Here is a 44947-nt window from a genome sequence, read left to right on the forward strand (position 1 = left end):
GGCGGCGGCGCTGTCGGGTGCGACGGTGGGCACGGCCTTCGCGGCGCGTCCGGTTCGGTTGTCGGCCCGCAAGTTCTGGGTCCGGCACGCCGCCGACGCACGGGGCGCGGTGCATCTGGACGCGGGTGCGGTGGCGGCCGTGGCCGAGCGTCGCCATTCCCTCCTGGCCGCAGGGATCACCGAGGTGACCGGGCATTTCTTCGGCGGTGACGTGATCGATCTGATCGCCCCGGACGGCGGGCTGGTGGCGCGCGGCGTGGCGGCCTACGACAGCGATGAGCTGCAGACGATGAAGGGTCGTTCCACGGCGGTGCTGCCCGACAGCATGCAGCGCCCGGTGGTGCACGCCGACGACCTGGTGAAGGTCTAGTTCACGGCGCAGCGGAGGTGTGATCTCGCAGCGCTGCCGAAAGGTCTGATCGCACCTCACCGTCCTGGTGCTCGTTTCCACTGCGAGTGAAGGCTTTTGGCGGTACAGCTCCGGTGCGCCGCCCCCGGTCGCGGCTCAGGTGAAGATCTGGTGGCGCTCCGGGCGCGGGCGGGTGAGGCGTCGGTTACGGGCGAATTGCGCTGGGGGAGAGGGCAAGTAACCGTACAGACTGGGCGGTCGTTCTCCTACTGCAGGGGCAGTGGGAGGGCGGGGGAAGGGCGGTGGGCGGGACCGGCGATCGGTTCATGCTGGAGGTGCACCCGGTGCCGCATCGAGATGTGCCCTTCGCCGATAGCGGTTGCCCGGATCCGGCGCGGTCCGCCCTTGCCGCGCCGGGCTCGCGGTCCGGTGGCCGCCCGCGGCTCCGGGTGCGCCCGCACCGCCCGTGGAGGTAGGTATGTACGTACCCCAACCTGATAACACCCCGTTGTGGCGGGCGAGCGGCCGTGACACCAGATCCGACGACCCGCTGCTGCCCGACTGGCACGAACTGCTGGCCGCCTTCTGCGGTCACATCGGAGATCAGCCCGAGGACCACCCGGTCACCCGCTGGTCCCGGGCGTTGGCCGAACTGCACCTGCGGCGGCGCGACGCTCCTTCCGGGGACGTGGGCGGGATCGACGAACTACGGGCTCAACTGGTCACGTTCATCGACGAGTGGGTGGCGAGCCGGGCGCTGCGGAGGGGTGCAGCGCGGGCCGAATCCCTCGGGGCCGTGGTGGATGCCATGGCGGCCGCCCACGTCCGCGCGGTGTATCTGCTCAGAACGTCCGAGAACGCGTCGGACGACGAAGTGCACGCCGCCTGGTTCCTGCTGGCGCAGATGGCGGACGGCTGGACCGATCGGGCCGCAGGGGTTGTCGGCCCGCGGATCCGCCGGTCCGCCTGAAGCGCCGGTGACACAACGGAATCCGGGCGGCAGGAGGTAGCCCGCGGTGGGCGTGTGGATTGCGCCGCACACGCCCCGCGGGCGCCTCGTTCACACCCGGGCGCCTCGTTCACACTGTCGCGGTCGAGCCGATCAGGTCGGGCGCGCCTCGATGACGCAGTCCGGGGCGGCGGTCGTGGTGACGCCGGTGAGCACGAAACCGCTGCGGGACAGCAGGTTTCCGAACTCGTTCTGGGTCCGTTCCCGGCCGCCGCGGGTCTGGATCAGCATCTCCAGGTCGATGACCTTGCCCGGGTGCGGACGGTGGTGCTCGGGCATCACCATCTCGATGATCAACAGCCGTGCTTCGGACTCCATGGCGCCGCGCACGGTGCGCAGGATGCGCTCGGCGTCCGCGTCGTTCCAGTCGTGGATGATGTGCTTGAGCAGGTAGGCGTCCGCGCCTTTGGGCACGACGTCGAAGAAGCTGCCCGCTTCGACGCTGAGGCGGCCGGTGAGCCCGGGGCCGAGTACCTGCTCTTCGAGGCCCTCGGCCACGCGCGGCAGGTCGAACACCGTGCCGCGCATGGACGGATGGCGTCGCAGGATGTCGACGAGCAGGCTGCCCCGGCCGCCGCCGACGTCCACGATCGAGCCGAAGCGCCCGAAGTCGAAGGCCGCCTGCAGTGGTTCGGTGGCGAGGCTGCTGACGCTGGTCATGGCCCGGTCGAAGACCTCCCCGGCCTCGGGGTGCTGCTCGGTGAACTCGAAGAACTCCATGCCCTCGAGTTCGGGCCAGAGCGACCCGCCGGTCCGGACCGAGGTGGCCAGATGCGTCCAATGCTTGCGATGCAGTTCGGAGCCGAAGAAGACGAACAGATCGCGCAGCGTGACCTCGGTATCGGTGCGCAGCGGCTGCGAGACGGCGGTCAGCTGGTAGCTCCCGTCCCGGCGCTGGTCGAAGACGCCCGCGCTGACCAGCAGGCGCAGCATGCGGCGCAGCGCGTCCTCGTCCACGTTCAGGGCGCGGGCCAGCTCGGCCGCGGTTTTGGGGCCGTCGGCCAGCGCGTCGGCGATACCGAGCTCGGCCGTCGCGCAGATGGCCTGGGAGACGTATCCGGCCGTTCCCAGTTCCAGGAGCGCGATGTGGCCGGGGACCAGCCGCCGGTGCAGGACGGCCAGGCTGTCCCGCAACCAGGTGACGGCGCGCAGGAGCGGCAGCGGTGGGATCTTCGATGGTGCGGACGCCATGGTGAACTCCCCGGGATCGTACGGCGACTGCGGGATTCGCCCGATCCTACGCGCCGCACCGCAGGTGGGCGGCGATTTCCGCGACCGGCGGCCGACGCTCCGGCGCGCCTCACGCGGAAACTCGGCGCGCCTTGTTCGGGAACCCCGCGGAACTCGGCCGGCCCTACCGCTCAGACGGCGGTGAAGGCGGACGCGTTCTCGCGGGCCCACTGTTCGAAGGTGCGGGCGGGGATGCCGAGCAGGGTCTCGGTGGTGTCGGCCGGGGTTTCGGGCGTGTCGGTGGTGAGGGCCCAGATGTTCAGCAGGGCGCTCACGATGTAGGGCGGCATGGTGCGCGACATCTGCGCCTCGGCCTCGGCGGGGGTGATGGTGGTGATCGGGATGTCCCGGCCGAGGGCCGCGGCGATATGGCCGACCTGGGAGCGGAAGCTGATCGCCTCCGGTCCGGTGAGCGTGACTGTGCGGCCCCGCAATTCGCTGCCAGTGAGGGCGGCGACCGCGATGTCGGCGATATCGCGGGGATGGATCATGGCCAGGGCCGCGTCCGGGTACGCGTGCTCGATGGGCGCGCCGGACGAGACCGCGGCGATCCAGCCGAAGGCATTGCTGTCGAAGCCGCCGGGGCGCAGCACGGTGGTAGTGAGATCGGCTGCGGCGAGCGCTTTTTCGACGGCGAAGTGACTCGCGCCGATGGGGTTGTCGGCGGCGTTCGGGTCGTCGACCGCGGAGGAGGACAGCAGCACGACGTGCTCGACCCCGGCGGCCGCAGCCGCCCGCGCGAAGGTGTTCGCGGCGGCGGGGTTGGCGTAGAGGAAGACCTGGCGCACGTCTTTCAGTGCGGCGGTGAGGCTTTCGAGATCGTCGGGCAGGGCGACGGCCTCGATGCCGGCGGGGAGATCGAGGGCGGACGGGTCCTTGCTGGCCGCGCGGACCGGGAGGCCGCGGGTGTGCAGGGTTTCGAGGACGGCGCGGCCGATCTGACCGCGAGCGCCGGTGACCAGGATTGTCATGAAATGCATGCTGTCATGCACACAGTTGCGCGTCAACATGAATATTCTGCTGTGCACGCAGATGCCGATAGGCATGCAGATACGATATGGGGATGACGACGGACGACCGCACCCCCGACGAGCTGCTGGATGCCATCGGCCCGGCCTTCGGCAAGCTCCGCCGCGGTGTCCTGCAGCAAGTCGAGAACCCGATCAGCGCCAAGGACTCCACCCGCGCCCTGGTGCTGGGCCTGGTCCTGGGCTGCGGGCAAGACCAGCCGGGGGAGATGACCGTCGGCGGTATCGCCGCCGCCATGTGTGTGGACCCCTCGGTGGCCAGCCGCATGGTCACCGACAACATCAAAGCGGGTTACTTGCGGCGCGTCCCCTCACAGCTCGACGGCCGCCGCGCGGTCCTCGAACTCAGCCCCGAGGGCCTCGAGTTCATGACCCGCTTCCGCGGGCAGCAGCGGGCCGCCTTCGAGTACATCACCGCCGAATGGCCGGAAGCGGACCGTCTCGACTTCGCGCGCCTGATGCTGCGCTACGTCGACGCCATCGAGAATCTCGAGAACCGGCGGCCCGCCCCGGACGCCTGAGCGTGTCAGGGCCCGGCGGTTCCCCCGTAGGCGGCGGCTTTGCCGTCGGGATCATGGTCCGGGCCGAAGTCGACGGCCGCATGCTCCCGGTCAACCTCCTCGATCCACCGGGCGGGTTCGGCCGGCAGCTTGCGCCAGCGCGCTCGCGGATCGGTCGCTTCGCCCCCGCTGTTCCCCTGACTCATGTTCGCTCCCTTCCCCGTTCGACGGTACGCCGAAGGTCAGGAAGGGGTGGCCAAGGCGAACGGGAGGACGGCGTCGGCTCCGGCGGCGCGCAGGGTGCGGGCGGCCATGGTGAAGGTCCAGCCGGTGTCGGTGAGGGCGTCGACCAGCAGGATCGGGCCGTCCACGGAGGTGAGATCCGGTGTCTCCCAGGCATTGTGGAGCGCTGCCACGCGGTGGGCGGAGTTGGCGGCCGAGACCGGTGGTAGGTCGGGGCGCAGCGCGAGGACGCCCAGATCCTGGAGGCGGCCGACCTCGGCGAGCCGCGCGGCCAGGGAACGGGTCAGCAGCGGGCGGGTACCGGAGTCCAGGGCCAGGACAGCGGTGGGGCGCCGGGCCCAATCCCATTCGCGCAGCACGGTGGTGCAGGCGCGGAAGACCTCGTCGGGGACGGGGGCGTCGGGGCCGTCGAGCAGGGGGCGTAGGCGCTGGCCCCAGCCGAGATTGCTGAGGCGGCCCAGTACGCGGCCGGTCTCGGGGCCGTCGGTGATCTTGCCGGACAGGGGGATTCCGAGTTTGGCCAGGCCGGTGGGCCACTGCTTGCGGGGCGCCAGGTCGATGCCGGGGCGGTCCAGGCGGGTGCGGATCTCGGCCAGGTCGGCGTCATCGACGGCGGTGTCCTGGGTGGCGCCGGTGCAGTTGTCGCAGCGCCCGCAATGGGTGCCGAGCACCAGGCCCGGATCGTCGAGTTGGCTGCGCAGGAACGTCATCCGGCACTGGGTGGTGGTCTGGTAGTCGATCATGGCTTGCTGCTCGGCCTCGCGGGCGACGCTGAGGCGCTCGTAGCGTTCGGTGTCGTAGACCCAGGGTTCGCCGGTGCCGAGCCAGCCGCCGCGCACCCGGCGCACCGCGCCGTCCACATCGAGCACCTTGAGCACCATCTCCAGGCGCGAGCGATTGAGCTCGACCAGCGGTTCCAGCGCGGCGGTGGACAGCGGGCGCTCGGTGTCGAGCGCGGCCAGCACCGACCGCACGATGTGCTCGCGCGGGAAGGCCACCGAGGCGAAGTAGCTCCAGATCTGACGGTCCTCGTGACCGGGCAGCAGCACCACCTCGGCCCGCTCGGTGCCACGGCCGGCGCGGCCGACCTGCTGGTAGTAGGAGATGGGGGAGGACGGTGCGCCCAGGTGCACCACGAATCCGAGATCGGGCTTGTCGAAACCCATTCCGAGCGCGGAGGTGGCGATGAGCGCCTTCACCTCGTTGTTCAGCAGGGCCGCCTCGAGCGCTTCGCGTTCGGTGGGGTCGGTCTGCCCGGTGTAGGCGGCGACCCGGTGGCCGTGCGAGTTCAGCACGTCGGCGAGATCGTGCGCCGCGGCCACGGTGAGGGCGTAGACGATGCCCGACCCGGGCAGCTCGTGCAGCCGTTTGCTGAGCCAGGCCGTGCGCTGGACCGCGTCGGGAATGCGCACCACCGACAGGTGCAGCGATTCCCGATCCAGGCTGCCGCGCAGCACCAGCGTGTCCGTGCCGATCTGGGTCGCCACATCGGTCACCACCCGATCGTTGGCGGTGGCCGTGGTGGCCAGCACCGGCACCTCCGAGCCGAGATCGGCGATGAGCGTGCGGATCCGGCGATAGTCGGGCCGGAAGTCATGCCCCCAGTCCGACACGCAGTGCGCCTCGTCGATCACCACCAGCCCGGCGTCGGCGGCCAGCTTGGGCAGCACCGAATCCCGGAAGTCCGGATTGTTCAACCGCTCCGGGCTCACCAGCAGCACGTCGACGTCACCGGCGGCCACCCGCGCGTGAATCTCGTCCCATTCGGTGACGTTGCCCGAATTGATGGTCGCCGCGACCACTCCCGCCCGCTCGGCCGAGGCCACCTGATTGCGCATCAACGCCAGCAGCGGCGACACGATCACCGTCGGCCCTCGCCCCTGCGCCCGCAGCAGCTTCGCGGAGATGAAGTACACCGCCGACTTGCCCCACCCGGTGCGCTGCACCACCAGCGCCCGCCGCCGCTGCACCACCAGCGCCTCGATCGCGACCCACTGGTCCTCCCGCAGCCGCGCCGCCGGCCCGGCCAGCTCCCGCAGCAGCCGCTCCGCGTCCTCGCGCAAGCCACCCGCGCCGGGCTGCGCGGCGGTATCGACGAACTCGAGGTCGGGGAGGTTCGGATCGGCTGAGGTCACGCCGACCATCGTGCCTCACCGCACCGACACCCCACGCCCGCCGTCCGGTTCTTCGACCGACTTCGCACCCCTGAGCCGCGTCCGGCCGCTGGGAACAGGCCGCGTCGGCCGACCGTGCCACCCGTCCGCGACGCAGCGCTGGCCGGTCGAGGGCATGCGAGCGGTTTCGTGCCCTTCCGCTCGCCGCGCGTATCCGCCGCTGGCCTGTGCGCGGGCATGGCACGGATCACTGCGCGGCAGCCGATCGGGCTCCCGAGACAAAGGTGCAAATACTCCCAATCGGACAAGCTTTGCGCGGGTGAGACACCGCCGGAACCCGCCTTGACTGCGGTGCCGTCAAGATCGCGCGGAATCCGCTGCGCGGACGGACAATAGGGTTCCGGGCACGAAGGGCGTCCGGGGGCGCGCAGGGAGACGCATATGCCGGAGAAGTTTCCGTCGCCCGCGGGGTGGACTCCGCCCGGGGCGCAGTTCCGTAGCAGCGGCACGGTGTCGCGCACGGTGGCCGGCATGCTGACGGGGTTGCTGATCACCCCCGTCGGGATCGCTCTGGCCGCCCGCGGCGCGGCCGGGACCAGACAGTGGACGATCCTGGGGGATTTTGCCGACCGCGTCGGCTCGACCGTTCAGATCCTGCTGGCCGCAGCGCTTTTCCTGCTGGTGGCGGCGCTGGCCGCCTATTCCCCGGCGGGCACCATCGTGGCCGGGCTGGTGTGGGGCGTGCTGCCCGGGATCATCCATTTCATCTTCCCGGACGACACCTTCCGGCTGATCGGCGATCTACCGCTGTCCGCTGAGATGCATGTCGCGCTGTATCAGTGGCTGCAGACCGGATTCCCGCTCATCGTGGGCATCCTGCTGGTGGGGGCGGGTGTAGCGGCGACGTTCCGCCGCCGCTGACCCGGCCAGCCCTTCACACAGCACTCAGCCCTTCACGCACAGGACCTGCCGCAGCGTGGCGACCACGTCCACCAGATCCGACTGGGCCGCGATGACCTGGTCGATGTCCTTGTACGCCGCGGGAATCTCGTCGATCACCCCGGCGTCCTTGCGGGACTCGACCCCCTCGGTCTGCTTGACCAGGTCGGCCACCGTGAACTGCTTCTTGGCCGCGTTGCGGCTCATCCGCCGTCCCGCGCCGTGCGAGGCCGACTGGAACGAGGCCGGATTTCCCTTGCCCCGAACCACATACGACCGCGTGCCCATCGAACCGGGGATCAGCGCGAGGTCGCCCGCGCCCGCCCGGACCGCGCCCTTGCGGGTGACCAGCATGGGCATCCCGTCGATGATCTCTTCTGCCACATAGTTGTGGTGGCAGGAGATGGGTTCGTCGAAACGCACTTCCAGCCCGTCGAATTCATCGCGCACGGCCTTGCAGACCAGCGCCAGGATGACGGCCCGGTTGCGGGCCGCGTACTCCTGGGCCCAGGTCAGGTCGCGTCGGTAGGCGTCCATTTCCGGCGTGCCGGAGAGGAATACGGACAGGTCGCGGTGCGGGAGGTCCTGGTTGTGCGGCAGCTCGCGGGCGACGGCCATGTGCCGCTGCGCGATCTCGTTGCCGATATTGCGGCTTCCGGAGTGCAGCAGGATCCACACCCGATCCTCGGTGTCGACGCACAGCTCCTGGAAGTGATTGCCGCCGCCCAGGGTTCCCATCTGGTTGTGGGCCTTGGATTCCCGGGGCCGCACGATCGGATCCAGCGTATCGAAGCCCTTCCAGAACCGCTCCCAGCCGGCTCGCATGGTGGTGCCCGCGGCGCGCTGGCCGAAGACCTCGGCGTTCAGGCGGTTCACGTCCACCGGTTCGCGGTGCGCCGCGAAGCCGACCGGTAGCGCCGCCTCGATGCGGGACCGCAGCGAGTGCAGGTTGTCGGGCAGGTCGGCCGCGGTCAGCGAGGTGAGCACCGCCTCCATGCCGCACCCGATGTCCACCCCGACGGCCGCGGGGGCGACCGCGTCCTGCATGGCGATGACCGATCCGACCGTCGCGCCCTTGCCCAGGTGCACGTCCGGCATCACGCGGACGCCGTACACCCATTTCAGTTGCGAGATATCGCGCAGCTGCTGGAGCGCGGCCGCGCCGACTTCATGCTCGTGGGCCCACATGAGCGTCTGCGCTCGGGTACCGCGCAGCTCGACGGGAAACATCGGACAGTCCTTTCTTCGACTGCCTTTCACGGTAGGCGCGCCGCCGGTCCCGGCGCATCGCATTATTTCGCGGTCAGGGTTCGACGAAGTCGGCGGTGAGGCCGCACAGCTTCCAGGCGCCGTCGCGCCGGACCATGGCGCCGGTGTAGTCGATGTCCTTGAAGTAGTGCCGGTATTTCTCGGGCAGGTTGGTGAAGGTTTCGTGGAATGCGAAGGTGGCGGAGTTCGGATCGGATTGGGTGACGCCGGTGACGGTGTTGGTGTAACCGGCGTTGCGTATTTCCGGGCCCAGGGTTTTGTCGTATTGCGGGGTGTATTGGAAGACTATTTCGTCGATGGCGTCGGCGTTCTCGGGGCAGACCAGCGAGCGGAATCCTTCCCAGTCACGGGCATTGGAGGTGGCGGCGACGGCTTTGGCGGCGTGCACCAATTCGGGATCGAGGGTGGCGGGGTCGCCGGGTTCGACACTGCGGTCGGGGGCATTGAATACGGCGGGCGCCGGCAGCGGTTTGTAACTGGCGGCCGTGAGGTGTTTTTCCAGTGCGCGCCGCCAGCTCCCGTCCTCGATCATCATGCGGATGATCGCGGTGATGCGGCCCTGTAATTCGATATCGCCTTTGCGTACCCCGACGCCGTAGCGTTCGCGGGTGAACCGATGCCCGGACAGCCGCAGCGTGCCGGGGTGTTCGTCGGCGTAGCCGGCGAGGATGACGTCGTCGGTGGTGACGGCGTCGACGGTGCCGCTGATCAGGTCGGCCACGCACTGCGGGTAGGTGTCGCGGGTGGTGAGGCGGACGAATCGGGCGAAGCTGCGGCGGATCTTGTCGGCGGAGGTGGAACCCTCGGCGGTGCAGACGGTGCGGCCGTCCAGGTCCTCGGGCTGGTCGATGCCGCGTTCGCTCTGCCGCACCAGCAGGTCCTGCCCGGCCAGCAGGTAGGGCCCGGCGAAGGAGACCAGCTGCCGGCGGGCGGCGGTGATGGCGTACGAGGCGACGACGAAATCGACGGTGCCGGAGCTCAACAGGGTTTCGCGCTGGTCGGCGCGGGCCTCGCGCCAGGTGATGTGCTCGGGTGTGACGCCCAGCTTCCCGGCGATATAGGTCGCGACATCGATGTCGAACCCGCGCGGTCTGCCGTCGAGGCCCTTGACCGAAAGACCGGGTTGATCGAATGCGATGCCGATGGTGAGCGTCCGCGGGGGCGGCGGTGGCGGCGCGTCGTCAGGTTTCGGACTATTGCCGCAGCCTGCCAAGGCTAGACAGGCGGTGACGGCGACGGCGCGGATCGCACGCTTCATCGAATCTGATCTCCTGGTGTCAGCTCCTGCGGCAATTGGTCAGCACATGGAGCATCCAAGCATCAGAGTCGGAAAAACACGCGGACATTGCGGAACCATGGGCGCGATTCGCCCATGGTTCAGTTAATTCCGCAATATTTCAGCGACCATCGTCTCGGGATTGCGACGGTCGCCGAGGTTCTCGTCGACGACGATCCCCGCGCGGCAGCCATCGGTGGAGTACAGCGAGTCCGCTTCGCAGGGCCGAGACAGTGCTGTGCAGGGTTCGCGTGCGGGTCAGCGGTTCGCGCGCAATCCATCCGCGATCACGGCGAAGGTGCGCTCGTGCAATCCCGGTGCGGCTCCGGCCTCGTGGACGGCGAGGAATACCCCCTTGATGATGGTCAGCAGATCGTCGACGCTGATCTCGGGCCGCACGGCGCCGGCGTCCTGGGCGCGGGAAAGCAGTATTGCCAGCGCCTCTTTCAGATCGTGGGACACCGTGCGCGGATATTCGCCGCCCCCGGAGCGCAGCGCGTCGGCCAGGTCCCGTTTGACCCCGCCCTCGAGCACCATCATCGCGAGGAACTCGAAGAACACCGGGCCGGGGTCCGCGGCCGCGGTCAGGGCGCGCGCGTGCGCGGTGATCTTCTCGACCTGATCGAGGATGGCGGCCTCGAAAAGCGCCTCCTTGGTGGGGAAGTGGCGGTACACCGTGCCGGCCCCGACGCCTGCCCGCCGTGCGATCTCGTCGAGCGGCACCGAGATGCCCTCGGCGGCAAAGGCTTCCTGGGCCGCGGCCAGGACCCGCTCGCGATTGCGGCGGGCGTCGGCGCGCAGGGGTCTGTCCGTCACGTCCGACAGCCTACCCAGCCGTTGACAAGCGGGGCGTGCGCCCCGATTATTAAGCGGGTTCAACGTTCCGTTTAGGAGATACTCATGACCACGTCCCTCGAAACCCCTCGTGAACTCGTGATTCGACTCTTCGACGCCTTGCCCGCGCGGGACGCGGATCGGTTCGCCGCGCTGCTCGCCCCGGATGTCGTCTTCGAGATGCCGTTCGTGATTCCGGGCGAACCGTCCCGGATCGAGGGCCGCGAGCGGATCCGCGCGTACCTCGCGCAGCGGTGGTCGGGCATGTCCGGCATCGAGATTCACGCCATCCGTCCGGTGATCCACGAGACCGCCGATCCCGCGACGCTCATCACCGAGATCGATGTCGATATCACCCGTCCCGGCGCCGAACGTACGTGGGTGCGGACGTCGGTCAATGTGATCCGGGTCGAGAACGGCCAGGTCGCTTTGTTCCGCGACTACATGGACACCGGCCGGATCGTGGCCATGCGGGTGCTGCGGGAGTGATGTGACGGCGATTACCCACCGAGTCGTCGACGAACAGTTAATGCATTAACTATTATTGCCCTAACGAAGACGACGGAGGAGGGCGGAACGGTGGAGGTCGACGACCCGCTGCGGCTGGACCGCCAGGTGTGTTTCGCGCTGGCGGTGGCGAACCGGTCGGTGCTGGCGGTGTATCGGCCCCTGCTGGAACCGATGGGCCTGACGCATCCGCAGTATTTGGTGATGCTGGCGCTGTGGGGTGAGGCGCCGATGTCGGTCAAGGACATCGGCGAGGCCATTCAGCTCGACTCGCCCACGCTGTCGCCGCTGCTCAAGCGGCTGGAGGCGGCCGGGCTCATCACCCGCCGGCGCGACAGTCACGACGAACGCAACCTGGTCGTGGATCTGACCGACGCCGGCCGCGAACTGCGCACCGAGGCGGAGCGGATTCCCCCGGCCGTGGTGGCGCGGCTGGGGGTGAGCCTGGCGGATCTCGAGGAACTGCGCGATGTGCTGAACCGGGTGAATGCCGCGGCGCGGCAGTCGGTTTCGCTGGAGACCGACCGCACCGGATCGACGAAGGGACACCGGAAATGAAGCGCCCCAACCCTGTTCAGTGGCTGGCCTACGCGTTCGGCCGGGTGCTGCCCGGCGAGTTGCGCGAGTGGGTGCGCAACGACCTCACCGGTTCGTGGGCGGTGCCGCGGCACATCCTGCGCCAGCTGGTGCCGCTGCTGCCGGTGTTCGCCCTGGCGTTCCTGCTGCCGGGCGAGCTGTGGCTACAGCTCTCGGTGATCCTGCTCGGCCTACTGCTGGCGCTGTTCTACATCGTGGCCTACATGCCGATGAACCGTGCCCACCGGTTGGTGAAGCACGGTTTCCCCGAGGATCTGGAAAGCCCGGCCCGGGCCGCGCGGCGTGCCGCGGAGCGGGCCGCCTACGAGGCCCAGTACCCGCACTGACACCGATGTCCGAAAGCGGTTGCTACCGAGCGTTTTCGGTGCAGGCGCTGGCGGCCACCCGGGCCGCGCGGGGCTGGGCGCTGCCCAGGTCGGGGAACGGGGGAGCGCTCTGGCCGAGTCCGGCGACCGCGTTCTGCTCGGCCTCGCCGAGGCTGGGGCCGACGGCCCAGCCCCAGGTGCCGTCCGCGCCCTGGGCGACCGCGCCGCAGCCGTCGGTGAAGCGCAGCACGATCTCGCAGTCGTAGCTGGCGCAGTCGCGGATGGCGGCGGCGTCGGCGACGACCCGATTCGCGTCGGTGCCGGTGACCGCGGTGTTCTTCAGGCGGGACAGCGCGAGGGTGCCGTAGTACTGGGGCGCGGCGTCGGCGCCGCCCGCCAGGGCCAGGCCCGACGTGGCCAGGGCCAGGGCCGCGGTGAGGGTGGCCGCTCCGGTGACCGGGGTGAGGCGTGCAACCGGCAAGTGAATTCCTGACGTTTCAAACGGACGAACGCAGGTGATGCTAACCGGTCGGGCCGGGACCGAGCGGTGAAATTCAGACGACGGGCGTGCGCGCCAGCGCCCGGCGCAGCGCGGTGAACGCGGTCGTGTTGGCGCTCTGGGTCTCTCGCAGATGGAAGGCCATCGACATGAACCCGTGCACGGTGCCGTTCCAGCGGTGGATCTCGGTCTCCACCCCGGCCTCACGCAGCCGCTGCCCGTAGGCCTCGCCCTCGTCGCGCAGCGGATCGAATTCCGCGGTGGCGATGTGCGCGGGCGGCAGCCCGGTGAGGTCGGCGATGGTGGGATTGGCGTAGGGGTCCGACTTCTCGGCGTCGGAGAACAGGTACTGCTCCCAGTACCACCGGATGTGCGCCGCGGTGGTGAAGTAGCCCTCGGCGTTCTCGGTGTGCGACGGGCGATCACAGGCCGGATCCAGCATCGGGTACATGAGCAGCTGGAACGCGATATCGGGTCCGTCGTTGTCGCGCGCGGCGATGGCCGCGACGGTGGCGAGATTGCCGCCCGCGCTGTCGCCCGCCACCGCGATCCGGGCGGGATCCCCGCCCAGGTCCTCGGCATGGGCGGCGGCCCAGCGCAGCACGGCGTAGGCGTCGTCGGCCGCGGCCGGGAAGCGGGCGTCGGGGGCGCGGCGGTAGTCCACCGACACCACGATCACCCCGGCCTCGTTGGCCATGGTGCGGCAGAAGCGGTCGTGGGAGTCCAAGCCGCACAGCACGAATCCGCCGCCGTGGTAGAAGACCACGATGGCCGGAACGGGTTCGGCGTCCAGCGGCCGGTACACCCGCACCGGCACCTCGGGCGCGCCGCCCGGGCCGGGCACCATTCGATCCTCCACTCCCGCGACGGGAATGGGCTCGACGGGTGCGGGTCGGCGGGCGGCCAGGAAGGCCCGTGCCTCGGTGGCGTCGAACACCTCGGTGCCCAGCGCCGGGAACGCCGCGGTGGCGGCGTCGACGAAGGTCTGCCATTCGGGGGACAGGGTCATTACGGGCCTTCCTGGATCGCGCTGTGTCACTGCGGGTTTCGCGGAACGGTCACATGCCGCGCGGAATGAACTTGCCCGCGGCCAGACCGCCGTCGATCGACACCTCCGCGCCGGTGATGTAGGCCGAGGCGTCCGAGGCGAGGAAGGCGACCAGTTCGGCGACCTCTTCGGGCAGGCCGGTGCGTTCCAGCGGCAGGGTCGGGAAGCTGCCGGGGCCGGTGGTCAGGTAGGGGACCATCGGGGTGGCGATGGGGCCGGGGTAGACCGAGTTGACCCGGATCTGGGACAGGCCCAGCTCCAGGGCGGCGACCTTGGACAGACCGCGCAGACCCCACTTGGAGGAGCCGTAGGCGGAGTGGTTCATCAGGCCCTCGAGGCCGGACTGCGAGGAGATGTTCACGATGGACCCGCCGCCATTGGCGGTCATGGCCGGCAGCACCGCCTTGATGCCGCGGAACGCGCCGACCAGGTTGACGGTCAGAATCCGTTCCAGCTCTTCGGGAGTGGTCTCGGCGATCGGCTTCATGGTGTAGATGGCGGCATTGTTCACCAGCACGTCCAGCTTGCCGAAGGTGTCGACGGCCACCGCCACGGCGGCGTCCCAGCTCGCGGAGTCGGTGACGTCGTGGCGTACGAAACGGGCGTTCTCGCCGAGGGATTCGGCGAGTTCCTTGCCTTCGGTCTCGAGCACGTCGGTGATGACCACCTGCGCGCCGCGCTCGACGAACAGCGTGGCCTCGGCCGCGCCCTGGCCGCGGGCGGCTCCGGTGATCAGGGCGACTTTGCCGGTCAGATCAGCCATTTCGATTTCCTTCTCTGTCTGAGTTGAGACGGTGCTACTTGTTGCGGAAGTGGGGGATGACCTTCTCCCCCCACTGACGGATGGTTTCCAGGCACGCCTGCTGGGGCACGGTGCCCATCTGGATGAGGCACAGGATCTCGTCGGCCCCGGCGTCGCGCAGCCGCTCGACGTAGGCGATGGCGTCCTCGGCGGTGCCGTAGGCGTGCTCGGTGTTGAAGATGGCCGTGGCCCCGGTCTTCACCGGGATCTTGGCTTCGTGCAGGTACGCGACGTGCTCGTCGGCGACCTCGCGCATCTTGGCGAGTTCGTCCACGCCCGGCTCCACGGCCTCGTCGGGCACCGGGCCCGCGCCGTAGTAGTACTTGATGGACTGGGCGAAGAACCGCTGCCCGCGCGCCCCGATCTGGCGGGCCCGCTCCCCGTCGTCGAGCACGATGGTCGGGCACAGCGCCGCGAAGTGGTCGTTGACGACGGTGGACACCAGGCGTTCGCCGGTGCGGGCGGCGATGGCCTCGTCGTAGATGCGGCGCAGTTCGGCGATCTCCTCGATGCCCGCGAAACCCAGGACCAGCGCGCCGATTCCGTACTCGGCGGCCAGTTTCAGGGTGTCCTTCTTGGTGCAGGCCATGAACAGCGGGGGATGCGGGCGCTGCACCGGCCGCGGCAGCAGGTGGTGCGGGCCGATGTCGAGCAGCTCACCGTGGTATTCGAATTCGCCCTCGGGGTCCTGCCAGGCGGCGGCGATCATCCGCAGCGATTCCTCGACCTCCTGGTAGGTGCGGTCGGGATCGACTCCGCACATGGAGGTCTCGACGGCGGTCGCGCCGCGGCCCGCGCCCAGGTTCAGGCGGCCGCCGGACAGCACGTCGAGCATGGCGGCGCGTTCGGCCGCGCGGACGGGGTGATTGAAGTTGAACGGCATGCAGACCACGCCGTGCCCGATCCGGATCCGCCGCGTCCGCGCGGCCACCCAGGTCAGGAAGATCTCCGGCGCGCTCATGTGCGCGTACCACTTGAGCCCGTGGTGTTCGACGGCCCAGACGGTGTCGAAGCCGACCTCGTCGGCCAGCACGGCCTGCTCGACGCAGTCGCGCAGCACCTGGGCTTCGTGGGCGGCGGTGGGGTCGGTCATCTGCGCTTCGAAGATCATCGAGAACTTCATCCGGGGCTCCTTGCGCGCGCTGACTCACCCGTCCGGGCGTTTATGCCTAAACGAAATACAACTGCACCCATAGCCTCAGGTCATGAGGTTGTCTCAGTGGCCGGGACCACACCGTGCCGGTGTTCCGCATCCGGACTTAGCGTCGGTTGAACAGCAGCGGAAGGACGGGATCAGGTGGGACAGCTGGACGGCAAGGTGGCGCTGGTGACCGGCGGCGCCCGGGGCATGGGAGCGGAGCATGTGCGCCGTTTCGTGGCCGAGGGCGCGAAGGTCGTATTCGGCGACGTGCTCGACGACGAGGGCAAGGCCCTGGCCGCCGAGCTGGGCGCCGCCGTCCATTACGTGCATCACGATGTCACCAGTGAAAGCGACTGGCAGGCAGCGGTTGCCGCGGCCGTCGCCACGTTCGGCAAGCTGGACGTGCTGGTCAACAATGCCGGGATCCTGCGGTTCAAGCGCATCCTGGAGATGAGCCTGGACGAGTTCAACACCATCATGAACATCAACGTCACGGGCGCTTTCCTAGGCATCAAGACCGCCGCGCCCGCCCTGATCGAGGCCGGTGGCGGGTCCATCGTGAACGTGTCCTCGGTCGAGGGCTTCGTCGGCGCGGCCGGTCTGTCGGCCTACAGCGCGAGCAAGTTCGCGCTGCGCGGTCTCACCAAGTCCGCCGCCCGGGAACTGGGGCACTCGGGTATCCGGGTGAACTCGATCCATCCCGGCGGTATCGCCACCCCCATGACCGCGTCCGTGGCGGGCGCGTCCGGGGTGGACGGCAACTCCTTCTTCTCCGAATTGCCCATTCCGCGCTGGGGTCAGCCGGTCGAGGTCTCCGAGGTGGCGTTGTTCCTGGCCTCGGACGCCTCGAGTTATTGCACCGGAGGCGAATTCGTCGTCGACGGCGGCATGCTGACCAGCTGCGGCTACTAAGGAACGAGATTCATGGAATTCGAATTCGACGTCGTTGTGGTGGGTTCCGGCGCGGCCGGCATGACCGCCGCGCTGACCGCCGCCTACCGGGGCCTATCGGTCACCCTGATCGAGAAGAGCAGCCTGTTCGGCGGCTCCACCGCGCGTTCGGGCGGCGGCATCTGGGTGCCGAACAACCCGGTGCTGCAGGCCGCGGGCGTGCCGGACAGCCCGGAGATGGCCCGCACCTACCTGAAAGCCGTTGTCGGCGACCGGGTTCCGGAGGCCAAGCAGCGCGCCTTCCTGGAACACGGCCCGGAGATGTTCCGCTACATCGGCGCCCGCTCCAAGCACTGGGCGTTCGCCTATGACCGCGGCTACTCCGACTACCACCCGGAGTTCCCGGGAGGTCTGGCGCAGGGTCGCAGCATCGAGCCCAAGATCATCGACGGCCGGCTGCTCGGCGCGGATCTGGACAAGATCAACCGCCCGACCATGTCCGCCCCCAAGGGCATCGCGATCACGGTCAAGGACTTCCACGACCTGAACATGATCGCCCGCACCTGGGCCGGCAAGAAGACCGCCATGAAGGTCGGCGCGCAGACCGCCCTCAATATGCTCAAGGGCGCCAAGCCGCTGAGCCTGGGCAAGGCGCTCGCCGCCCGGTTGTGGCTGTCGCTGCGCGACGCGGGCGTGCCGGTGTGGCTGAACACCCCGCTCACCGACCTGGTCGTCGAGGGCGGCGCGGTGGTCGGCGTGCGCGCCGAGCACGAGGGCCGCACCGTCACCATCAAGGCGCGCCGCGGCGTGGTGCTGGCCGCGGGCGGCTTCGAGCACAACCTCGAGATGCGTGAGCAGTACATCGACGGGCCGCAGAACACCGGCTGGACCGTGGGCGCGACCGAGAACGTCGGCGAGGGCATCGTGGCGGGCCAGAAGGCCGGCGGCGCGGTCGATCTCATGGACGACGCCTGGTGGGGTCCGTCGGTGCGCAACCCCGACGGCCCGCCGTTCTTCATGCTGGCCGAGCGCTCGCAGCCGGGCGCGATCGTGGTCAATGCCAAGGGCGACCGCTTCGTCAACGAGTCCGCGCCGTACGTGAACGTCGTGCACACCATGTACGACGAGGAGAAGAAGGTGCCGGGCAGCATTCCCGCGCACTTCATCTTCGACCAGAACTTCCGCGACCGGTACCTGTTCCTGGGCAACTTCCCGAAGCGGCCGCTGCCCCAGAAGTACTTCGACGCGGGCATCATCAAGCAGGCCGACACCCTGGCCGAGCTGGCCGACAAGCTGGGCATCCCGGCCAACAAACTGGCCGCCACCGTCGAGCGCTTCAACGTCTTCGCCCGCAACGGCCGCGACGAGGACTTCGGTCGTGGCGACTCGGCCTACGACCGCTACTACGGCGACCCGACCGTCAAGCCCAACCCGACGCTGGCCCCGCTCGAGCGCGGCCCGTTCTACGCGGTCGAGATGGTGCCGGGCGACCTGGGCACCAAGGGCGGCCTGGTCACCGACGAGCACGCCCGCGTGCTCGACGACCAGGGCGCGGTCATCGCGGGCCTGTACGCGGCGGGCAACAACTCCGCCGCCGTCATGGGCAACGACTACGCCGGCGCCGGCGCCACCATCGGCCCCGCCATGGTGTTCGGCTACATCGCGGCCAACCACCTCGCGGACGCCGACGCTCGTACCGGTTCGGAAACCACAGCGGCACAGGAGAACTGACATGGGACGCGTTGATTCCAAGGTCGTCATCGTCACCGGCGGTGCCCGGGGCATGGGCGCGGCCTTCGCCCGCAAGCTGGCCGCCGAGGGCGCGAAGGTGGTGATCACCGACGTGCTCGCCGAGGCGGGCGCGGCGGTCGCCGCCGAGATCGGTGACGCCGCCCGGTTCATCCCGCTCGACGTCACCGACGAGGCGGCCTGGAACGACGTGGTCGCGCAGACCGAGGCGGCCTTCGGGCCGATCTCGGGCCTGGTCAACAATGCCGGCATCGTGCACGTCGACCCGATCGAGAAGCTGTCGGAGGCCGACTACCGCAAGGTGATCGACGTCAACCAGGTCGGGGTGTTCCTGGGCATGAAGGCCGTCATCGGCTCCATGCGCCGCGCCGGGGTGGGTTCCATCGTGAACATCTCCTCGACCGGCGGCCTGATCGGCTACTCGAACATCCTCGGCTACGTGGCCTCCAAGTGGGCCGTGCGCGGCATGAGCAAAACGGCCGCACAGGAATTCGCGGCCGACAATGTCCGCGTCAACTCCGTGCATCCGGGCATCGTGGCCACCGAGATGGTGGCCGCGTCCGAGCGGTCGGCGAGCATCGCGGCCAACCAGCCCATCGCCCGACCGGCCACCCCCGAGGAACTCGCCAACATGGTGCTGTTCCTCATCTCCGACGACTCCTCCTACAGCACCGGCGCTGAGTTCATCGCCGACGGCGGCTTCACCACCCAGTAACAACTCCGTTGCGAGACAAGGAAACACCCATGAAGGACTTCCACGGCAAAGTCGCTGTGATCACCGGTGCGGGCGCGGGCATCGGCCGGGCCCTGGCCCTCGAGCTCGCTCGCAACGGGGCGCAGCTCGCGTTGTCGGGCCGCAATTACGACAATGTCGCCGAGACCGTGGCGCTGTGCGAGAAGGTGGGCGCCAAGGCCCGCGCCTACAAGCTGGACGTGGCCGACCGGGCCGCCGTCTACGCGCACGCCGACGAGGTCGTGGCCGACTTCGGCAAGGTCAATATCGTCATCAACAACGCCGGTGTCTCGCTGACCGCCAATATCGAGGAAGTCTCCTGGGAAGACCTGGAGTGGATCTTCGGCATCAACTACTGGGGCACCCTGCACGGCGTGAAGGCGTTCCTGCCGCACGTGATCGCCTCGGGCGACGGCCATTTCGCCAATGTCTCCAGCATGTTCGGCCTGGTGGCCTGCCCCAGCCAGGGCGGCTACAGCTCCTCCAAGTACGCCATGCACGCGATCAGCGACGCGCTGCGTCAGGAGATGATCATCGCGGGCCACCAGGTGGGCGTCTCCAGCGTTCACCCCGGCATGATCAAGACCGAGATCGCTTGGAAGGCACGGGCCGCCGCCACCCGCGACCGTGACGACCTGGCCGCCAACTTCGATCGCCTGGCCCAGACCAGCCCCGAGGACTGCGCCAAGGTCATCGTGAACGGCATCCGCAAGAACAAGCCGCTCATCCTGATCGGCAAGGACGCCAAGGCCATGAACGTCATGCGCCGCCTGCTCGGCTCGGGCTACATGAAGCCGCTGACGGCCCAGATGCGCAAGGAGATCTGAGCCGGCTCTCGGGAATTCCCGTGCCCCGGTGTGTTCGGCACCGGGGCACGAACCGAGGGCAGCGGTGGTCAACCCTGCTCGCCAGCCCTGCACCTCTCGGTGCGGGGCTAGCTCTCGTTGCCGCATAAATATGCTCTGAACTGCGGATATATATCGTCCCGATGAACGGGACCGCTCCGAATTGTGACCCCCGCAACAGCCACGATCGACGGGTGGCCCAGTAACGGGCCGGACCCGGAAGGACGGAGGCGTCCGATGCGCATCGGCATGCTCATGCCATATCTCGACGGACTGGTGACCTCGGGTGGATTCCTGCGGGAGTTCGCCGCGGCGGCCGAGGAATGCGGGCTGGAGTCGATCTGGACCGTGGAACACGTGGTGGTGGCCCAGGATTACGAGCCGCTGTACCCGTACTCGCCCGACGGGCGGATGCCGGGCGGCGGCGGTATCGGGGTGCCGATGACCGATCCGCTCGAGACCCTCGCCTTCGTGGCCGCGGCGTCGAGCACGGTGAAGCTGGGCACCGCCATGGTGGTGGCCCCGCTGCACAGCCCGGTGGTGCTGGCCAAGCGGGCGGCCACCCTGGACCGGATCTCGGACGGGCGGCTGCTGCTGGGACTCGGAATCGGCTGGCAGAAGGAGGAATACGCGGCGATCGGGGTGCCGTTCGAGGAGCGCGGCACCCGCCTCGACGACTGCATCGGCGCCATGCGGGAACTGTGGACACAGGCTCCCGCGACCTTCCACGGCAAGCACGTGTCGTTCGACGACCAGTTCTGTCAGCCGCAGCCCGAGCGCTCGATTCCGATCGTGCTGGGCGGCAACAGCGCCCCGGCCGTGCGCCGGGCGGCGCGGGTCGGCGACGGCTGGTTCCCGTACACGATCTCCGCGGAGGATTTCGCGCGCGGCGCGGACCGGATTCGCGAATTGTCCGCGGCGGCCGGACGTTCCGAGGACGCCGTCGAAATGACCATCTGGCCCGGGTCGTTCGACTTCGTGCGCGAGTTCGAGCCCGGCTACGTGCGCCCCTACGTCACCGCCGGTGCGAGCCGCATCGTGCTGACCCCGCCCATGTTCGGCCCGGAATCGCTGCTCAACGGCGTGGAAAACCTCGCGGCGTACGTGGATCGGTACCGCAACGACGTGGAGGCGAAGCTGTGAACCCCGCGACCCCCGTCCGCGTGTTCGACCGCGTGGTCCTGCCCGCCGACCGCGCCGAGGACTGGCTCACCCGCTGGCGCGGCGACTACCTGCCCGGCGCCACCGCGCGCGGCCTGCGCGCCCCGCAGGTGCTGCGTGAGCACACCGGCGCGGATTCGGTGGCCGTGCAGATCATCTGGGAGCTGCCGGGCATCTACGACTTCTACGGTATGCGCGCGGCCGCGGCCGCCGATCCGGGCGTCGCGGCGTTCTGGTCCGACACCGACGCGGTCGCCCTGACCAGGGAGCGTCACGTCATGGCGGTACAGGAGGCGCAGGCATGACCCGCTGGGTGATTCTCACCGCCCCGCCCGCCGAGGACGCCGACGGGCGTCTGTCCGCCTACGCTTCCGCGGCGGCCGCGAATCCCGGTGTCGCGCACTGCTCGGCCGGAGTCGATCTGCCGGGCAGTACCGGCGGACTGGGCGCGCTGTGGGACCTGACCACCGAGTCGACGCCCAGCGCGGTCCTGCCGGGCCTGATCGCGGACGCCGACCTGGTGCCGCTGGCCCCGGTGCACACCCGCGTGGTCCGCCTCGACGGGCCCCGCCGCGTCAAGCGCACCCTGCTGCTCACCGTCCGGGACGGCACGTCCCCGGAGACGGTGTCGCGCTTCGAATCGGACCTGATGGCCATGCCCGCTCACATTCCGGCCATCCGGTCCTGGTCGCTGAGCCGGGTGCCCGGCCACGCCCGCTGGACCCACGTCTGGGAGCAGGAGTTCGCCGATCCGGACGGACTCAATGGCGACTACCTGCTGCACCCGTACCACTGGACGCATGTCGACCGCTGGTTCGACGCCGAGATCCCGGGCTCCATCGTGGATCCGGCGATCGCCCACCTGTACCGCTGGGCCGACGGCCCGGTGCTGGGGAACTGATCAGGCCGGGTCGCGCAGGCGCTGTTTGAGCACCTTGCCGCCGGCATTGCGCGGGAGGTCGTCGACGAAGACGACCTCCCGCGGCACCTTGTAGCCCGCCAGCCGCGCGCGCGACCATTCGATGATGGGGGCCGGATCGGTGGCCGCCCCGGCGACGGGGACCACGACGGCGCGGCCCACCTCGCCGAGGCGCTGGTCGGGGATGCCGATCACGGCGACGTCCCGGATATCGGGATGCTGCAGCAGGACTCGTTCGATCTCGGCCGGGTAGGCGTTGAAGCCGCCGACGATGAACATGTCCTTGAGCCGGTCGGTGATGCGCAGGTAGCCGTCGGTGTCGAGGGTGCCGATATCGCCGGTGTGCAGGAAGCCGTCCGGGTCGATGGCGGCGGCGGTGGCCGCCGGATCGTCCAGGTAGCCGTACATGACATTGGGGCCGCGGACGGTGATCTCGCCCGGCTCGCCGGTGTCGAGGGGTTTGCCTTCCCGGTCGACGATGCGGATCTCACTGCCGGGCAGGGGTTTTCCGACGGTGTCGGCGGCCAGTTCGGCGGGGGAGTCGGGTGGGCAGATGGACACCACGCCGATCGACTCGGTGAGGCCGTAGGCGGTGAAGACGGCGGGAATGCGCAGGTCCTCGCGAATGCGGCGGACCAGTTCGGCGGGGATGGTGGCGCCGCCGGTGCCCGCCAGGCGGAGCGAGCCGAGCAGGTAGTCGTCGGGGTCGGCGGCGAGCAGGTCGGTGAAAAGGGTTGGCGGCCCGGCCAGGACGGTGATGCGTTCGCTCTCGATCAGGTGCAGTGCGGTGGCGGCGTCGAAGCGTTCCATCGGGACCATGGTGGCGGTGCGTAGCAGGCAGGCCAGGATGCCCGCCTTGTAGCCGAAGGTGTGCGAGAACGGGTTCGCCAGCAAATATCGGTCCCGCGGGCGCAGGGTGACGACCTCGGACCAGCGGGCGAAGACCTCGAGGGTCTGGCGGTGGGTGGCCAGCACGCCGCGCGGGGCGCCGGTGGTGCCGGAGGTGAACAGGATGTCGGAGACGGACTCCGGGTCGACGGCGGCGGTGCGTTCGATCGCGGACTGCGGCTCGATCACCGCGCCGGGGGCCAGGAACCCCGCCCACGAGCTGATGTCCCAGTCCGCCGCGCTCTCGCCGCGGGCGTCGTCGAGCAGGATGAGATGTTCCAGATCCGGTAGCCCGACACCGGATTCGGCGAGCATGGCCGGATAGTCCGCGCCCAGGAACTCCTGCACGGTGCACACGGCCTTGGCGTGGCTGCGGGCCAGCACCTCGGCGGTCTCCGGGCCGCGCAGCCGGGTGCTGATCGGCACCAGGGTCGCGCCCGCGCCGAGCAGGCCGAGGGCGGTCACGATCCAGCGGACACTGTTGGGGGCCCAGAGCCCGACCCGGTCGCCGGCCTCCAGACCCGAGGCGATCGCGGCCCGCGTCACCGCGGCGGCCTCGTCGGCCAGCTCGGCGAACGTGAGCCGTCCGGCCGGTCCGGCAATGGCCACCGCCTCCGGGTACCGTCGCGCCCGATCGGCCACCAGCGCCGGGATGGTCGTCACGGGTCCGACCGCGGAGATGCCGCCCGAGTGCCGCCGATCCATCCGCCCATCCTGCACCACCGCCCACACCCGATCGCCCGTTTTCGCCGTGCCATCCCGGTGACCGGGCGTGCCATGGTGCGACGGGTTTTCAGGCGCGGCGGGCGGGTGCGGGGGCGCGCCCATTCCGGTCATCGGGATGGGACTTGGGGGTGCGGGGCGTCACACGGCACCCTCGTTGTAGTGGAACCGTCGGGGGGACGGATATTGCCCGGCAGGCCGCTCGAGCAGCGGCGGAGCGCTGGAGTGCGAATGAATCCAGAATCTCGAAGGAGTGACATGACGGCCGGAACGGAGCTTGCGCAGCGCCAGGACCTCGCGGCGGGCGCGACCACCGTTGTCGAACTCGACGGCGCGTGCGGCTTGTCGCGGGACAAGATCGGCGGCAAGGCGTGGAGCATCGATCACATGCGGGCGCTCGGGCTGCCGGTGCCGCCCGCGTTCGTGATCACCACCGACGGCTGGGCCGACTACACCACCCGCGGCGCCATCGCCGAGGAGATCTGGGCGCAGGTGCTCGAGGGCATCGCCATGATCGAGCGCGGCACCGGCCGCCGCTTCGGGTCGGCGGACCGCCCGCTGCTGGTGTCGGTGCGTTCGGGCGCGGCGATCTCCATGCCCGGCATGATGGACACCGTCCTCAACCTGGGCATGACCGACGCGGTGCAGCAGGCGCTGGCCGCTGAGACCCGCAACCCCGGCTACGCCGAGGACACCCGCTCCCGCTTCGTGCACCAGTACCGCGAGACCGTGCTCGGCGACGCGAACGGCGCCGTCCCGGCCGACCCGTGGGATCAGCTGCGCGGCGCCATCGAGGCCGTGTTCCGGTCCTGGGATTCCCCGCGCGCCAAGACCTATCGCGCCCATCGCGGCCTGGCCGACACCATGGGCACCGCGGTCACCGTGCAGGCCATGGTGTTCGGCAACCTCGACGAATCGTCCGGCACCGGCGTGCTTTTCAGCCGCAACCCGAACACCGGCGACACCCCCGTCTACGGCGAGTGGCTGGTCGGCGGACAGGGCGAGGACGTGGTGTCCGGCCGCCTGACCCCGCGCCCGCTCGACGATCTGGCGCGCACCCAGCCCGCGGTGCACGAACGGCTCATCGCCGCCGCGAAGCTGCTCGAGCACGACGGCCGCGACCTGCAGGACATCGAGTTCACCGTCGAGTCCGGCACCTTGTGGCTGCTGCAGTCGCGTCCGGCCAAGCGCTCGGCGCGCGCCGCGGTGCGCACCGCCGTCGCCATGGTCGAGGAGGGCCTGATCAGCGCCGACGAGGCCCTGGATCGGGTGACCCCCGATCAGGTGCGCGAGGTGCTGCGCCCCGCCTCCGGTGACACCGGCGGCCAGGAGCCGCTCGCCCGCGGCGAATCCGCCTGCCCCGGACTGGCTTCCGGTGTGGTCGTGACCGATCCCGACGAGGCCGAGACCCGTGCCGAGGCGGGCGAGGACGTCATCCTGGTGCGTCCCACCACCAGCCCCGACGATCTGCACGGCATGATCGCCGCGCGCGCCATCGTCACCGAATTGGGCGGCACCACCTCGCATGCCGCGCTGGTGAGCCGGGAACTCGGCCGCCCCTGCGTGGTCGGCTGTGGTCCGGGCGTGGTGGCCGCGCTGACCGGCAAGACCGTGACCGTGGACGGCGGCGCGGGCCTGGTGCTGCCGGGCGAGGTCATCGCCAAGCCGGTCGAGCAGGCCGTGCTCGACGACGTCCGCCAGCTCGCCCAGTGGGCGGGCGTGGACGGCGAGCAGCTGGCCGAGCGCCTGGAAACCCGTTCCGCCGCAATCGAGAACGACGAGCAGGAGGAAGTGACCGCCGTGGACGCTCCCGTCACCGAACTGGCCGTGCTGCGGCTGGTCGGCATCAAGGGCCGGGTGAACGCCGACAACCTGGCGCTGAGCCTGTTCGCCGACACCGCCGAGATCGCCTCCTGCTGTGAGGGTTTGGTGAACGCCGGCTACTGCGCCACCACCCCGGCCGGATTCCGCATCACCCCCGAGGGCCGCCCGCGCCTGGAGCAGCTGCTCGCCGAGGAGCGCGGCACCGTCGACGCGGCCGCCATGACCGCCGCCTACGACGAGTTCTGCGTCTTCAACGCCGACCTCAAGGTCATCATCACCGACTGGCAGATGAAGGACCCGGCCACGGTCAACGACCACGCCGACGCCGACTACGACGCCTCGGTGCTGGCCCGCCTCAACGCCACCCACCAGACCCTGCGCCCGCTGATCGCCCACCTGGGCGGCCTGGCCCCGCGCCTGTCCCGCTACCTGGATCGCCTGGACCGCGCCGTCGAACGCATCGGCGAGGGTGACCACACCTATGTGGCGCGTCCGATCATGGACAGCTACCACACGGTCTGGTTCGAGCTGCACGAAGACCTGATCGGCTTGTGCGGCCTGACCCGCGCCGAAGAGGCGGCGGCCGGCCGTGCCCACTGATCCCGTGAGCACCGACGCCGTGACCGAGCGCTGGGTCGACTTCGACCAGATCGACAATGTCCGCGACCTGGGCGGCCTGCCGGTCACCGGCGGCGGCACCACCCGCTTCGGCGTGGTGCTGCGCTCGTCCACCCTGCAGCAGGCCACCTGCGACGACCTGTCGCATCTGGTCGGCAAGCTGGGCCTGCGCACGGTCATCGACCTGCGCCTGCCCGACGAGGTGGAACGCGAGGGCTACGGCCTGATCGGCGACGCCGAGGTCCACATCGCGAATCTCCCGATCCGCAAGTCGCCCCAGTCCTCGTTGGCGGCACGGGATCTGGTCCCCGACAAGACCCGCGTCGACCTGACCGACCTCTACGGTCAGCTGCTGCGCGGCAGCGGTGAGCACATCGTCGCCGCGGTCCGCCTGATCATCGACCCGGACAAGCAGTCCCTGCTGTTCCACTGCGCCGCGGGCAAGGACCGCACCGGCGTGCTGGCGGCCATCCTGCTCGACGCGGTCGGCGTCCCCGCCGCGGCCATCGCCCACGACTACGCCCTCACCAACGAGCGCATCCAGCGGGTCCGCGACCGCCTCGACGCCCTCCCGTCGTATGAGGGCCTGCCGCAGACGAATACCGGCATCCTGGCCGTCTCCCCGGAGGTCATGCACGGCTTCCTGACCAACCTGCACGCCGACCACGGCGGCGCCGCGGCTTGGCTGCTGACCAACGGCCTGTCGGAATCCGAGCTCCAGCGTCTGCGCGACACCCTGGTCGCCTGAGCTGTCGTAGTACCGCCGATATCCGCGCCGGGCGTGTCACACGCCCGGCGCCGGAGTCGTTCAGAGGGAATCGCGCTGCCGGAGCCGGCCGCCCGGCTCGAGTTCCACCACCGTGTCGATCCCGATCCGGCGCAGGAACGCGAAATCGTGGCTGATCACCAGAATCGCGCCGCGATAATCGGTCAAGGCGTCGATGAGTTGCTCGACGCTGCCGATATCGAGATTGTTCGTCGGCTCATCCAGGATCAACAGTTGCGCCGGCGGCTCGGCGAACAACAGGCGCGCCAGCGACACCCGGAAGCGTTCACCGCCCGACAGCGTGGCCGCGGGCCGTTCCACGCTGGTGCCGCGAAGTAGCAAGCGGGCCAGGTGATTACGGACGGTGACGGTCGGGGTGCCGACGGCCACCGCGCGCACATTGTCCAGTGCGCTGGCGTTCTCGTCCAGATTGTCCAATCGTTGCGGCAGATAGCCCACCCGGTCGGTCAGCAAGACGCCGCGTTCGGGATGTGTGCCGCTGAGCATGTTCTCGATCAGCGTCGACTTGCCCGCGCCATTGGGGCCGACCAGGGCGACGCGCTCCGGCCCCTGGATGATGACGGTGCGGTCGCCGTCGCTCAGTTCCGCGATGCGGCGGCTGCGCGGCACATCCGGGTCGGGCAGCTCGAGGCGAATGTGCTCGTCGTCGCGGACCCGGGCGGCTGCGGCGTCCAAAGTATCCTGGGCCGCACGGATTTTCGCGTCGAGGGTGGTGCGCAGGGCCCCCGCGGAGCCTTGCGCCTTGCTGGCCCGGTTGCCGGCGAGGATGCGCGGGATGCCGCCGTCGCGCTGGGTGGCGCGGGCGGTGCGCTCGCGCCGGGCGAGTTTGGTCTCGGCCTCGATCCGCTGCCGTTTCTCGACCTTCAACGCCTGCTCGGCGCTGCGGGCGGCCTGCCGGGCGGCGGCCTGCTCCTGCTCGACGTACTGTTTCCACGCGCTGTAGGGCCCACCGAACACCTCCAGCGACGCGCCGCGCAGTTCGGCGGTGGCGTCCATATGCTCGAGCAGTTCGAGGTCGTGGCTCACCACGACGAGAGTGCCTGGCCACGAATCCACGAATTCGGTGAGGGTGGAACGGGTTTCGCGATCCAGATTGTTGGTCGGCTCGTCGAGCAGCGTGATGGGTGTACGCCGGACCCGCAGGCCGGTGATCGCGACGAGCACGGCTTCGCCGCCGGAGATCTCACCGACCTTGCGATCGAGATCGGCTGCGCCGAAACCGATGTCGTGAAGGGCTTCCTCGGCGCGCGACTCGATATCCCAGTCGTCGCCGATCTTTTCGAAGTGCGCTTCGTCGGCATCGCCGGATTCGATCGCTCGCAGGGCCGCGAGTTCGCCTGCGATACCGAGTAATTCGGCGATGGTGGCCTCGCGACCGAGGGTGAGCGTCTGCGGGAGGTATCCCACTGCCCCGGAGGTCTCGATGCGTCCGGAGGTCGGTGTCAGGATCCCGGCGATCAGCCGCAACAGCGTCGATTTGCCGGCGCCGTTACGCCCGACCAGACCGGTGCGCCCGGCGGTCAGGCTGCCGGTCAGCCCGGACAGTGCGACAACGCCGTCGGGCCATTCGAAGGACAGATCCCGCAGGGTGATGGCTGAGGGCATGGATGTGGACATGGGTCGTCGACTCTTTCCTGCTCGTGTGTGAGCGGGCCGCGTGAATTCCAAGGGGTGCGGAAGCAGACGAAGGCGTATCGGGCGCTTCGGAAAAGGTGTGAGGAAATGCGCCGCCTTCGACTGGGCGGCTAGATTCTGTCGACTTCCTCGATGAGCACTCAGCCACCTTACCAGCGGCCCTGACGGAGGAGCCGGGCATTTCCCGGGGCCTCGCGGGTCCTACGTCGTCATCGAGAACCGATGCTGACGCTGGTCACCGCACCGGCCGGGGTGGCGAGCCACGGGAGCAGCCGCTCGGCTTCGGCCTGAACGGCGGACTCGTCGCCCGGCGTGAGCGGATGCCACGGGGTGACCCGCAGCGTCGAACCGTCCACGTCCCAGCGGCCGTGCACGAAGCCGTCGACGAGATACATGGGGACGCCGCCGGACGCGATCCTGGCGATCCGTGCCCGATCCTCGTCGCGAATGATGCGGCGGCGATCGCGGTGGCCGAGGCAGGAATTGTCGAACGCCGGGAGGAATCGGACCGGGGCGGGCAGGTCCGGCTCCGCAATGGGCGCGTCCGGGAGATCGAACAACTCCCGGCCGGCGTCATCCCGCAGCACACGGAGTTCCGATCGCATCGTGTCCAGCACCTCGGCCAGCCGCGTGACGCCCGCGAACTCCTGAATATCGGCCGGTGTCGCGGGACCGTACGCGGCCAGATACCGGCGGATCAGTGTCTCGGGCCGCGGGCCGTCGGCCAGCGGCGCGCCGATCACCTCCTCGGCCAAGGCGACCGACACCGGGCGCCCACGCCAAGCACCCCACGCTCCCGCGTCGGGGGTGTGCACCAGCGGGTGGATGATGCCGAGCGCGTGAACCAGGAAACGGGATTCACGGCCGGGGAACCGTGCGGTCAGCAGCTTGCCGAGCTCGCGCCGCGAAATCCCCGTGCCCGTCAGGAATTCCGCTCCAGCCGAGGCCAATTCGCCGATGTCGAGCCCCGCGACGGCGTCCCGGAAGTACGCCGACCGAAAGGTGGGCTCGATGGCAGGCCGAACCGTCGGAAACAACCAGCGGTAGTCCTCGGCATCTGTCAAATGCACGGTGCGTCGAATCGTAGTGGCCCGCAGCACACTTCGATCCTCCAGCACCGCCGCCAGGTCCTCGCGCCGAAACCCCTCCAATCGCGACCACAGTCCCACATACGGCCAGTTCGGCTCTTGCGCCTGCACCGCGACCAGATGCCGGATCAAATCGGCGGCGGAGACGCTGACCCGCTCGTTCAACCTCTGGCGCAGCAGCAGCGTCCGGTTCAGGGTGCTCAGCGAAAGTGTCTGCATAAGTCGATTGTCTGGCTGATATAGGACTGTTTTCGTCCTAGATCTGCGGCCCTGGATAAGACCAAAGAACAAGACCAAAGACGAGAAGCCAAGGGATAAAAGACGCCTGGAGAAGAAGGAAAGCCTGGTTGAGCTTGGGTGGCCCGTTCGCCTACCAGCCCCCACCGGTAAGGGCAGGAGAAGAGAGGGAGGGTGGCCGAGCTTGCGAGGTTCCTCACCTTCCAGCCCCCTCATGGCTCGGTCGCTCATCGTCCCGGCGCGCGGGAAGATCAGCGTCGTGGCAGGCGGCGCAAGGCAGGCGCGGCGGGGCATGCACTGTGGAGCTGGCGGGGCGGGCAAGCGCGGTGGGGTTATCTGTGGAGGTTCTTTGGGCTTTGTCTCGAGAAGGTGATGCGTGCGGTCCGTGGGCTGGGATCGCAGGCTGACGGCTCCCAGCCTGGCGTCAGCCCAAGTCCGGCAGGGCAGGCGAGGTGACCACACTTTCCGTTGTTTTGCGCACGCCAGCAGCGCACGAGCAGCTGGGTGTCATGCTGCCCGTGAGCGCCACGTTCGGCAGCTGGAATCGATGGCAGCGGCGATGGCCTGCCCGACGTGATGGCGATCGTTCACTTGTGGGGTGCCTGTGGGGTCAAGACTCTTCGGAGCAATCCACCCAGTGCGGCCCGCATAGGGCGAGTCTTTACCCATCACAACGGTTTTCCAGCCGTCGGGGCCGTCGTTGATCAACGCGTGGCAGTGGTCGCACGCGAGTGTGAGGTTGTTGATGTCGGTCGGTCCGCCTTTGGCCCAGTCGGTGACGTGGTGGGCGGCGCACATGTTCGCGGGTTGTTCACACCCCGGTCGGGTGCAGCCTTTGTCTCTGGCCAACAGGGCCAGGCGTTGGGCGCGGTTGGCGGTTCGGCGGGAACGCCGCAGGTAGAGCGGCATTCCGTCGCCGTCGAGGACCGCGATGACCGGTTTGGTGCCCTCGGCCATCTTCAACGCTTCGTTGATCGAGATCTGGGTGCCGGAGGCGGTGGTGGCGACGCCGGTGCCGTTCTCGAGGTCGGTCAGGCTCATGGTGAGCACCACCTCGACGGGCAGGCCACGGTGCATGCCGAGGGTCCGCATGTTCACACCCGGCTGCACCAGGGCCAGCAGCGCGTCGTGGGTGCGCTGCCCGGCATCGCGACGGTCACGACGCGCGGCGGCGTCGAGAACACTGTCGGCGATGAACCCGCCGGTGGCGGTGGGGCTTTCGGGGTCTTCGACGTTGCACATGCCGGTCCGGGCGAGCTTGGCGAACACCGCGTCCAGGCACGCCCGCAGCTCGGGAGTGATCCAGCCCTCGATGCGGCTCATGCCGTCCACGCCCGGGCGACACACCGTGATCCCGCGACGGCGACGACGATCGGCGTCCGACACCACTTTGCCGTCGGGATCCAGGCGGGCGACGATGTCGCGCCCGATCTTCAGCAGGTCATCGGGCCACCCGTTGCGCGAGTAGTCGACCAGGATCCGCTCGGCCTCCGCGCGCGCCTCGGTAGGCACGTCCACGGGCAGATGGTTCATCACGTCCATGATGTGGCGCACGTGGTCACGCGAGATCTCGCCTGCGGCAAACGCTTCGGCCATCACCGGCAAAACCGCGGGACGCAGGTGACCGGTGGGTTCGAAGAATTCTCCGCAGTGGTGGGTCACCTTCACTCGCAGCGCCGCGTCGTAGCGCGAGAGGCCGAGGGTGTGGCGCAGGAACGGCACCATCTTCCCGGCCCCGCTACGTGAATGCAGCGACCGCTCCCCGGCCTCGCTGATCAAACGGGTATCGAGCGCGGCCAGCTGACGCTTGCACGCTTCGAGCTTCTGCATCAACGCCACGACATCGCCGTCGGAGAACTCGGCCAGCTTCCCGGTCTGTACGGATTCGGACAAGGTCGAGACCGCGGCCGTCAGTTCAGCGATGCCGCAGTCGTCGAGTGTCACTCCGTTCGAATCCATGTGCTAATTCTACCGCCATCCAAGCATCGCGACAGGCGAATTCCAGTGTGATGCAATGTATTTCAGAATTCTGAAATTGAAATATGAACGACCAGTTTGTGATCATCTTCGATGCGCCCGCGAATGCGCACCCCACCACGATCGAGTTTCATGATTCGATGTTTCTCCCGGAGTGGCCGAGCCTTCGCTCCGGTGATCGTGTGCGTCTCGTCCTGGACCGAGGAGAGATATGAGCGAGGTGCGGGCGGGAGAGTTCCGGCACATCTATGACCCGAGCGAGCCCGGTCGGCGCTGGTATATCAATGACCACACGCTGATCCGGGACGCCGGCGGGCGGTGGCATCTGTTCGGGATCACGCATCCGGAACCGGCGGACCCCTTCGACGAGACCGAGTTCGCGCACGCCACTGCGGACGATCCGCGCGGTCCGTGGACCAAGCATCCGCCTGCGCTGACCGTGGATCGAGAGCGCGGGGAGCGGCATCTCTGGGCGCCGTTCGTGGTCCGGCACGGCGATCGGTACTGGATGTTCTACGACGGTGGTGGAACCGACCGCACGGCAACCGGTATGGGGCTGGCGACCTCGACGGATCTGTTCACCTGGACCCGGCACCCGGCGAGCCCGGTATTCCGCGACGGCTACGACGCGCGCGACCCCATGGTGCTGCGGGTCGACGGCCGGTGGGTCATGTACTACTGCGCCACCAGTACCCCGGCGGGCGGCAATCACGTCGTCGCCTATCGCACCAGCGCCGACCTGGTGCACTGGAGTGACCGGCGCATCGCCTTCACCGACCCCACGACCGGCACCGGCGCGGGCAACACCGAATCGCCGTTCGTCCTGCGCCACGCCGATCACTGGTATCTGCTGATCGGACCGCGCCCGGACTACACCGGCACCGAGATCTTCCGCGGTGACAACCCATTTCATTTCGACCCGTCCGCCCGCGTGGGCTGGATCCCGGCGCACGCGGCGGAGGTGATCGTGCACGACGACGCCCACTGGGTCACTCACGCGGGCTGGGGGCAGGGTGGAGTCGCGCTGGCCCCCTTGCGCTTCCCGGCCGGGCGGCGCGACCCGCACTGACGCGAAAATCCGATTTCGGGCGTGGCGTGCGGTCTGAACTGGGATTCTGGACGGAGAGTCGAGAGTCCCACCCAGTGCTGACGATCAGAACGTTGCGGGGAGGCAGGCACCATGGCCCGAATCGGCGTGATCAGTCTTTCCGACGGCCGCGACTATGTGCACGGCGGCATCGTCGGATTCATCAAGACCGCGGAGGATCGGCTGGTGGCCGAGCTGACCGCGGCCGGGCACACCGTGATTCGAGGCCGGGAACCGGTCGCGGGCAATGACCGGGCCGTGGAGGTGGCCCGGCGGGTGGAGGCCGCGGGGGTGGATCTGACCGTGCTGCATTACGCGGTGTGGGCGTTCCCGCACTTCACCATGCTGGCGGCGGGCGCGCTGCGGGGACCGCTGCTGCTGTTGTCGAATATCGATCCGGTGCAGCCGGGCATGGTGGGGATGCTGGCGGCGGGCGGTGCCCTCGATCAGATCGGGCGCGAGCACGCCCGGCTGTGGGGCGACCCGGCCGATCCGGAGCTGATCGCGGCGATCGGGGACCGGGCGCGGGCCGCGGCGGCGGTGGCGAGCCTGCGGGGCAGCACCTTCGGACGGTTCGGCGGGCGGCCCATGGGAATGAACACGGCGGTCGCCAATACCGATCAGTGGCAGCGGGTGTTCGGGATCGACGTGGAGGAGATCGACCAGTGGGAGATCGTGCGCCGCGCCGACCAGGCCGACGCCGGTGAGGCGCGGGCGGCGCGAGAATGGCTGGAGCGCAATGCCGCCGGGGTGCACTACGACGGGGTCAAGCTGACGCCCGACCTGCTGGAACGCCAGCTGCGCTCCTATCTGGCGGTGCGGGATCTGATCGCGGAATGGCGGCTGGACTTCTCCGGCATCAAGGGCCAGCCGGAACTCACCCAGAACTTCGCCACCATGGACATCACCGAGGCGTTCCTCAACGACCCCTACGACTGGAACGGCCCCAAACAGCCGCACGTCTGCGCCACCGAGGCCGATATGGACGGCGCGCTCACCATGCAGCTGCTCAAGCAGATCTCCGGCACCCCGGTGCTTTTCGCCGACGTCCGCCACTACCACGCCGACCGCGACATCTGGGACCTGTGCAATTCCGGCCAGCACGCCACCTGGTACGCGGCCCGCAGCGACGACCCGTCCGAGAACCTGGCTCGGGTGCACCTGTACCCGGAGGTGTTCTTCTTCCCGGCGGGCGGCGCGTCGGTGCACCACCTGGCCGCGCCCGGCGAGATGACCTTCGCCCGCCTCACCCGCCGCGACGGCGATTACCGCATGCAGCTCATGCTCGGCGCGTTCGAAACCTATGACGAGGCCACCAACGAAGCGCTGATGAAGCAGTCCACCTGGGAATGGCCGCACGCCTTCGCGCGCCTGGACGCCGACGCCGGGGACTTCCTGTCCCGCTTCGGCGCCAACCACATTCACGCCGTCCCCGGTGATCAGCGCGCCACCGTGCGCGCGGCCTGTGAGCTGCTGGGCCTCACCCTCGACGAATTCACCCGGGCGGGCTGACATGCTCCTCGGCATCGATATCGGCACCTCCGGATCCAAGGGCGTCCTGACCGGCCGCGACGGCGTGGTCGCCCGGCGCGTCGAACGACCGCACGGGGTGTCGACGCCCCGGCCCGGCTGGGTGGAGCACGACGCGGAGGCGGTCTGGTGGGCCGACTTCGTGGCCATCGCCCGCGACCTGGTGGCGGCGGTGGACGGTGAACCCATCGACGCGCTCGCGGTGAGCGGCATCGGCCCGTGCCTGCTGCCCGCCGACGCGGACGGCCGCCCGCTGCGGCCCGCCATCCTGTACGGGGTCGACACCCGTGCGAGCGTCGAAATCGAGGAACTGGACGCGGAACTGGGGCCACTGACCGTGCTGGAGAGGTGCGGGTCGCCGCTCACCAGTCAGGCCGTCGGACCAAAACTGCGCTGGCTCATCCGGCACGAGCCGCGGGTCTGGTCCGCCACCCGAATGTTGTTGATGGCCAGTTCGTTTCTCGTGCACCGCTTGACCGGCCGCTACGTCCTCGATCATCAGTCGGCCAGCCAGTGCGTGCCCATGTACGACCTGTCGGCCCGCGAGTGGGCCACCGACTGGGCCGAATCCGTCGCGCCCGGGCTGCGCCTGCCCGAATTGGCCTGGCCCACCGAGACAGTCGGCCGCGTCACCCCCGAGGCGGCCGCCGTCACCGGCCTGCCCGCCGGTCTCCCGGTCACGACCGGCACCATCGACGCCTGGGCCGAGGCGGCCGGGATCGGTGTCCGCGCCCCCGGCGACTGCATGATCATGTACGGCACCACCATGTTCCTCACCCAGGTACTCGCCGACCCGCGCCCTCAGCCGGGCCTGTGGACCACCTGCGGAACCTGGCCCGGCACCTACACGTCCGCCGCCGGCATGGCCACTTCCGGCGCGATCACCGACTGGCTGCGGGCCCTCACCGGCAGTGCGTTCGCCGAACTCCTCGACGAGGCCGCCCATGTCCCGCCGGGCTCCCGCGGCCTGCTGGTGCTGCCCTACTTCGCGGGCGAACGCACCCCGCTGTTCGACCCGAACGCCCGCGGCCTGATCGCGGGCCTCACCCTCACCCACCAGCGGGCCGACCTCTACCGCGCCGTCCTGGAGGGCATCGGCTACGGCGTCCGCCACAACCTGGAGGCCATGGCCGCGGCGGGCGCCCCCGCCTCCCGCCTGGTCGCGGTCGGCGGCGGCACCAAGGGCGGCCTGTGGACCCGCATCGTCTCCGACATCACCGGTCTGCCCCAACAGCTTCCGGCCGACACCGTCGGCGCGGCCCTCGGCGACGCCCTGCTCGCCGCCGAGGCCGTGGGCCTGGACACCTCGGCCTGGAACCCGATCATCGCCACGATCGAACCGGATCCCGACACCACCGCCCACTACGGTCCGTACTACCGCCACTACCGATCCCTGTACGAGACAACGAAATCCACCGCCCACTTCCTCGCCCGGGAGCAACACCGCGCCGCACCCTGACCCACGGCGCGGGTCCGCGCTTCTGAACGGCTACGCCGCCGCGGCGAATCCGGCGCGCAGATCGGCGAGGATGTCGTCGATCCCCTCGATTCCGACGGCCAGGCGGATCAGGCCCGGCGTGACGCCCGCCGCGAGCTGCTGCTCCGGCGTCAGCTGCGAGTGGGTGGTCGAGGCCGGGTGGATGACCAGCGAGCGTACGTCGCCGATATTGGCGACATGGCTGTGCAAGGTCAGGGCGTCCACGAACCGCTTGCCCGCGTCCACCCCGCCGGCCAGCTCGAACCCGATGATCGCGCCGACACCCTTGGGAGCCAGCTGCTTTCCGCGCTCGTACCACGGCGAGGAGGGCAGGCCCGCGTAGGAGACGGCCGTCACCTCGGGCCGCCCGGTCAGGAACTCGGCCACCGCGGTCGCATTGGCTACGTGCCGCTCGAGGCGCAGGCTCAGCGTCTCCAGGCCCTGGCTGATGAGGAAGGCGTTGAACGGCGAGATCGCCGAACCCAGATCGCGCAGCAGCTGCACCCGCGCCTTGAGCGCGTACGCCGGTGCGCCGAGATCGGCGTACACCACACCGTGGTAGCTCGGGTCGGGTTCGGTGAAGCCGTCGAAACGTCCACTGCGCCAGTCGAAAGTGCCGCCGTCGACGATCACGCCCGCGACGGCCGCGCCGTGCCCGCCCAGGTACTTGGTCGCCGAATGCACGACGATGTCCGCGCCGTGCGCGAACGGCTGGATGAGGTACGGGGTGGCGACGGTGTTGTCGACGATGAGCGGAATCCCCGACCCGTGCGCGACCTCCGCGATCCCGGGGATGTCGAGCAGGTGGTTCTGCGGGTTGGACACCGTCTCCCCGAAGAACGCCTTGGTGTTCGGCCGGATCGCCGCCCGCCACTGGTCGAGGTCGTCCGGATCCTCGACGAAGCTCACCTCGATGCCCAGCTTCGGCAGCGTGTACCGGAACAGGTTGTAGGTGCCGCCGTACAGCCGCGGGCTCGACACGATGTGATCCCCGGCGCCCGCCAGGTTCAGGATCGCGAAGGTCTCCGCCGCCTGCCCGGAGGCCAGCAGCAAGGCGGCCACGCCGCCCTCGAGCGCCGCGATCCGCTGTTCCACGGCGTCCTGGGTGGGGTTCATGATGCGGGTGTAGATATTGCCCGGTTCGGCGAGCCCGAACAGCGCGGCGGCGTGGTCGGTGTCCCGGAACGCGTACGACGTGGTCTGGTAGATCGGCAGCGCGCGGGCTCCGGTCGTGGCGTCGGGCGCCTGACCCGCGTGAATCTGCTTGGTCTCGAAACTCCAGGTGGCGGTGGGGTCTTCGGGCAGGGCGGTGTCGGTCATCGGGGGCCTCCGGTGGTGGGTTCGCGGTTACTGGGTGACGAGTGTGGTCTCGACCGGCGTGCGGCCGGTGGTGAGGTCCAGGACCGGGCAGTGCTCGTCGACCGCCCGCTGCAGTTCGGCATAGCGCGCGGCGGATTCGGGACCGCTGACCCGGACGGTGACGCGGACCGCCTGGAAGCCGGGCCGGACCGTGTCGTCCAATCCGAAGAAGCCGCGCACGTCGAGATCGCCCTCGGCTTCGATGGCCAGGTCGTCGATGGTGACGCCGAGGCGCTGCGCCCAGAACCGGTAGGTCACCACCTGGCAGGCGATCAGCGAGGCCAGATACACCTCCACCGGGTTGGGCGCGGAGCCGTCGCCGCCCAGCGCGGGCGGCTCGTCCACCCGAACCGTGTAGCGGCCCAGCGCGATTGCGCTGCCGACCGTGCCCTCCGGGGTGCCCGCGGCGCGGAAGACCACGGTGGCCTGGGCGGGGTCCGCGGCCACCGCGCGGCCGGTCGCCTCGACGATATCGTTCAACGGGGTGCTCAGCTCGGTCGTCATACCGGGTGAAGCTACGACTCGGCGACCGGTGCTGACGATGGTTGAACTCGCCGTGAGCGCAATAGCCACCGTGCATCCCGGCCCTCGGCTACCGGTTCGACATGTGATGGTTACCAACTGGACGGTCGTTCGGCAGACACGGTGACACCGGGGTGGTATGAATTCGCGGTGGCATGGACTTTGCGGCTCAGCGAGGACGAAGAAGCTGCGCTGGGCGCGCAGGCGGCGATGGAAGGGCGATCCAAACAGGAGATCGCCCGCGACGCCATCCGGAACTACATCACCCGGCACCAGACCTGGGACGACTACCTGTCGGACGGGCCGGTCGTCTACGGATAGTAGGTGTCTCTGATCTCGGCGTAGCGCTGGCGGATCGCGGCGCCGACTCCCGCTGCCAGGGTGTGGAATTCGGTGCCCGGCGGGGTGGGCCAGCGGGGTGGGCGGGGGCCGCCGCGCAGGGCCCAGGCGGCCTGACGGGCCGCGCCCAGGGCGACGTACTCGCTCGGGTTGGGGACCGTGACGGTGCGGCCGAAGATGGTCGCGGCCGCGTGGGCGATCAGGCGGGAGCGGGATGCGCCGCCGATCAACAGGATTCGATGCGGGACCGTCGGCAGGCGGTCCAGCGCCTCGGCGATATTGCACAGCATGCCCTCGATGGCGGCACGGGCCAGGTGGTGCGGCCGCATAGTGTGCGGGCGCAGGCCGTGCAGGCTGCCGGTGGCGTGTGGCAGGTTCGGGGTGCGCTCGCCCGCGATATAGGGGAGCAGGGTGAGACCGTCGGCGCCGGCGGGGGATTGCGCGGCCAGCACTTCCAGACCGGACACATCGGTGCCGAGCAGGACCGCCGTGGCGTCCAGGACCCGGGCGGCGTTGAGCGTGCAGACCAGCGGCAGGAACGCGCCGGTGGCGTCGGCGAATCCGTTGACCGCCCCGGAGGGATCGGCGCTGGGGTGCGCGGCCCGGGTGAACACGGTCCCGCTGGTGCCCATCGACACCACCACGTCCCCGTCCGCGATGCCCAGTCCCAGGGCCGCGGCCGCGTTGTCGCCGGTGCCCGCGGCCACCAGCCGCCCGCCCGGCGTGTGCCCGGCGATCTCGGCGGGCGCGAGCACCCGGGGCAAGGCCGGATTGCGCCCGCGGAAGGCCATGGCCAGCAGGTCGGTCCGATAGGTTCCGGCGGCCGGGGACCAGTACCCGGTGCCGGAGGCGTCGCCGCGGTCGGTGGTGGGCTCGGTGGCCGGATCGCCGCCGCGCAGCTGCCAGGTCAGATAGTCGTGGGGGAGCAGGACCCGGACCGTCCGGTCGGCCAGTTCGGGTTCGTGGTCGGCGAACCAGCGCAGCTTGGCCACGGTGTGCGCGGCCAGCGGCACGCTGCCCACCGCGTCCGCCCACGCCTGCGGCCCGCCCAGCTCGCCCACCAGCTGACTGGCCGCCTCCGCCGAGCGAGTGTCGTTCCACAGCAGCGCGTCCCGCACCGGATGCCCGGCGGCGTCGAGCACCACCAGCCCGTGCTGCTGCCCGGCCACCGCGATGGCCTCCACATCGCGCATCATGCGGTCACACGCCGCGCGCAGCGCCTCCCACCACATGGCCGGCGGCACCTCGGTACCGTCGTGGTGCGGAATCTGGCGCTGCCGCAATACCGTTCCGGTATCGGCGTCGCACACCACGATCTTGCAGGACTGAGTGGAGGAATCCACTCCGGCAACGACCGCCATTGGCCACCACCCTCTATCGTGCCGCCCGTCCGGGATGCAGCTGGATCTTGCGTCCGGTGCCCGCGCGGAAGGTCCGCAGGGCATCGCCGAATTCCTCGAGGGCGAAATCGTGGGTGATCACGGTGTCCGCGTCGATCACGCCCTCGCCGAGCAGGTCCACCGCCCGGCCGAAACTGTGCAGTACCGCCATGGATCCGACGATGGTGATCTCGTCGTTGTAGATCCGGAACGGCGAGACGCTGGCCCGCGCCGCCGCCGGGGCCACCCCGAACTGCAGATAGGTGCCGCCACGCCGCACCCGCGCGAGCCCGTCCTCGATCGCGGCCACCGTTCCGCTGCAATCGATCACGATCTCCCAGCCCTCGGGCCGGTCCATGTCGTCGGCCGAGATGGTGGCGGCGTCCGCGCCCAGAGTACGGGCGATGGCCAGCCGGTCGGCATTGGTGTCCACCATCGACACCGAGGCCGCGCCCGCCGCGACCGCCAGCTGCTGCATGAGCAGCCCCATGGTGCCCGCGCCGTAGATCAGATAGTGCGAGCCGAGTCGCCGTGGCAGCCCGTCGAATCCGTGCACCGCGCACGAGAGCGGTTCCACCAGTGCGCCGTGCGCGGGCGAGAGGTGCCCGGGCAGCCGATAACAGTTGGCGGCGGGCACTTTCACGTACTCGGCCATCGCGCCGTCCACGGTGTCGCCGATGGCGCCCCAGTTCTCGCACAGATTTCCGCGCCCGATCGCGCAATAGTGGCAGCGGCCGCAGAACAGCGACGGATCCACCGCCACCCGATCGCCGATCCGCACCCCGGCCGCGTCCGCGCCGAGTGCCACCACTTCCCCGGCGAATTCGTGTCCGGGCACGATCGGATAGGGCGTGGGCGGGAATTCGCCCTCGACGATATGGATATCCGTCCCGCATATCCCGACCGCGTCGACCCGGATCACCACCTCACCGGTACCCGGTAGTGGATCGGGCACCGATTCGACCGAGAACTGTCCGGGCTTCTCGACGACCAAGGCGCGCATAGCAATACCATGCACCCGCGTGCCACGCGCCCGACGCGTTTTACGCAATAGCAATCGCATTCTTTCTGCTGTCCCACAATCGTTACGGGGAGTGCGGGGGATCAGGGGAGCGATTGATACCAGAAGGCGGTGGACGCCACGTGGGCTTGGTCCAGCGGTAGGTAGTGGCCGTCCTCGCGCCAACCCAGGGCTTGCACGGTGGCGCGCAGGCCGGACTCGAAACAGATGGGGTCGGGAATGTGCCAGCGGTACATGCCGAATCGCTGGTGCGGCTCGTAGATTCGATGCGGCGGCAACACCTGCGGCATGCCCAGATAGGGCGTGGAGTAGGGGCGATAAGCGCCGTCGAGGTCGAAATTCCAGGCGCCGCCGAAATAGTCCTCGGTCCCGGTGCCGCACAGGGTGGGGAATTCGGTGTCGTCGTCGAGATAGAACTTGAGCTCGCCCTCGCCCCACCACCCGGCGGCCCGCGGCTGCACGGCCAGATACGTTCCGGCATACCGGCCGGGTCCGCCCTCGATCTCGACGATCGGATGTTCCGCGGGCGTGCCCAGCGGATCGGAGCAGCGCCACCGGGTGTGCAGATACCCGGCGGCGCCCGGTAAGTCCTCTTCCAGATAGGTGATCTGGTAGTACACGGGCACCGCCCGGTCGGACCCGTTGTGCAGGGTGATCAGCGCGCGCGTGTGGAAGGGCATGGGCCAGTAGCTGTTCAGCCCGCCCGCGGGCGCGACCACCACCATGGCGGAGTCGATCAGCGCCAGCTGGTCCCAGCCGTTGCAGAAGAAGTCGCCCAGCGGCACCGCGACGGCCGGTTCGGCGGCGTCGTCCCAATACATCTGGAGCGTGAAGTCGCGCAGTACCGTGCGGTCGGTCGTGAGCCACAGGTGCCGGATCACCCCGGGCCCGGAAAGGTCGGCGAGCGTGGCGGTTTCGCCGGGCGGCAGGTCGATGGACGGCGAGACCTTCCAGCCCCGCCCCAGTCCGGCCGCCGCGTACGCGCCCGTTCCGGAGATGGCCCGTCCGCCCCCACCGGGCTCACCGGTCGGGTTCTCCGCGCTCACCGAGCGGGTGCGCCGCCCGTCCAGCTGCCAGATTTCGTGCACCATGCGAATTTTCGCACGAAGATCGACATTCGGAAGCAGACATGGGGCGGACATGCGAATGCCGACGCCGTCCCACACACGGCGCCGGCATTGCGGAGGATACTGCTAGGCCAGCTTGGACTTCAGGGTCGCGACGGTCGCGGCGTCGATGCCCAGGCCCTGCGACAGGAAGTTGTCGAAGGAGCCGAAGTTCGCCTGGACGGCGTCGAAGGCGGAGTCGAGGAAGGCGCTGTCGACGCCGAGCACCGGCTCGAACAGCGACGGGTCCTTGACCAGACCGGCGGCGACCAGGCCGTCGAGGGTGGCCTTGTTGGCCGCGGCCAGGTTCTCGTTGGAGTCCAGGTAGTCGTTGTAGACCTGGCCCTTGTTGGCGCCCAGGGCGGTCAGCAGGATGGCCGACATCCAGCCGGTGCGGTCCTTGCCGGCGGTGCAGTGGAACAGCACCGGGCCGTTGGCGTTGGCGATCTCCTTCAGCGCGGCCGAGAACTGACCCCGCGAGGCCGCGTCGGTGACCAGCCACTTGTAGTAGTCGATCATGTACTGGCGGCCCTTGCCGTCGCCGAGCACCTGCTGCTGGACCTCGGGGCCGCCCTGCACGGCCTTGGCGAAGAACAGGTAGAAGTCGTTGTTCGGGTCGTAGACCGGCAGCGACTTGGCCGGGATGGAGGCCGGCAGCTTGTCCGGGTTCTGCGAGCGCTCGATCGGGCTGCGGAAGTCGATGATCTCGGCGATGCCCGCCGACACCAGCTGCTGCTGCTCGGCGGCGCTGAGCTTGTTCAGGGCGTCGGAGCGGTAGACCGAGCCGACCTTCGTCTTCGCGCCGCCGCCGAGCGGGATGCCGCTCAGGTCACGGGCGTTCGGCGCGGTGGGCAGGTTCAGCGAGACGCCCTTGGGGGTCTGCAGCACCGGGACCGGCGCGGCGACCGCGGGGGTGACGGCGACCGGGGTGATGGCGATGAGCGCGGCGGCTACACCGGTCAGAGTGCCGCGTACGGCGCGCGAGATCGTCACTAGGGGTATTCCTTTCGATCACGGACCGGGTCGTGGGGTGTGTCCCGGGCCGGGCTTTGGTGCGCAACAGGGAGACTGGTTGGTTCTCTCCAGGGACCGACCGGCCTCGGACGCGAGCGCGGCGCGCCCGAGGCGGGTTCGGTTGCGGGCCGGGCCTATTCGGCGTCGGCCAGCAACGTGATGGTCCCGGCCGCGCCGTCCACCCGGACGCGCTGACCGTCCCGCAGGCCCGTGCTGGCGGTCTTGGCGTCCACCACGCAGGGGACGCCGAACTCGCGGGCCACGATGGCGGCGTGCGAGGCCGCGCCGCCGATATCGGTGACCACCGCGCCCGCGTAGGCGAACATGGCGGTGTGGCCGGTGTCGGTGACCGAGGCGACCAGGATGTCGCCCGGCTCGATGTCGTCGTCGAGGGTCAGCACGCGCTTGACGGTGCCCTCCACCACGCCCGGGCTCACGCCGAGACCGGTGATGGTGTCGCCCACCGCGATCGCGCCGGAGATCTCCTCGGGTTCCCACGGGCCGTTGACCACGTCGGGCATGCGCAGAGCCTGCAGGCGGGTGCGCTCGTCCCGGCGGCGCGCCACGCGCTCCTTCAGATCGGCCGGGGCCCACAGGATCTCGTCGAGGTTCAGGAAGACCGAATCCTCGATCTCGGTCAGCTTGCCCGCCTTCACCAGGCGCGCCGCCCGCTCCTGGGTGGCCAGACGCAGGCAGTTGGTGACCCGCACGACGGCGTCGCGGGCACGCTCGCGGTAGACGGTCGCGCCGACGGCCATCTTGGCGGTGCGGCTGGTCGGCTCCGGCACCGGCTCGCGGTGCGGCGCGGGCATTTCCGCGGCCCGGCCGGCGGCGGTGACCAGCAGCTCGGGGCGGTCGCCGAAGGTGGCGTTGATGAGCTCGCACTCACCGGGGCCGCGGTGGCCGATCCGGGCCAGCTCCTGATCCAGGGCCTGGGAGAACTCCTTCGACTTCTCCCGCGCCTTCGCCACGTCACCGGTCTTGGCCAGCGCCTGCAGCCCGGCGTCCTTGCGGCACAGGGCCGCCAGCCGCTCCACGGCCAGCATGGTCTTGGCCGACTCCAGGCGGTTCAGGTCGATCTTGACCTCGCCCTTGTGGGCGGCGGTGGCCGCGCCGGTCATCATGACGCCGATGGATGCGGCCTGCCACGCCTGGTTGAGGCGGTCGCGCCACAGCAGGGCGCGGGCGTGCAGCTGCTCGTCGGTGAGCTCGGAGATCTGGTCGCGGTTCAGCGCTTCCGCGTGCGAGGCGGCATTGATCAGCTCGGCGGTCTTGCTGTACTGCATGGCGGTCGAGGCGACCCGGCCCATGGCCTTGAAGGTGCCCGCGCGGGCGGCCATACCGGTCGGCATGGCGGGACGGCCCTTGGGATGCAGCTCGAGGTCGCCGATGGTGCCGTAGACGTCGCGGCGCACGCTCTCCTCGTCCCAGCCGGGCATGTTCTCGGCGGAGAAGACGCCGATGGAGGCGTTGATGTACATGTGGTGGCCGAGCACGCTGGTCACGCGGGACACCCAGTGCTCGAGCGCGATGCCCTCGATGGCGATCATGTGGCCCATCGCCTCGTTGCCCAGGCGGATGGCCCCGGCCTGCAGGTCGATGGTGAGCGGGGTGAGCGGGCCGGGCAGCGCCTCGGAGGTGTTGGTGGCGGTGTAGACCGGGATGCGGTCGTCGACCAGATCGTCGAACTCGCCCTGAAGTCCTTCGGGGGCAGCGGAAGTCAGCTGGTAGCCGTCGGAGGTCGGGGCGTTCTGCGGCACCACGTGGGTCGGCAGCGGGATCGCGCCGCGGCGGTTGCGGAGGCCGGAGCCGCCGCTCTTGCGGCCGTGCAGGCCGCGCGCGGTGTCGGCGATCACCTCGGTGGCGTTCCAGCCGTAGCGGAAGCCCCAGTCCTCGCGGGCCGCGGTCGCGTCGACCTTGGTCTGCGCGGCCGACGACTTCGGCAGCCACGCCGAGTATTTGACGCCCGCCTCGGACAGGGTGCGCTTGACCTCGGCGCTGGACACCTCGCCCGGCGCGGCCAGCTCGACCACGCCGCTGCGCTGCGACAGCGCCGCCAGCACCAGGAAGCGCTCCAGGTCGTCGTAGTGCAGCACCTGGATGCTGCCCTTGCCGCCGCCGGTCAGGGTCTCCAGGGTGCGCCAGCCGCCGTGATCGATGCGGCGGCCCGCCACCAGCGCGGTGCGCACGATGAGGGTGTCGGCGCCCGACCCGGCCAGGATCTTCTCGACGCTCGAATCTGCGCCCGCCGCAACGGGAACCACGAGGCGCGCACCGGATTCCTGGGCCGCCTTCGCGATCGCCGCGACGGCCGGGCCCGCCAGGTGCACGATCGCGTCGGCCCCGGC

42 protein-coding genes are annotated in these 44947 nt (G+C 69.6%); 20 read left to right on the forward strand and 22 right to left on the reverse strand.

The window, feature by feature from the left end; genetic code table 11:
- A partial coding sequence (locus ACWELJ_RS14775; RefSeq protein WP_452366683.1) for a PUA domain-containing protein occupies positions 1-370 on the forward strand: 370 nt, incomplete at its 5' end.
- 457 nt (positions 371-827) lie between these two features.
- A complete protein-coding gene (locus ACWELJ_RS14780) occupies positions 828-1319 on the forward strand; it encodes a DUF4254 domain-containing protein (protein ID WP_452366684.1) in 492 nt (163 codons plus the stop codon).
- Between the two features lie 132 nt (positions 1320-1451).
- Here the strand turns inward: ACWELJ_RS14780 and ACWELJ_RS14785 are convergent, their stop codons facing one another.
- Positions 1452-2549, reverse strand: a complete 1098-nt coding sequence (locus ACWELJ_RS14785; protein ID WP_452366685.1) for a methyltransferase — start codon at positions 2547-2549, stop codon at positions 1452-1454.
- Between the two features lie 170 nt (positions 2550-2719).
- Positions 2720-3559: an SDR family oxidoreductase gene (locus ACWELJ_RS14790; protein ID WP_452366686.1), complete on the reverse strand. Its 840-nt coding sequence runs from the start codon at positions 3557-3559 to the stop codon at positions 2720-2722.
- Positions 3560-3651: 92 nt separating this feature from the next.
- On the opposite strand from ACWELJ_RS14790, the gene ACWELJ_RS14795 reads away from it, so the two are divergent.
- Positions 3652-4137, forward strand: coding sequence for a MarR family winged helix-turn-helix transcriptional regulator (locus tag ACWELJ_RS14795; RefSeq protein WP_452366687.1), 486 nt, complete (start codon positions 3652-3654; stop codon positions 4135-4137).
- Positions 4138-4142: 5 nt separating this feature from the next.
- Here ACWELJ_RS14795 and ACWELJ_RS14800 read toward each other — a convergent pair whose 3' ends face one another.
- Together ACWELJ_RS14800 and ACWELJ_RS14805 are read right to left on the reverse strand one after the other, a co-directional pair.
- Positions 4143-4322 carry a hypothetical protein gene (locus tag ACWELJ_RS14800; protein WP_452366688.1) on the reverse strand — a complete coding sequence of 60 codons (180 nt, stop codon included), beginning with the start codon at positions 4320-4322 and terminating at the stop codon, positions 4143-4145.
- 36 nt (positions 4323-4358) lie between these two features.
- A complete protein-coding gene (locus ACWELJ_RS14805; protein ID WP_452366723.1) occupies positions 4359-6422 on the reverse strand; it encodes a RecQ family ATP-dependent DNA helicase in 2064 nt (687 codons plus the stop codon).
- A 492-nt stretch (positions 6423-6914) separates the two neighbouring features.
- On the opposite strand from ACWELJ_RS14805, the gene ACWELJ_RS14810 reads away from it, so the two are divergent.
- A complete protein-coding gene (locus ACWELJ_RS14810; protein WP_452366689.1) occupies positions 6915-7394 on the forward strand; it encodes a hypothetical protein in 480 nt (159 codons plus the stop codon).
- Between the two features lie 24 nt (positions 7395-7418).
- On the opposite strand, the gene ACWELJ_RS14815 is transcribed toward ACWELJ_RS14810, so the two are convergent.
- From ACWELJ_RS14815 to ACWELJ_RS14825, 3 genes are all read right to left on the reverse strand, one after another.
- The gene (locus tag ACWELJ_RS14815) at positions 7419-8642 is read right to left on the reverse strand and encodes an RtcB family protein (RefSeq protein WP_452366690.1); all 1224 of its coding nucleotides are present in this window, start codon (positions 8640-8642) and stop codon (positions 7419-7421) included.
- Between the two features lie 73 nt (positions 8643-8715).
- Entirely contained in the window at positions 8716-9939 is a 1224-nt protein-coding gene (locus ACWELJ_RS14820) for a glutamate ABC transporter substrate-binding protein (RefSeq protein ID WP_452366691.1), read from the reverse strand.
- Positions 9940-10215: 276 nt separating this feature from the next.
- Entirely contained in the window at positions 10216-10773 is a 558-nt protein-coding gene (locus ACWELJ_RS14825) for a TetR/AcrR family transcriptional regulator (RefSeq protein ID WP_452366692.1), read from the reverse strand.
- Between the two features lie 84 nt (positions 10774-10857).
- On the opposite strand from ACWELJ_RS14825, the gene ACWELJ_RS14830 reads away from it, so the two are divergent.
- The 3 genes from ACWELJ_RS14830 (at position 10858) to ACWELJ_RS14840 (ending at position 12221) form a co-directional block, all read left to right on the forward strand.
- On the forward strand, positions 10858-11280 hold the full coding sequence (locus ACWELJ_RS14830) for a nuclear transport factor 2 family protein (RefSeq protein ID WP_452366693.1): 423 nt from the start codon (positions 10858-10860) through the stop codon (positions 11278-11280).
- Between the two features lie 90 nt (positions 11281-11370).
- Complete coding sequence (locus ACWELJ_RS14835; RefSeq protein WP_452366694.1) at positions 11371-11856, forward strand: MarR family winged helix-turn-helix transcriptional regulator; 486 nt, start codon at positions 11371-11373, stop codon at positions 11854-11856.
- Positions 11853-12221, forward strand: a complete 369-nt coding sequence (locus ACWELJ_RS14840) for a DUF5313 family protein (protein ID WP_452366695.1) — start codon at positions 11853-11855, stop codon at positions 12219-12221. Before ACWELJ_RS14835 ends, ACWELJ_RS14840 begins: the two co-directional genes overlap by 4 nt.
- Before the next feature lie 22 nt (positions 12222-12243).
- Here the strand turns inward: ACWELJ_RS14840 and ACWELJ_RS14845 are convergent, their stop codons facing one another.
- From ACWELJ_RS14845 to ACWELJ_RS14860, 4 genes are all read right to left on the reverse strand, one after another.
- Positions 12244-12681, reverse strand: a complete 438-nt coding sequence (locus tag ACWELJ_RS14845) for a DUF4189 domain-containing protein (protein ID WP_452366696.1) — start codon at positions 12679-12681, stop codon at positions 12244-12246.
- A gap of 73 nt (positions 12682-12754) precedes the next feature.
- Positions 12755-13708 carry an alpha/beta hydrolase gene (locus ACWELJ_RS14850; protein WP_452366697.1) on the reverse strand — a complete coding sequence of 318 codons (954 nt, stop codon included), beginning with the start codon at positions 13706-13708 and terminating at the stop codon, positions 12755-12757.
- A gap of 49 nt (positions 13709-13757) precedes the next feature.
- Complete coding sequence (locus ACWELJ_RS14855; RefSeq protein WP_452366698.1) at positions 13758-14510, reverse strand: SDR family NAD(P)-dependent oxidoreductase; 753 nt, start codon at positions 14508-14510, stop codon at positions 13758-13760.
- A gap of 34 nt (positions 14511-14544) precedes the next feature.
- Positions 14545-15672 carry an LLM class flavin-dependent oxidoreductase gene (locus ACWELJ_RS14860; protein ID WP_452366699.1) on the reverse strand — a complete coding sequence of 376 codons (1128 nt, stop codon included), beginning with the start codon at positions 15670-15672 and terminating at the stop codon, positions 14545-14547.
- A 174-nt stretch (positions 15673-15846) separates the two neighbouring features.
- Between ACWELJ_RS14860 and ACWELJ_RS14865 the strand changes: the two genes are divergently transcribed.
- From ACWELJ_RS14865 to ACWELJ_RS14895, 7 genes are all read left to right on the forward strand, one after another.
- Positions 15847-16602 (forward strand): glucose 1-dehydrogenase, encoded by a 756-nt coding sequence (locus ACWELJ_RS14865; protein WP_452366700.1) that lies wholly within the window; start codon positions 15847-15849, stop codon positions 16600-16602.
- A 12-nt stretch (positions 16603-16614) separates the two neighbouring features.
- Positions 16615-18312, forward strand: coding sequence for a 3-oxosteroid 1-dehydrogenase (kstD, locus tag ACWELJ_RS14870; protein WP_452366701.1), 1698 nt, complete (start codon positions 16615-16617; stop codon positions 18310-18312).
- 1 nt (position 18313) lies between these two features.
- Positions 18314-19045, forward strand: coding sequence for a glucose 1-dehydrogenase (locus tag ACWELJ_RS14875; protein WP_452366702.1), 732 nt, complete (start codon positions 18314-18316; stop codon positions 19043-19045).
- Between the two features lie 29 nt (positions 19046-19074).
- The gene (locus ACWELJ_RS14880) at positions 19075-19890 is read left to right on the forward strand and encodes an SDR family NAD(P)-dependent oxidoreductase (protein ID WP_452366703.1); all 816 of its coding nucleotides are present in this window, start codon (positions 19075-19077) and stop codon (positions 19888-19890) included.
- A gap of 255 nt (positions 19891-20145) precedes the next feature.
- A complete protein-coding gene (locus ACWELJ_RS14885; protein ID WP_452366704.1) occupies positions 20146-21051 on the forward strand; it encodes an LLM class F420-dependent oxidoreductase in 906 nt (301 codons plus the stop codon).
- On the forward strand, positions 21048-21374 hold the full coding sequence (locus ACWELJ_RS14890) for a hypothetical protein (RefSeq protein WP_452366705.1): 327 nt from the start codon (positions 21048-21050) through the stop codon (positions 21372-21374). The genes ACWELJ_RS14885 and ACWELJ_RS14890 overlap by 4 nt, the downstream gene beginning before the upstream one ends.
- On the forward strand, positions 21371-21970 hold the full coding sequence (locus ACWELJ_RS14895; RefSeq protein ID WP_452366706.1) for a Dabb family protein: 600 nt from the start codon (positions 21371-21373) through the stop codon (positions 21968-21970). Before ACWELJ_RS14890 ends, ACWELJ_RS14895 begins: the two co-directional genes overlap by 4 nt.
- Here ACWELJ_RS14895 and ACWELJ_RS14900 read toward each other — a convergent pair whose 3' ends face one another.
- Positions 21971-23581: a FadD3 family acyl-CoA ligase gene (locus ACWELJ_RS14900; RefSeq protein ID WP_452366707.1), complete on the reverse strand. Its 1611-nt coding sequence runs from the start codon at positions 23579-23581 to the stop codon at positions 21971-21973.
- A gap of 276 nt (positions 23582-23857) precedes the next feature.
- Between ACWELJ_RS14900 and ACWELJ_RS14905 the strand changes: the two genes are divergently transcribed.
- Entirely contained in the window at positions 23858-26023 is a 2166-nt protein-coding gene (locus ACWELJ_RS14905; protein ID WP_452366708.1) for a pyruvate, phosphate dikinase, read from the forward strand.
- A gap of 4 nt (positions 26024-26027) precedes the next feature.
- Positions 26028-26789 carry a tyrosine-protein phosphatase gene (locus ACWELJ_RS14910; protein WP_452366709.1) on the forward strand — a complete coding sequence of 254 codons (762 nt, stop codon included), beginning with the start codon at positions 26028-26030 and terminating at the stop codon, positions 26787-26789.
- Between the two features lie 60 nt (positions 26790-26849).
- Here the strand turns inward: ACWELJ_RS14910 and ACWELJ_RS14915 are convergent, their stop codons facing one another.
- The 3 genes from ACWELJ_RS14915 to ACWELJ_RS14925 form a co-directional block, all read right to left on the reverse strand.
- Positions 26850-28445, reverse strand: a complete 1596-nt coding sequence (locus tag ACWELJ_RS14915) for an ABC-F family ATP-binding cassette domain-containing protein (protein WP_452366710.1) — start codon at positions 28443-28445, stop codon at positions 26850-26852.
- A gap of 227 nt (positions 28446-28672) precedes the next feature.
- Positions 28673-29848: a winged helix DNA-binding domain-containing protein gene (locus ACWELJ_RS14920; protein ID WP_452366711.1), complete on the reverse strand. Its 1176-nt coding sequence runs from the start codon at positions 29846-29848 to the stop codon at positions 28673-28675.
- 447 nt (positions 29849-30295) lie between these two features.
- Positions 30296-31747, reverse strand: coding sequence for a DUF222 domain-containing protein (locus ACWELJ_RS14925; protein WP_452366712.1), 1452 nt, complete (start codon positions 31745-31747; stop codon positions 30296-30298).
- 229 nt (positions 31748-31976) lie between these two features.
- Between ACWELJ_RS14925 and ACWELJ_RS14930 the strand changes: the two genes are divergently transcribed.
- The 3 genes from ACWELJ_RS14930 (at position 31977) to ACWELJ_RS14940 (ending at position 35841) form a co-directional block, all read left to right on the forward strand.
- Positions 31977-32834: a glycosyl hydrolase family 32 gene (locus tag ACWELJ_RS14930; protein WP_452366713.1), complete on the forward strand. Its 858-nt coding sequence runs from the start codon at positions 31977-31979 to the stop codon at positions 32832-32834.
- A gap of 111 nt (positions 32835-32945) precedes the next feature.
- Complete coding sequence (locus ACWELJ_RS14935; protein ID WP_452366714.1) at positions 32946-34364, forward strand: L-fucose/L-arabinose isomerase family protein; 1419 nt, start codon at positions 32946-32948, stop codon at positions 34362-34364.
- A gap of 1 nt (position 34365) precedes the next feature.
- Positions 34366-35841, forward strand: coding sequence for an FGGY-family carbohydrate kinase (locus ACWELJ_RS14940; RefSeq protein WP_452366715.1), 1476 nt, complete (start codon positions 34366-34368; stop codon positions 35839-35841).
- Positions 35842-35871: 30 nt separating this feature from the next.
- Here ACWELJ_RS14940 and ACWELJ_RS14945 read toward each other — a convergent pair whose 3' ends face one another.
- Together ACWELJ_RS14945 and ACWELJ_RS14950 are read right to left on the reverse strand one after the other, a co-directional pair.
- Positions 35872-37179, reverse strand: coding sequence for a bifunctional o-acetylhomoserine/o-acetylserine sulfhydrylase (locus ACWELJ_RS14945; RefSeq protein WP_452366716.1), 1308 nt, complete (start codon positions 37177-37179; stop codon positions 35872-35874).
- Between the two features lie 27 nt (positions 37180-37206).
- Complete coding sequence (locus ACWELJ_RS14950; RefSeq protein WP_452366717.1) at positions 37207-37722, reverse strand: OsmC family protein; 516 nt, start codon at positions 37720-37722, stop codon at positions 37207-37209.
- Between the two features lie 168 nt (positions 37723-37890).
- Between ACWELJ_RS14950 and ACWELJ_RS14955 the strand changes: the two genes are divergently transcribed.
- Entirely contained in the window at positions 37891-38061 is a 171-nt protein-coding gene (locus ACWELJ_RS14955; RefSeq protein WP_357090135.1) for a CopG family transcriptional regulator, read from the forward strand.
- Here ACWELJ_RS14955 and xylB read toward each other — a convergent pair.
- From xylB to ACWELJ_RS14980, 5 genes are all read right to left on the reverse strand, one after another.
- A complete protein-coding gene (gene xylB, locus ACWELJ_RS14960; protein ID WP_452366718.1) occupies positions 38052-39440 on the reverse strand; it encodes a xylulokinase in 1389 nt (462 codons plus the stop codon). The two genes, ACWELJ_RS14955 and xylB, sit on opposite strands and share 10 nt — an antisense overlap.
- A gap of 13 nt (positions 39441-39453) precedes the next feature.
- The gene (locus tag ACWELJ_RS14965; protein WP_452366719.1) at positions 39454-40461 is read right to left on the reverse strand and encodes a zinc-dependent alcohol dehydrogenase family protein; all 1008 of its coding nucleotides are present in this window, start codon (positions 40459-40461) and stop codon (positions 39454-39456) included.
- A 101-nt stretch (positions 40462-40562) separates the two neighbouring features.
- Positions 40563-41570 (reverse strand): glycoside hydrolase family 172 protein, encoded by a 1008-nt coding sequence (locus ACWELJ_RS14970; protein WP_452366720.1) that lies wholly within the window; start codon positions 41568-41570, stop codon positions 40563-40565.
- Between the two features lie 102 nt (positions 41571-41672).
- Positions 41673-42578 (reverse strand): tyrosine-protein phosphatase, encoded by a 906-nt coding sequence (locus ACWELJ_RS14975; protein WP_452366721.1) that lies wholly within the window; start codon positions 42576-42578, stop codon positions 41673-41675.
- Between the two features lie 155 nt (positions 42579-42733).
- Positions 42734-44947: PEP-utilizing enzyme (locus tag ACWELJ_RS14980; protein WP_452366722.1), on the reverse strand; the 2214-nt coding region annotated here is incomplete at its 5' end.

It is taken from the genome of Nocardia sp. NPDC004582 (genome assembly GCF_053602115.1).

What these genes read in the sequence shown, in the direction of transcription:
- ACWELJ_RS14815 (WP_452366690.1), bottom strand. Translation starts at nt 8,642, where the DNA reads ATGTTTCCCGTCGAGCTGCGCGGTACCCGAGCGCAGACGCTCATGTGG.
- ACWELJ_RS14895 (WP_452366706.1), top strand. Translation starts at nt 21,371, where the DNA reads ATGACCCGCTGGGTGATTCTCACCGCCCCGCCCGCCGAGGACGCCGAC.
- ACWELJ_RS14965 (WP_452366719.1), bottom strand. Translation starts at nt 40,461, where the DNA reads ATGCGCGCCTTGGTCGTCGAGAAGCCCGGACAGTTCTCGGTCGAATCG.
- ACWELJ_RS14780 (WP_452366684.1), top strand. Translation starts at nt 828, where the DNA reads ATGTACGTACCCCAACCTGATAACACCCCGTTGTGGCGGGCGAGCGGC.
- kstD (WP_452366701.1), top strand. Translation starts at nt 16,615, where the DNA reads ATGGAATTCGAATTCGACGTCGTTGTGGTGGGTTCCGGCGCGGCCGGC.
- ACWELJ_RS14840 (WP_452366695.1), top strand. Translation starts at nt 11,853, where the DNA reads ATGAAGCGCCCCAACCCTGTTCAGTGGCTGGCCTACGCGTTCGGCCGG.
- ACWELJ_RS14940 (WP_452366715.1), top strand. Translation starts at nt 34,366, where the DNA reads ATGCTCCTCGGCATCGATATCGGCACCTCCGGATCCAAGGGCGTCCTG.
- ACWELJ_RS14830 (WP_452366693.1), top strand. Translation starts at nt 10,858, where the DNA reads ATGACCACGTCCCTCGAAACCCCTCGTGAACTCGTGATTCGACTCTTC.
- ACWELJ_RS14820 (WP_452366691.1), bottom strand. Translation starts at nt 9,939, where the DNA reads ATGAAGCGTGCGATCCGCGCCGTCGCCGTCACCGCCTGTCTAGCCTTG.
- ACWELJ_RS14850 (WP_452366697.1), bottom strand. Translation starts at nt 13,708, where the DNA reads ATGACCCTGTCCCCCGAATGGCAGACCTTCGTCGACGCCGCCACCGCG.
- ACWELJ_RS14930 (WP_452366713.1), top strand. Translation starts at nt 31,977, where the DNA reads ATGAGCGAGGTGCGGGCGGGAGAGTTCCGGCACATCTATGACCCGAGC.
- ACWELJ_RS14795 (WP_452366687.1), top strand. Translation starts at nt 3,652, where the DNA reads ATGACGACGGACGACCGCACCCCCGACGAGCTGCTGGATGCCATCGGC.
- ACWELJ_RS14900 (WP_452366707.1), bottom strand. Translation starts at nt 23,581, where the DNA reads ATGGATCGGCGGCACTCGGGCGGCATCTCCGCGGTCGGACCCGTGACG.
- ACWELJ_RS14860 (WP_452366699.1), bottom strand. Translation starts at nt 15,672, where the DNA reads ATGAAGTTCTCGATGATCTTCGAAGCGCAGATGACCGACCCCACCGCC.
- ACWELJ_RS14785 (WP_452366685.1), bottom strand. Translation starts at nt 2,549, where the DNA reads ATGGCGTCCGCACCATCGAAGATCCCACCGCTGCCGCTCCTGCGCGCC.
- xylB (WP_452366718.1), bottom strand. Translation starts at nt 39,440, where the DNA reads ATGGCGGTCGTTGCCGGAGTGGATTCCTCCACTCAGTCCTGCAAGATC.
- ACWELJ_RS14810 (WP_452366689.1), top strand. Translation starts at nt 6,915, where the DNA reads ATGCCGGAGAAGTTTCCGTCGCCCGCGGGGTGGACTCCGCCCGGGGCG.
- ACWELJ_RS14950 (WP_452366717.1), bottom strand. Translation starts at nt 37,722, where the DNA reads ATGACGACCGAGCTGAGCACCCCGTTGAACGATATCGTCGAGGCGACC.
- ACWELJ_RS14880 (WP_452366703.1), top strand. Translation starts at nt 19,075, where the DNA reads ATGAAGGACTTCCACGGCAAAGTCGCTGTGATCACCGGTGCGGGCGCG.
- ACWELJ_RS14905 (WP_452366708.1), top strand. Translation starts at nt 23,858, where the DNA reads ATGACGGCCGGAACGGAGCTTGCGCAGCGCCAGGACCTCGCGGCGGGC.
- ACWELJ_RS14935 (WP_452366714.1), top strand. Translation starts at nt 32,946, where the DNA reads ATGGCCCGAATCGGCGTGATCAGTCTTTCCGACGGCCGCGACTATGTG.
- ACWELJ_RS14875 (WP_452366702.1), top strand. Translation starts at nt 18,314, where the DNA reads ATGGGACGCGTTGATTCCAAGGTCGTCATCGTCACCGGCGGTGCCCGG.
- ACWELJ_RS14945 (WP_452366716.1), bottom strand. Translation starts at nt 37,179, where the DNA reads ATGACCGACACCGCCCTGCCCGAAGACCCCACCGCCACCTGGAGTTTC.
- ACWELJ_RS14855 (WP_452366698.1), bottom strand. Translation starts at nt 14,510, where the DNA reads ATGGCTGATCTGACCGGCAAAGTCGCCCTGATCACCGGAGCCGCCCGC.
- ACWELJ_RS14885 (WP_452366704.1), top strand. Translation starts at nt 20,146, where the DNA reads ATGCGCATCGGCATGCTCATGCCATATCTCGACGGACTGGTGACCTCG.
- ACWELJ_RS14790 (WP_452366686.1), bottom strand. Translation starts at nt 3,559, where the DNA reads ATGACAATCCTGGTCACCGGCGCTCGCGGTCAGATCGGCCGCGCCGTC.
- ACWELJ_RS14970 (WP_452366720.1), bottom strand. Translation starts at nt 41,570, where the DNA reads ATGGTGCACGAAATCTGGCAGCTGGACGGGCGGCGCACCCGCTCGGTG.
- ACWELJ_RS14925 (WP_452366712.1), bottom strand. Translation starts at nt 31,747, where the DNA reads ATGGATTCGAACGGAGTGACACTCGACGACTGCGGCATCGCTGAACTG.
- ACWELJ_RS14915 (WP_452366710.1), bottom strand. Translation starts at nt 28,445, where the DNA reads ATGTCCACATCCATGCCCTCAGCCATCACCCTGCGGGATCTGTCCTTC.
- ACWELJ_RS14800 (WP_452366688.1), bottom strand. Translation starts at nt 4,322, where the DNA reads ATGAGTCAGGGGAACAGCGGGGGCGAAGCGACCGATCCGCGAGCGCGC.